The organism is Pristimantibacillus sp. Z349TD_6, assembly GCF_056173205.1.
Genome location: NZ_CM149662.1, coordinates 1,672,672 through 1,730,342 on the forward strand (window position 1 = coordinate 1,672,672; position 57,671 = coordinate 1,730,342).

53 protein-coding genes and 1 pseudogene (2 of these 54 only partly in view) are annotated in these 57,671 nt (G+C 45.9%); 42 read left to right on the plus strand and 12 right to left on the minus strand.

Translation table 11 applies throughout. The features are described 5' to 3' along the window. The 3 genes from AC0VYE_RS07185 to AC0VYE_RS07195 all read left to right on the plus strand — a co-directional run. Nucleotides 1-898 carry the 3' end of an AraC family transcriptional regulator gene (locus tag AC0VYE_RS07185; RefSeq protein WP_475446966.1) on the plus strand. The gene continues 1,052 nt to the left of window position 1, outside the view, so only the last 898 of its 1,950 coding nucleotides appear in the window; its start codon lies off the left edge, out of view; it ends in the stop codon at nucleotides 896-898. A 168-nt stretch (nucleotides 899-1,066) separates the two neighbouring features. Next, nucleotides 1,067-2,107: an NAD(P)/FAD-dependent oxidoreductase gene (locus tag AC0VYE_RS07190; protein ID WP_076271014.1), complete on the plus strand. Its 1,041-nt coding sequence runs from the start codon at nucleotides 1,067-1,069 to the stop codon at nucleotides 2,105-2,107. 251 nt (nucleotides 2,108-2,358) lie between these two features. Beyond that, nucleotides 2,359-9,036, plus strand: coding sequence for an S-layer homology domain-containing protein (locus AC0VYE_RS07195; RefSeq protein ID WP_475446968.1), 6,678 nt, complete (start codon nucleotides 2,359-2,361; stop codon nucleotides 9,034-9,036). Between the two features lie 69 nt (nucleotides 9,037-9,105). On the opposite strand, the gene AC0VYE_RS07200 is transcribed toward AC0VYE_RS07195, so the two are convergent. Continuing rightward, nucleotides 9,106-9,321, minus strand: coding sequence for a hypothetical protein (locus tag AC0VYE_RS07200; protein ID WP_339207486.1), 216 nt, complete (start codon nucleotides 9,319-9,321; stop codon nucleotides 9,106-9,108). 158 nt (nucleotides 9,322-9,479) lie between these two features. Here AC0VYE_RS07200 and AC0VYE_RS07205 point away from each other — a divergent pair, with 158 nt between their 5' ends. Further along, a complete protein-coding gene (locus tag AC0VYE_RS07205; protein ID WP_475446971.1) occupies nucleotides 9,480-10,955 on the plus strand; it encodes a sensor histidine kinase in 1,476 nt (491 codons plus the stop codon). After that, nucleotides 10,952-11,644 carry a response regulator transcription factor gene (locus AC0VYE_RS07210; protein ID WP_475446973.1) on the plus strand — a complete coding sequence of 231 codons (693 nt, stop codon included), beginning with the start codon at nucleotides 10,952-10,954 and terminating at the stop codon, nucleotides 11,642-11,644. The genes AC0VYE_RS07205 and AC0VYE_RS07210 overlap by 4 nt, the downstream gene beginning before the upstream one ends. Before the next feature lie 14 nt (nucleotides 11,645-11,658). Here the strand turns inward: AC0VYE_RS07210 and AC0VYE_RS07215 are convergent, their stop codons facing one another. Further along, the gene (locus AC0VYE_RS07215) at nucleotides 11,659-12,042 is read right to left on the minus strand and encodes an STAS/SEC14 domain-containing protein (RefSeq protein WP_475446975.1); all 384 of its coding nucleotides are present in this window, start codon (nucleotides 12,040-12,042) and stop codon (nucleotides 11,659-11,661) included. A 150-nt stretch (nucleotides 12,043-12,192) separates the two neighbouring features. Between AC0VYE_RS07215 and yunB the strand changes: the two genes are divergently transcribed. Next, nucleotides 12,193-13,323, plus strand: coding sequence for a sporulation protein YunB (gene yunB, locus AC0VYE_RS07220; RefSeq protein WP_475446978.1), 1,131 nt, complete (start codon nucleotides 12,193-12,195; stop codon nucleotides 13,321-13,323). A gap of 68 nt (nucleotides 13,324-13,391) precedes the next feature. Here yunB and AC0VYE_RS07225 read toward each other — a convergent pair whose 3' ends face one another. After that, on the minus strand, nucleotides 13,392-14,447 hold the full coding sequence (locus tag AC0VYE_RS07225) for a M23 family metallopeptidase (RefSeq protein WP_475446979.1): 1,056 nt from the start codon (nucleotides 14,445-14,447) through the stop codon (nucleotides 13,392-13,394). Nucleotides 14,448-14,579: 132 nt separating this feature from the next. Between AC0VYE_RS07225 and lipA the strand changes: the two genes are divergently transcribed. Further along, nucleotides 14,580-15,515 carry a lipoyl synthase gene (gene lipA, locus AC0VYE_RS07230; RefSeq protein WP_076271021.1) on the plus strand — a complete coding sequence of 312 codons (936 nt, stop codon included), beginning with the start codon at nucleotides 14,580-14,582 and terminating at the stop codon, nucleotides 15,513-15,515. 26 nt (nucleotides 15,516-15,541) lie between these two features. Continuing rightward, nucleotides 15,542-16,276, plus strand: coding sequence for a YutD family protein (locus tag AC0VYE_RS07235; RefSeq protein WP_475446982.1), 735 nt, complete (start codon nucleotides 15,542-15,544; stop codon nucleotides 16,274-16,276). 45 nt (nucleotides 16,277-16,321) lie between these two features. On the opposite strand, the gene AC0VYE_RS07240 is transcribed toward AC0VYE_RS07235, so the two are convergent. Both AC0VYE_RS07240 and ylbJ read right to left on the minus strand, forming a co-directional pair. After that, on the minus strand, nucleotides 16,322-17,119 hold the full coding sequence (locus tag AC0VYE_RS07240) for an NAD kinase (RefSeq protein ID WP_475446984.1): 798 nt from the start codon (nucleotides 17,117-17,119) through the stop codon (nucleotides 16,322-16,324). Nucleotides 17,120-17,196: 77 nt separating this feature from the next. Further along, complete coding sequence (ylbJ, locus tag AC0VYE_RS07245) at nucleotides 17,197-18,207, minus strand: sporulation integral membrane protein YlbJ (protein ID WP_372239032.1); 1,011 nt, start codon at nucleotides 18,205-18,207, stop codon at nucleotides 17,197-17,199. A gap of 498 nt (nucleotides 18,208-18,705) precedes the next feature. On the opposite strand from ylbJ, the gene AC0VYE_RS07250 reads away from it, so the two are divergent. Next, on the plus strand, nucleotides 18,706-19,095 hold the full coding sequence (locus AC0VYE_RS07250) for a globin domain-containing protein (RefSeq protein WP_076271024.1): 390 nt from the start codon (nucleotides 18,706-18,708) through the stop codon (nucleotides 19,093-19,095). Between the two features lie 4 nt (nucleotides 19,096-19,099). Further along, entirely contained in the window at nucleotides 19,100-19,840 is a 741-nt protein-coding gene (locus AC0VYE_RS07255; protein ID WP_475446986.1) for a DUF2225 domain-containing protein, read from the plus strand. On the opposite strand, the gene AC0VYE_RS07260 is transcribed toward AC0VYE_RS07255, so the two are convergent. Both AC0VYE_RS07260 and AC0VYE_RS07265 read right to left on the minus strand, forming a co-directional pair. Further along, nucleotides 19,837-20,079 (minus strand): hypothetical protein, encoded by a 243-nt coding sequence (locus AC0VYE_RS07260; RefSeq protein WP_076271026.1) that lies wholly within the window; start codon nucleotides 20,077-20,079, stop codon nucleotides 19,837-19,839. The two genes, AC0VYE_RS07255 and AC0VYE_RS07260, sit on opposite strands and share 4 nt — an antisense overlap. Next, a complete protein-coding gene (locus AC0VYE_RS07265; protein ID WP_076271027.1) occupies nucleotides 20,076-20,240 on the minus strand; it encodes a YycC family protein in 165 nt (54 codons plus the stop codon). The genes AC0VYE_RS07260 and AC0VYE_RS07265 overlap by 4 nt, the downstream gene beginning before the upstream one ends. Nucleotides 20,241-20,352: 112 nt before the next feature. On the opposite strand from AC0VYE_RS07265, the gene AC0VYE_RS07270 reads away from it, so the two are divergent. The 15 genes from AC0VYE_RS07270 (at nucleotide 20,353) to AC0VYE_RS07340 (ending at nucleotide 35,941) form a co-directional block, all read left to right on the plus strand. Then, the gene (locus AC0VYE_RS07270; RefSeq protein WP_076271028.1) at nucleotides 20,353-22,137 is read left to right on the plus strand and encodes a M3 family oligoendopeptidase; all 1,785 of its coding nucleotides are present in this window, start codon (nucleotides 20,353-20,355) and stop codon (nucleotides 22,135-22,137) included. A gap of 225 nt (nucleotides 22,138-22,362) precedes the next feature. Then, entirely contained in the window at nucleotides 22,363-23,247 is an 885-nt protein-coding gene (locus tag AC0VYE_RS07275) for an NAD(P)-dependent oxidoreductase (protein ID WP_475446989.1), read from the plus strand. A 125-nt stretch (nucleotides 23,248-23,372) separates the two neighbouring features. Continuing rightward, entirely contained in the window at nucleotides 23,373-24,008 is a 636-nt protein-coding gene (locus tag AC0VYE_RS07280) for a CBS domain-containing protein (protein ID WP_076271030.1), read from the plus strand. Then, nucleotides 24,005-24,805, plus strand: coding sequence for a pyruvate, water dikinase regulatory protein (locus tag AC0VYE_RS07285; RefSeq protein ID WP_076271031.1), 801 nt, complete (start codon nucleotides 24,005-24,007; stop codon nucleotides 24,803-24,805). The genes AC0VYE_RS07280 and AC0VYE_RS07285 overlap by 4 nt, the downstream gene beginning before the upstream one ends. 35 nt (nucleotides 24,806-24,840) lie before the next feature. Beyond that, nucleotides 24,841-25,239, plus strand: a complete 399-nt coding sequence (ndk, locus tag AC0VYE_RS07290) for a nucleoside-diphosphate kinase (protein ID WP_076271032.1) — start codon at nucleotides 24,841-24,843, stop codon at nucleotides 25,237-25,239. 181 nt (nucleotides 25,240-25,420) lie between these two features. Then, entirely contained in the window at nucleotides 25,421-26,596 is a 1,176-nt protein-coding gene (locus AC0VYE_RS07295; RefSeq protein ID WP_475446992.1) for a P-loop NTPase family protein, read from the plus strand. Further along, complete coding sequence (locus AC0VYE_RS07300) at nucleotides 26,586-27,821, plus strand: CpaF family protein (protein ID WP_475449471.1); 1,236 nt, start codon at nucleotides 26,586-26,588, stop codon at nucleotides 27,819-27,821. The genes AC0VYE_RS07295 and AC0VYE_RS07300 overlap by 11 nt, the downstream gene beginning before the upstream one ends. After that, nucleotides 27,818-28,690: a type II secretion system F family protein gene (locus tag AC0VYE_RS07305; protein WP_475446994.1), complete on the plus strand. Its 873-nt coding sequence runs from the start codon at nucleotides 27,818-27,820 to the stop codon at nucleotides 28,688-28,690. The genes AC0VYE_RS07300 and AC0VYE_RS07305 overlap by 4 nt, the downstream gene beginning before the upstream one ends. Before the next feature lie 18 nt (nucleotides 28,691-28,708). Then, a complete protein-coding gene (locus tag AC0VYE_RS07310) occupies nucleotides 28,709-29,593 on the plus strand; it encodes a type II secretion system F family protein (RefSeq protein WP_475446996.1) in 885 nt (294 codons plus the stop codon). Nucleotides 29,594-29,618: 25 nt separating this feature from the next. After that, a complete protein-coding gene (locus AC0VYE_RS07315; RefSeq protein WP_076271034.1) occupies nucleotides 29,619-29,804 on the plus strand; it encodes a Flp1 family type IVb pilin in 186 nt (61 codons plus the stop codon). A 12-nt stretch (nucleotides 29,805-29,816) separates the two neighbouring features. Next, entirely contained in the window at nucleotides 29,817-30,542 is a 726-nt protein-coding gene (locus AC0VYE_RS07320; RefSeq protein ID WP_475446999.1) for a pilus assembly protein, read from the plus strand. A gap of 52 nt (nucleotides 30,543-30,594) precedes the next feature. Next, nucleotides 30,595-32,859 carry a hypothetical protein gene (locus AC0VYE_RS07325; RefSeq protein WP_475447001.1) on the plus strand — a complete coding sequence of 755 codons (2,265 nt, stop codon included), beginning with the start codon at nucleotides 30,595-30,597 and terminating at the stop codon, nucleotides 32,857-32,859. Further along, entirely contained in the window at nucleotides 32,825-33,796 is a 972-nt protein-coding gene (locus AC0VYE_RS07330) for a TadE/TadG family type IV pilus assembly protein (protein WP_475447003.1), read from the plus strand. The genes AC0VYE_RS07325 and AC0VYE_RS07330 overlap by 35 nt, the downstream gene beginning before the upstream one ends. 33 nt (nucleotides 33,797-33,829) lie before the next feature. Next, nucleotides 33,830-34,342 carry an A24 family peptidase gene (locus tag AC0VYE_RS07335; RefSeq protein ID WP_475447005.1) on the plus strand — a complete coding sequence of 171 codons (513 nt, stop codon included), beginning with the start codon at nucleotides 33,830-33,832 and terminating at the stop codon, nucleotides 34,340-34,342. Nucleotides 34,343-34,372: 30 nt separating this feature from the next. Beyond that, the gene (locus AC0VYE_RS07340; protein ID WP_475447007.1) at nucleotides 34,373-35,941 is read left to right on the plus strand and encodes a DUF6382 domain-containing protein; all 1,569 of its coding nucleotides are present in this window, start codon (nucleotides 34,373-34,375) and stop codon (nucleotides 35,939-35,941) included. A gap of 9 nt (nucleotides 35,942-35,950) precedes the next feature. Here AC0VYE_RS07340 and AC0VYE_RS07345 read toward each other — a convergent pair whose 3' ends face one another. From AC0VYE_RS07345 to AC0VYE_RS07355, 3 genes are all read right to left on the minus strand, one after another. After that, nucleotides 35,951-36,853 carry a TIGR01777 family oxidoreductase gene (locus AC0VYE_RS07345; protein ID WP_475447009.1) on the minus strand — a complete coding sequence of 301 codons (903 nt, stop codon included), beginning with the start codon at nucleotides 36,851-36,853 and terminating at the stop codon, nucleotides 35,951-35,953. Nucleotides 36,854-36,896: 43 nt separating this feature from the next. After that, complete coding sequence (locus tag AC0VYE_RS07350; protein WP_076271041.1) at nucleotides 36,897-37,382, minus strand: hypothetical protein; 486 nt, start codon at nucleotides 37,380-37,382, stop codon at nucleotides 36,897-36,899. A gap of 156 nt (nucleotides 37,383-37,538) precedes the next feature. Continuing rightward, nucleotides 37,539-37,976, minus strand: a complete 438-nt coding sequence (locus AC0VYE_RS07355; RefSeq protein ID WP_076271042.1) for a DUF2621 domain-containing protein — start codon at nucleotides 37,974-37,976, stop codon at nucleotides 37,539-37,541. Between the two features lie 101 nt (nucleotides 37,977-38,077). On the opposite strand from AC0VYE_RS07355, the gene AC0VYE_RS07360 reads away from it, so the two are divergent. The 5 genes from AC0VYE_RS07360 to AC0VYE_RS07380 all read left to right on the plus strand — a co-directional run bounded on the left by AC0VYE_RS07360 (nucleotide 38,078) and on the right by AC0VYE_RS07380 (nucleotide 43,435). Beyond that, on the plus strand, nucleotides 38,078-39,208 hold the full coding sequence (locus AC0VYE_RS07360) for a deoxyribonuclease IV (protein WP_475447011.1): 1,131 nt from the start codon (nucleotides 38,078-38,080) through the stop codon (nucleotides 39,206-39,208). Between the two features lie 52 nt (nucleotides 39,209-39,260). Further along, entirely contained in the window at nucleotides 39,261-40,163 is a 903-nt protein-coding gene (gene purU / locus AC0VYE_RS07365; protein ID WP_339207517.1) for a formyltetrahydrofolate deformylase, read from the plus strand. Nucleotides 40,164-40,327: 164 nt separating this feature from the next. Beyond that, nucleotides 40,328-42,346 (plus strand): transketolase, encoded by a 2,019-nt coding sequence (tkt, locus tag AC0VYE_RS07370; protein ID WP_475447013.1) that lies wholly within the window; start codon nucleotides 40,328-40,330, stop codon nucleotides 42,344-42,346. A 62-nt stretch (nucleotides 42,347-42,408) separates the two neighbouring features. Then, nucleotides 42,409-42,726, plus strand: coding sequence for a pyrimidine/purine nucleoside phosphorylase (gene ppnP, locus AC0VYE_RS07375; protein ID WP_076271046.1), 318 nt, complete (start codon nucleotides 42,409-42,411; stop codon nucleotides 42,724-42,726). 187 nt (nucleotides 42,727-42,913) lie between these two features. Beyond that, complete coding sequence (locus AC0VYE_RS07380; RefSeq protein WP_076271047.1) at nucleotides 42,914-43,435, plus strand: DUF420 domain-containing protein; 522 nt, start codon at nucleotides 42,914-42,916, stop codon at nucleotides 43,433-43,435. A 77-nt stretch (nucleotides 43,436-43,512) separates the two neighbouring features. On the opposite strand, the gene AC0VYE_RS07385 is transcribed toward AC0VYE_RS07380, so the two are convergent. Continuing rightward, complete coding sequence (locus AC0VYE_RS07385; protein ID WP_475442581.1) at nucleotides 43,513-44,841, minus strand: IS3 family transposase; 1,329 nt, start codon at nucleotides 44,839-44,841, stop codon at nucleotides 43,513-43,515. A 127-nt stretch (nucleotides 44,842-44,968) separates the two neighbouring features. Beyond that, nucleotides 44,969-45,880, minus strand: a pseudogene (locus AC0VYE_RS07390) (NAD(P)-dependent oxidoreductase); the annotation flags it as partial. A gap of 160 nt (nucleotides 45,881-46,040) precedes the next feature. Here AC0VYE_RS07390 and AC0VYE_RS07395 point away from each other — a divergent pair. The 12 genes from AC0VYE_RS07395 to AC0VYE_RS07450 form a co-directional block, all read left to right on the plus strand. After that, the gene (locus AC0VYE_RS07395) at nucleotides 46,041-47,390 is read left to right on the plus strand and encodes a glucose-6-phosphate isomerase (RefSeq protein ID WP_076271049.1); all 1,350 of its coding nucleotides are present in this window, start codon (nucleotides 46,041-46,043) and stop codon (nucleotides 47,388-47,390) included. Nucleotides 47,391-47,426: 36 nt separating this feature from the next. After that, nucleotides 47,427-48,059, plus strand: coding sequence for a YigZ family protein (locus tag AC0VYE_RS07400; protein ID WP_475447017.1), 633 nt, complete (start codon nucleotides 47,427-47,429; stop codon nucleotides 48,057-48,059). Nucleotides 48,060-48,347: 288 nt separating this feature from the next. After that, complete coding sequence (cysT, locus tag AC0VYE_RS07405) at nucleotides 48,348-49,109, plus strand: sulfate ABC transporter permease subunit CysT (protein ID WP_475449473.1); 762 nt, start codon at nucleotides 48,348-48,350, stop codon at nucleotides 49,107-49,109. Beyond that, nucleotides 49,109-49,906: a sulfate ABC transporter permease gene (locus AC0VYE_RS07410; RefSeq protein ID WP_076271067.1), complete on the plus strand. Its 798-nt coding sequence runs from the start codon at nucleotides 49,109-49,111 to the stop codon at nucleotides 49,904-49,906. The genes cysT and AC0VYE_RS07410 overlap by 1 nt, the downstream gene beginning before the upstream one ends. A 3-nt stretch (nucleotides 49,907-49,909) precedes the next feature. Continuing rightward, nucleotides 49,910-50,974 (plus strand): sulfate/molybdate ABC transporter ATP-binding protein, encoded by a 1,065-nt coding sequence (locus AC0VYE_RS07415; protein ID WP_076271051.1) that lies wholly within the window; start codon nucleotides 49,910-49,912, stop codon nucleotides 50,972-50,974. A 34-nt stretch (nucleotides 50,975-51,008) separates the two neighbouring features. Next, on the plus strand, nucleotides 51,009-52,079 hold the full coding sequence (locus AC0VYE_RS07420) for a sulfate ABC transporter substrate-binding protein (protein ID WP_475447020.1): 1,071 nt from the start codon (nucleotides 51,009-51,011) through the stop codon (nucleotides 52,077-52,079). A gap of 295 nt (nucleotides 52,080-52,374) precedes the next feature. Then, a complete protein-coding gene (locus tag AC0VYE_RS07425) occupies nucleotides 52,375-54,492 on the plus strand; it encodes a transglycosylase domain-containing protein (protein WP_475447022.1) in 2,118 nt (705 codons plus the stop codon). 156 nt (nucleotides 54,493-54,648) lie between these two features. Then, complete coding sequence (locus AC0VYE_RS07430) at nucleotides 54,649-55,104, plus strand: DinB family protein (protein WP_475447024.1); 456 nt, start codon at nucleotides 54,649-54,651, stop codon at nucleotides 55,102-55,104. A 129-nt stretch (nucleotides 55,105-55,233) separates the two neighbouring features. Beyond that, a complete protein-coding gene (locus AC0VYE_RS07435) occupies nucleotides 55,234-55,545 on the plus strand; it encodes a DUF1806 family protein (protein ID WP_475447026.1) in 312 nt (103 codons plus the stop codon). Next, the gene (locus tag AC0VYE_RS07440; RefSeq protein WP_076268050.1) at nucleotides 55,542-56,243 is read left to right on the plus strand and encodes a PIG-L family deacetylase; all 702 of its coding nucleotides are present in this window, start codon (nucleotides 55,542-55,544) and stop codon (nucleotides 56,241-56,243) included. The genes AC0VYE_RS07435 and AC0VYE_RS07440 overlap by 4 nt, the downstream gene beginning before the upstream one ends. A 592-nt stretch (nucleotides 56,244-56,835) precedes the next feature. Then, a complete protein-coding gene (locus tag AC0VYE_RS07445; protein ID WP_076268049.1) occupies nucleotides 56,836-57,069 on the plus strand; it encodes a hypothetical protein in 234 nt (77 codons plus the stop codon). A 383-nt stretch (nucleotides 57,070-57,452) separates the two neighbouring features. Beyond that, nucleotides 57,453-57,671, plus strand: partial view of an ABC transporter substrate-binding protein gene (locus AC0VYE_RS07450; RefSeq protein ID WP_475447029.1) — the beginning only. The gene runs 777 nt beyond the window's last position; the window shows 219 of its 996 coding nt (coding positions 1-219); it begins with the start codon at nucleotides 57,453-57,455; the stop codon falls past the right edge of the window.

Genomic DNA, 57,671 nt, shown 5'->3' on the forward strand with positions numbered 1-57,671 from the left:
TAATACGACAACCGTGGAATCAAAATTAACGACGAAGGGGGAAGCAGCTCCCTCCAATAAGCCGCAAACGGAGGCTCAGACTAGAGTAATCACAACGATAAAAGGTGATATCGAAATTCCTTCGCATCCCGAACGGATCGTTGTAGATCTGTACTTGGGCAGCTTTATTGCACTTAATGTCAAACCAATCGGAACGCCAGAATTGAATTTGAAAAATCCGTATTTTTCAGAGGCGCTTGCAGGTGTGGAGAATATTGGAGAATACGAGAGTGTATCGCTAGAGAAAATAATAGACTTGCAGCCGGATATGATCGTTACAGGAAATGAAGCAGCTTATGAGCAGTATAGCAAAATTGCACCGACGATCGTTGTTCCTTATGGCGAACTAAAAAATACGCATGAAGAATTGGCCTATTTCGGCAAATTGTTAGGGAAAGAGGCAGAAGCGGAAGCATGGTTAGCTGATTACGACCAGCGTATTGCAGCAGCCAAAGCAAAGGTTGAAAATGCCATTCCTAGCGATGCTGTGTTTTCAGTCATGCAGGATTGGGGAGGGAATACGGGCGTATTCGGCGATAATTTCGGCAGGGGCGGACAAGCAGTCTATCAAGCACTTGGACTTAAGCCGCCAGCTAAAGTAGCGGAGCAGCTGATGAAGGAGCAAATTGTTGAGGTTTCTGGAGAGAAGCTGTCTGACTTTGCTGGCGATTATATTATATTAACGTCTGATACGCTAACGCTTGCAGATTTGAAAACCGAGCCGATTTGGAAGCTGATTGATGCAGTTAAAAATGATCGCGTCTATATTTGGAGTAAGGAGCGCTCATGGTATTTTGATCCGATTGCTACGCTATCACAGACAGAGGAACTAGCTAATTGGCTCGCAGGTGCGAAATAAACGAATCGTCGAAAGCATGGATAGAGATAACAAAAGTCAGTTTTGTACAAAAAAATGGTGACTTTTGTCCATTGTCACAATGAGGATGGTATCCTAAACTTTAATAAGTGATAGTGATAATCAATATCAAAAAATAAATGGATCATGACTGACGTTTGGAGGCAAACGATGAACGAACAATTGGAACTCTATGATGTAACGATAATTGGTGGTGGCCCAGGTGGGTTATATACCACTTTCTATAGCGGCATGCGCGATTTAAAAACGAAATTAATTGAAGCGCAGGATCAACTCGGCGGGCGAATGCTCACTTATCCTGAGAAAATTATTTGGGATGTAGGCGGGGTAACACCGATTCGCTGCGAACAATTAATTGCGCAATTGATCCAACAAGCCAAAACCTTTGACCCGACGATCGTGCTCGGACAGCAAATTACGGACTATGAACGATTGGCTGATGGAACTTTTATGCTGACTTCATTAACCGGCGAGAAGCATCATACAAGAACGGTCATTATGGCAATTGGTTATGGAATAAAAAAATTAGCGAAGCTGGAGATTGAAGGGGCTGACCGCTATGAAGTAACGAACTTGTACTATACCGTACAGGAGCTGGAAAAATTCCGCGATAAGCGAGTGCTCATTTCCGGCGGTGGCGATTCCGCAGTAGACTGGGCAAATGAGCTGGAATCCATTGCAGCCAGCGTAACGGTCGTGCATCGCCGTGACAGCTTCGGCGGGCATGAGAGAAATGTTTCCAGGATGAAACAATCCTCTGTAAATGTTCTTACGCCTTATCAAGTGCTTGCGCTTCATAGCAGTAATGGGGAAAGTATCGAGAAGGTAACGATTGCACATATGGAAACGGAGGAAAGCAAGCAGATTGAAGTCGATGCTGTCATCGTCAATCATGGAATGAAGAGTGATTTTGGACCCATCCGTGATTGGGGTCTAGATATGGGAGTATGGAATGCGAACGTTGGGGAGCGGATGGCTACTAATATTCCGGGCATCTTCGGCGCAGGCGATTTCGCGAGCTTTGGCAGCAAGGTTGGACTTATTGCAGGAACGTTCACGGACGGCGTCTTGGCACTCAACAGCGCGAAGCTGTATATGGATCCAGAAGCTCCAGAGATGGCTTATGTTTCTTCTCATAACGAGCGTTTTAAGGAGAAAAATCGGGAGCTTGGCGTAGTAGAAGAAGAATAGTATACCGTTTAATCAGAAAGCATGAGCTTCATAGCCATCAGTAGGTTACCCATATGAGTATAGAAACCCTCTGTCTAAGACAGGGGGTTTTTGCATGCCTATACACTTCGTAATATAACACCTATTATTTCTAGAAATGCACATCGATATGTAAGCGATTCCAAATTATGATGAAAGAGAATGAAGGATTTACATAAGCGAGTGCTTTCGAGATGCGTTTGCACTTGTATACCTTTGGGGAGGTTTGTGCAATGAAACGTGCAAGGTCTATATTGGCATTCATGCTGGCGCTGCTGCTTATGCTTATGGCGGTTCCGGTCTATGCGGATGAGACGGCAGTAGTATCGGAAGGCGGGGGCCAGCCCGAGGCGGCCGTGTCATCCGTAACGGAATCAACCTACGTTCGCATCCAGAACAAATGGCAAAGCAATTATTTGTATGAGGATGAAAATGGTATCGTACGGTACGGTTTTCCAAGCTATGAAGATGAGTCCTCGCAATGGCTCATCGAGGACCATGATGGCAATAAGCGAATTCAAAACCGTGCAACCGGACATTACATTACGGTCTCAGAGGTTGGGAAGCGGCGCGATGCACTGACCAGCCGCGAGATAACGGAGAGTACGCTTGCAGACCAATGGACCATTCATGCGTCCAGCCGCGAGGGTTATGTGGTCATAAAAAGTGCAACTGTGCCGGAGAATGCCAATCTCGTTATTCATCAAGAGGATTTGCTCGGCTTTGCAGAAGTAAGCAATGACATCAATATAACGTTCGAGAGTCCGCAGTGGGCGCTCGAGCCAGTGGAGTCTGCTGCTCCAATTCGTCTTGCCAACAAGTTCCGAGCAGGACAATATTTGTACGAGGGAGCTAATGGTTTCGTTGATTTTGGCGAGATGCCTGCTGCGGATCGCAAATCTCATTGGGTGCTTGTCCCGGGAGCAACGCCGGATTCCTATCGGATTAAAAACCGTGCAACCGGTCATTACATTACGCAAGGAATAGACGAAGAGCCTATTAAAGCTATCGGACTGGACAATACGAATAAAAGCGAGTGGCTGGTTGCTGATACAGCGGGTGGAGATTTTATCACCTTCCAGAACGTTGCAGCTTATCAGGCGGTTCCTTCGACCATTTACGTATTGAATACGCAGTTTTCTGATGACAAGCATGTACGCTCGAACAGTTGGTCCGTCCTGGATCGAGACAATGCACACTGGCGAATAGAGCTGGCGCCGGATACGCAGCCATACCGTATCGTGAATTTTACAAATGAGAAGGTAGGTACTGCTTATTTGTATGAAGAGGCTGGGCTGGCAAAGGTTGGCGCACTGACAACACAGGCAGGCCAGAAGTCATTTTACCAGTGGGTAAGGGAAGATTTTAACGGCAAAAAACGTCTGCGCAACCTAGCAACTGGTCATTATGTTACGCGTGCTGGAGTTAATGAGATCAGTGATCCGCTTAAGGTATCCTCATTAACGGAAAGCTCTGCAGAGGATCAATGGTCCTTTAGCAAATCAGCCATTTATGATGACTATCAAAGCATTCAGAGCTATGTTGGTCAAGGCGAATATTTGCATATTCAAGACAATACGGGCGCAGCCCAAGCAAGTACAATTCAGCCAAATGAGAATGCGGCGCAATGGTTGTTTGAAGACCCGGCATTTAGCGGGGATGGCTCGCCGCAATATATTCGAATTCAGAATGAATGGCAAAATTTCTTCTTATACGAGGATGCAGCAGGACAACTGAAATATGGCAATGTCTCCGAAGGCGATTATAAGGGACAATGGTTAGTTGAACGTTTTAACGGTCGCAAACGTATCCAGAATAGAGCAACAGGCCACTACATTAATTTGCAAAATATGAAGGATGGACGCATTGATGTGACTGAGGTGGCTGATGACTGGACGAGCGCGATTTGGGTCATCGAAGATGCCGGCGGCTCAAAGCTCATTCACAGCTTGCAGGATGCTAATGATGTTATTGGACAACAAAAGTATATTAGCTTGCAAAATCTGACGAAATACGCGGAATACGGCGTTATTAATCCAGGATGGGGAAGCCCCAAATGGAAGTTTATACCCGTGACAGACGCGGCGTTGACGAATGTAAGACTTAAGAACAAGCAAACCGGCAGTTATTTGTATGAAGTTACCGCTGAAGGTGATGATCAAGGCAAGGTTATGTATGGTGAGCTTCCAGAAACGGATCTTAGCTCAGTTTGGTTTTTGGAGCGCACGGGCGATGGACCAAGCTCGGTGCGGCTGAAAAACCTCAAGACTGGCCACTATGTGTCAATGGAGCACGTAGGCGGGGATGTTGAAAAGGATGCCCCGACTCAGCAAATTATTGCACAAGGCGGCATTCATGAGAGCTGGGGCAGCGTGAAGTGGAACATGGAGCCTGGAACTTCTGATAATTTTGTAGTGCTGCGGAGTGGTTGGGCTCGTCATTTTCTATATTCAGATGGTGAGGGATATACGAAAGTGAGCAAGCTTGTTGCTGATTCGGATAGCGCACAATATGCAGTTGAGCCGCTAGCACTTCCACCAAAGCCTTTGCCAGAGGCCCCGATTCGTATAAAAAATAAGGCAAACGGCCAATTCTTATATGAAAACAATGGTGGAATTGTCCTTTACGGCAACTTGGCAGAGAACAACGGCTACAGTCATTGGATTATAGAGTCAGAGGGCGGGAAACAAAGGTTGAAAAACCGTGCGACAGGACATTACATGACAATGACCGGGGATTATGCCTTTATTGAGAGCAAGCAAGCCATTCAAGGTGATGCGTTCTTAGAGTGGGCAGTTGAAAGCACTCCGAGCGGTGCGGAATATATGATTCGCAGCTTGAATGGGAAATACGATGATGAGCTCATCCATGTTCAAAATAATGCAGGCTACGCAGAGCGTGGATTGTACCCAGCATCATTTGGATCGGTGCAGTGGACGTTTGAGAATGCGCCGGAGCAATTCGAGACGCCGCCAATGGGCGAGGAGAAGACGAATGACGCGGCTACCCCAACATTTGACGACACGAACTATATTCGTATAAAAGAAAAGTCAGGCACAGGCTATTTATATGAAAACAGCGGCAAGGTGCTCAGCGGCTCAGTGAGGGCAGATAACGCGAGCTCCCAATGGCTGCTTCAGGATTTCAACGGCCGGAGGCTGTTGAAAAACAAAGCTACCGGACATCTATTGACGCTACAAGCAGATGGCCTGGCGGCAATCGCGGGTGAGGCTAGAGGCATTGATGCGGCACAATGGACGATTGAGGATCGTGCAGGCTATAAACGGATTATAAATGCTTCGCAGAAAGACGGATTGCTGCTGCTAACGGCTGGCAAGCTGCAATACGGTACGCCGAGTCAAGAGGATGAGGCACTTTGGCAGTTTGAGCCCGTTGCCTCCAATCAGCGATATGAAGCAGAGAACGCTTTTATGTCTGGCGGCATTAAAGTAAGTAAGGAGCTAACAGGCTTTAAAGGTGCTGGGTACGCTGGGAACTTCACTGAAACGGGAGATAAAATCAGCTTTACCGTTCATGCTGGGGCAGCAGGCAGCTATTTAACGGAGCTTCGTTACTTGAACGTCACCGATGCGCCAAACCAGCTTAGCCTGTATGTGAATGGCATACGGATCAAACAAGTGGCGTTTAATGCAGCTGGAGAAAAACAAAGCTGGTCCGAAGCGGTTATTGAAATGCAGCTGCGCAGCGGGATTAATACGATTACGCTGCAAAAGGATTCAGCGGATTCAGGGCAAGTATGGCTGGATAGCCTTCTAGTCAGACAAAGCATCGGCATTGCTTACCGCGGAGCGACAGTTCCGTACATTACCTATGAAGCAGAACATGGATTAACGAACGGTGAGCTGATTGGACCGTCGCGCAGCTATCGCGAAATCGCTTCTGAGGCATCGGGCAGGCAGGCGGTTAAGCTGGTAGATGAAGGTGATTATGTACAATTTACATTAGCGAAGGCGGCTAATTCACTTGTGCTGCGTTATGTCATCCCAGACAGCGCAGACGGGGTTGGACGAAACGAAACGTTGGGCCTTTACGTAAACGGAGAATTTAAGCAAAATTTAGAGCTTAGCTCGAAGCATGGCTGGGAGTACGGCAGCTATCCATGGTCTAATGATCCAAAGCAGGGCAATGCACATCGTTTCTTCGATGAAATACACGCTTTGATCGGTGATATTCCCGCAGGAGCTACGATCCGTCTGCAGAAGAATGCGGAGAATGCGGCAGATTATTATGTCATTGACCTTGTCGATATGGAGCAGGTGGAAGGTCCGTTTGCAAAGCCTGATGGATTCCTGTCAGTTGCCGAATTCGGAGCTGTACCTGGTGATGGCATTGATGATTCGGCAGCGTTCCATTCTGCAATGAATGCAGCGAAAGAACAAGGGAAAGGCGTATGGTTCCCTCAAGGGGTATTTGAGCTTAAGACTGATGTGATTGAATTGGATCAAATCACGATACGCGGTGCAGGGATGTGGTATACATCGCTGATCGGTGCGAGGTTTATTGGCAAAGGCGCTAATATTGGCGTATATGATCTACTCATCGACGGCGACCTGAATATTCGTGATGATGAAGCATTGACCCATGCTTTTTATGGCGGCTTCGGCAAAGGCTCGGTCATTCAGAATGTTTGGGTCGAGCATTCAAAAACAGGGCTATGGCTGTCCAAGGTAAGGGGCAGCGACGAAATAACGGATGGCCTGCATATGGTTGGCCTTCGTTTGCGCAATTTGATGGCCGACGGCATCAACTTCTCCGTAGGCACGAGCAATAGTGTGATGGAGCAATCGGATATCCGATATCCAGGCGATGATGGTTTGGCGATGTGGTCGGCGGAAGGACGCGCAAGCATCAACAATACGGCGCGTTTTAATACGGTGGCTTTGCCTTGGCTGGCCGATAACTTCGTTATTTTTGGCGGGCAAGACAATAAGCTTCAAGATAACATCGGTACGGATACAATTACGAACGGAGCGGGCATTGCCGTGTCGACACGCTTTAATCCTGTGGCATTCAGCGGCACAACGGTTGTGGAGCGCAATACACTGGTTCGTACGGGCAGCGCCGACTCTGCGTACAACATTAATTTAGGTGCGATCTGGATTTTTGCTGGCGAGAAGGATTTGAACGGCGAGGTCATTGTACGGGACAACGTCGCACTCGACAGTACGTATGCCGGTTTAATTGTTCACGGCGGCGGATTCAGCATTGATCATGTGAAGCTGCAAAATATCGTGCTCGACGGAATGGGAACAAACGGAATTGACGTGACAAGCGGTGTTTCGGGCAATATTCAGGTGGACAATGTCATTGTGCGTGGCGAGCGGATAGCGACACTAGCAAGCTCAAATGATCAATTATCGTTCACCGAGCAAAATGAAGGTTTTGCCAATCGTCCGAAGCCATTCCGCATAGCTCTTGAGAATGGCAATAGAGGACCGCTGTCGTTGACTGTGGGTGATACAAAAGCTATAAAGGTGTTTGATCAAGCAGGCGTCGATGTCACAGCGGATGCGATCATAACGATTGCGCAAGCAGACATTGCAGCTATTAATGATGATAGACAGCTTCGCGCACTAAAGATCGGCCATACCGCACTTACCGTGTCACATGGCTCGCAAAGTAGAGTGTATACGGTGGAAGTGAAGGCGGTCGTTGTGCCAGAGGAAGGAAATGAAGGCAGCAGTGGCGGTTCAGGTTCAGGCCAAATCGGCGGCGCGATGAATACAGCGCAAAATGACAGCAAGCTAAAGACAGATGCCGCAAGCAAGCTTGAGCGGATTATCTTCGCCAAAGGTACGTTAACATCAAATGGAGAAATCTCCTTCTCCGCACAAGCTCTTCTTGACGCGCTTAAGAGCAGTCCAAAAGCGATTGTCGTCATGGAGCAGGGTACAGCTTCGTATGAATTCCCGCTGGCGCTTGTAAACGGTGTTCTTGAGGAGGCAAAGCTTGCGAATAACGGCAAGCTAATTGTTACTTTCTCAATCAAGCTGGTTAGTCAACTAGTGCTTGATAACATTAGGGCGAAAGCCAAAGCCGCAGGTTTTGAGCTTGCAGGTGATCCTGTTGATTTTATTATTTCCGTCTCGGATGGAAGCACATCAGCAGAAGTACACAGCTTTGGCGGCAAATATGTGATGCGTACGATGACAGTAGACCGTGAACTGGATGCCAAAACAGCAACAGCGCTCGTATTTGATCCGGCAACGGGAGCTTTCCGTTACGTTCCGGCTTTGTTCCGATCAGCTGAAGGGAAAACCACTGTCACCATTTGGAGTACTAGCAACAGCAGCTACGTAGTCGCTTTAAATCCCAAAACTTTTGCAGACATTGGCAGCCACTGGGCAAAATCGGATATTGAGCTGCTCGCTTCCAAACAAATTGTGAGCGGTGCAACGGCGTCGAGCTTTGCTCCTAACCGTACAGTTACGCGCGCCGAATTTGCGGCAATGCTTGTAAGAGCGCTTGGTCTCCAAAATAGCGGAGGCAAGCAGGCGTCAGTGTTCAGCGATGTTGCGCCGGGCGCTTGGTATGCGGATGCGATTGCAACAGCTGCAAGTTTTGAACTGATTAAAGGCTTCGAGGACGGAACCTTCCGTCCGAATACGACCATTACGCGTGAGCAAATGGCAGTAATGGCAGCAAGCGCATTAAAATTTGCGGAAGCAGCAGGGGCTAACGTCAAGAAAGCAGTTAATGAGGCAGCCAGCTTTAAAGACGAAGCAGCTATACATGGCTGGGCGCTTGATGCGGTTACTCGGGTTGCAGCAGCAGGTATTTTGGAGGGCAAAGGAAATCAATCATTCCTGCCTCTAGATCTAGCAAGCCGCGCCGAAGCAGCAACGATGATTACTCGGTTGTTGCAATTCGTAGAGCTGCTGGATAAGTAATATGCAATGAAAAACGGTGTCGATCTGTCCCGCGAGGGCTAACAGGGCGACACCGTTTTTTTGTATAACTTAACGTTTTCTAAGTAGAAAAAACTCGCATTCTTTTCGGTTATGATAGGCAATATCGCTTACCCCCGATTGGGTCACAATCGTGCTATCATCAAACCGCACAACCAGCGAGCTGGCATCGATGAGCTGATTGTCTTGAAACACGCGAATGCGCTGCTGCAGTTCGATAACCTCTTCAAAGTCCTGATCGGTGCTGAGTCGTCGATTAATGGCCATATATATACTCCTTTAATACGGAAAATGATTTCTTATAGTCTATCCCATGTTAGATCGTGTTGCAAAGTTGTCTTTGTTTCTCTTTGTCCCCTCAGGGCAACCTATGTTACATTGTATTCACGAAAAACGAATTGTCAAAAGGAGAAGGAGATACGAGTATGTCCATCCGCGTTCGGCTGCTATTGTCCTACAGCTGTATTCTTATCGTTACGATCGTATTGTTTCTTGCCGCTGCTCTGCTCTTTGTAGTAGCGATAACAGGCGATGTGCGAAGCGTAAAGGACTTTTACAATATTCATTATTCCGTTAATCCATTGTCTGAGCAGGAGGAAACGATTTTCCTTGATCTAAAGTATTTGGCGAAAAATGAACCCGACTCGCTTCTTGATCATACATTGCTCGATCAATATAATTACAAGCTTCGTTCGGTACAAGCGGAGCTGGTTATAAGAAAAGGCGACGAGGCGATTTATTCATCCTTGTCCGTAAAACAGCCCCAATTCATCACGTTTTTGCCTGACTATGAGATGGAAAACAATGCAATCCGCAACACCCTGCAAATAGGGGACCATTTTTATGCTTATGCGAAATTTGATTTTCGTTTTCCAGATCAATCCAAGGGAAGCGTACTCGTTGTAAGGGAGCGCAGTCCATTTGCAGAGGTTGTTCGTACACTCTTGCCTATTATATTAGGCGTGCTGTTTTTCGTGCTTTTGCTCATGAATATGCTGCTTTATTATTTTTTGACGCGCAGTATTATTAAGCCGCTTGATCTGCTTCGGAAGTCGACAGAGCGCATTAAGGAAGGCGATTTGGAGTTTGAGCTGCAAGCGGTAGGCAGCGATGAGATTGCAAGGTTAAGCGAAGCCTTTGAAGATATGAGAATGAAGCTGAAGCAATCGGTAGAGAAGCAGCTGCAATATGAGCAAAATCGCAAGGAGCTTGTCGCGAACATTACACATGATCTGAAAACGCCGATTACTTCGATTAAAGCAAGCATTGAAGGCATTCGGGACGGTGTACCGGATACAAAGCAAAAGATGGAGCGTTATGTGAATACGATTTTGACCAAGGCCGAGCATATGGATCAACTGATTGACGAGCTTTTTCTATACTCGAAGCTTGATTTGAAGCAGCTGCCGTTTACATTCGAGGAAATCAGCTTGGGGCAATTCATAGAAGACTATGCCGAGGATTTGCAATTTGATTTGCAAGATAAAGGCGTTGCGCTGACGTGGGACATTGTTCATTCGGAATCTACTAATGTGCTTGCCGACCGAGATAAGCTGAAGCGGGTTCTAACCAACATTATGGACAACGCCATGAAATTTATGTTGGACGAGCCAAAGCAAATAGGGATATCGCTAAGTGTGGAGACTGATTTCGTTAGATTAATGATTAGCGACAGCGGCTCAGGAATATCAGAGGAAGCTCTCCCGTTTATTTTTGAACGTTTTTTCCGCGAGGATCTCTCACGCAGCCAGCAGACCGGTGGAAGCGGCCTAGGACTTGCGATTACGAAACAAATTATCGAAGGGCATAACGGCAGCATTTATGCTGAGAGCAAGCTTGGAGCGGGAACTAGTATGATCATCAAGCTGCCGCTCGCGAGAAGCATAGGAGGACGAACATGACGAGAATTCTCATTATTGAAGATGAAGTGTCTATAGCTGAGGTGGAAAAGGATTATTTTGAGCTGCATGGTTTTTTTGCGGACATATGTTTAACAGGAACAGAGGGGCTCCGCGCTGCTGTAGAAGGTGAATATGATCTGATCGTACTAGATTTGCAGCTGCCAGGCATGGATGGATATGAGATTTGTCGTCAAATCCGTGCGGTAAAGGAGGTTCCTATCCTTATCGTATCTGCCAAAAAGGAAGAGATCGATAAAATTCGCGGGTTAAGCTTAGGGGCGGATGATTATATAACGAAGCCGTTTAGTCCAAGTGAGCTGGTCGCCCGCGCGAAAGCACATTTGCAGCGCTACAAGCGATTGATGGGAAACCGCGATACCAAAGCCTCAAATAAGATCCAAATACGCGGCTTGCAGATTGATGCCTCTTCCCGGCGCGTGTACGTCAACGACCAAGAGGTGCAGTTCACGACAAAGGAATTTGATCTGCTCTCTTTTCTAGCATTGAACCCTAATCATGTATTCAGCAAGCAAGAGCTGTTTGAACAGCTGTGGGGGATGGATTCCCTTGGCGAGATTGCGACGGTAACCGTTCATATTCGCAGGTTAAGAGAAAAAATAGAAGCGGATCCTTCGAATCCGCAATATATAGAAACCATATGGGGCGCAGGGTATCGGCTCACGATTTAGGCGGAGTAAATAGACTATTCCGGTACGCTATAGTTATTTAACCAGTGGAAGGCTCGTTCAGCATCGCTAAAAAATTGTACAGATGGTTTGGTATTGGTTTGCTGTAAGTGATTCAGAATTTCACCATCTTCCAATAGGAATGCGATGGCTTTGCTATGACTCAAAATGCTTTCATTTAAAAATTTATCTTTCCATGCTTTTTGAACCGAAAAATGGTCGGGTGTATAGCCTTTTCGATCTACTAACAAACGGTATTTTCGCCCCTTTGCCATGAATGGCTGACACGCCTGCTCGAAACCATTAAACCAGTCATTAACGTCATCTGTGCTTATTTTTCCAATCAGACGAGTAACAATTAAATCTCCTGAAACGGTTGTGCTAATATTGCGTTCACTCAACTAAATTCAACTCCCTTAGTTACAATTATGTATAACGTTTCCATAATGTCAATAAGGCTGCAACTTGCTGAGGTCGTCTTCTTTTTTGACCAAGTTCTGCATAAGTATGGGTAACAAAGAGTGTGCAGCTTGGTGCGGGAGGGGATCGGATTGGCGAAATGGGGAAGGCGAGGCTGGCATTTTCGAGGATTTGGCGGCAGCCGTATGCAGCTTTGGTCTGGCCGTCCATTCTCTAAAGTAAAATCAGTCACTTGGGGCAGTCGTGGGAGTTCAGCTTCATCAAGGCCAGCACCAAAGAAATGGGGTTCGGGAGCTCGTTCAAGCGCAAGCAGCGGAAAATGGGGCATAAGGCGTCCAGCTGTAAAATACAGCAGCAGTCGAAGCAGCGGCAATGGCGGTTCAGTCGGCATTTGGGGCTCTCGCCCAGCTAAGCCGCGTATAAGACGACGCACTATCTTTATTATAGCCCTGCTTGTTTTTATGGTTTTTTCGATTCAATCCTTCGTCTATATTGAGAAAAATTTGCGGCCGCCGCTGATGAATATAGCGAAAATCAGAGTAAAGCAAATCGCTACGCAGGCTATCAATAAAGCGATAACCGAGCAAGTAGCGAGCCGATCGGACAGCAGCAATCTTATTGACTGGAAGATGAACAGCAATGGGAAAATATCTGGTTTCATACTTAATTACGCGGAGCATATGAAAATTACCTCGCAAACGATAAACACCGTACAAAATACATTAAATGAAATGAAGGATATACCGGAGCATATTCCGATTGGGCATGCGCTGGGAAGTGCGATCATTTCCTCATACGGACCTAGAGTACCCGTCAAATTCGAGCCGGTTGGGGCTGTTAAGGTAGATCTTAGCACGCGTCAGAAGGATGCCGGCATCAATATGATTTTGGTTGAGGTTTACATTCGCATAATAGCGGAGGTTACGATCATTATTCCGTTTGACACCGAGCCGGAGCTGGTGGAAACGGATATCCCGATTTCATATTTGCTAGTAGTCGGCGACGTGCCGATGTACTATTACGACAATACGGGCAAACCTGTAGGCGAGTCGGCTGCGCAGGCGCCAAACATTTCGGTTCCGCTCGGCGAAGGTGCGGGAGGCGGAGTTACATCCAGTCCGCAAAACAACAATAATGGAGAGTCTTCAGGCACTGGAGCAACTAATACAGGACCGTCAACAGAAGCAACGAACGAAGGCTCTAATCATTCTAAAGGTTCTAACCAAGGATCAAATAGTTCGGGAAATTCATCTTCTGAATAGCATACATATAAAAACGACTTTATTGTCTTCTGCAAAGAGGACGATAAAGTCGTTTTATATTTTTTGCTTTAATTTCCGGAACGCAATCGTTTACGCTCGGCTTGCTCCCAGCGGCGCAGCATCGGATATGGATCAAACGACCATTCAATTAAACCGCGGTCGCTGTATACGCCATAATGCAGGTGAGGAGGAAACTTTCCCTGCGTCCCGGGTTTGCCGTAACCAGAGCTTCCTACCCATCCAACGACCTGTCCAGGCTTTACGACATCGCCTATATTAACGGTTTTGTCAAAGCCGGACAAATGTGCGTAATAGTGGTAAAAATTGTTTAGATCACGAATGCCAATTCTCCAGCCGCCGTATGGATTCCAGCCCTGCACCTCAACAATGCCATAACAGGTGCTCCGAACAGGGACGCCATGCCTTACGAAAATGTCGGTACCTTCATGGGTACGCCTGCCGCCCCAGCTTCGCCCGGTTCCCCAGGTGCTGTTATAGGCATAATGAGTGCTGATAGGCAGCGGGAATGCATGCTCGAACAAATCAAGCTGGCCAAATGCTTCATAGATTCGGGCGAACTGCTGGATGCGCTGCACTGAACGATTATTTTGATAATACTCCCAAAGTCCGATTGCGAAATCATCATTGGAGATACCGTATGCGGCAACGCGGCTAACAAGTGAATAGAGAAGATCGATGTCGCTTGTTCGTTCCGCTTGTCCATTCCCGTCACCATCGCGGCCAATCCCGTTAAAAAAGTTGATCGATACCGGCGAGCTGTCATCCGTATTCGGATTGAGCGGGCCAACCCAGCGTTCCTGGTCGATAAACACGCCAACGGTGTTCCCAAGCATTGGACGTGCCTTTGGACGCACTTTAGACATGGATCGCTCATACTGATCGATGGCTGCGATCCAGAACCAAGGCACTTCGGTAAATAAGCTTAATTTGTCATACAAGCCTCTTCTAACGGAAAAGGGATCGGTCTCAGCATCGAATGTTTGCTCATGGGCCTTATCAGTTTTTTGTTTGACAGCAGGAGCTGCTCTTACAGAACTGACGGGCGTGACAATGAGCAGAGATGCTGCGGTTATTGCTGCAACAATAGGAATAGTCAGTTTCAAACGTCTCACCCTTCCAAAAGCATGACGGTTATAACGTTATGTTTTGCAAATCATTGGTTTTTATGCGAAACATGTTATAATAAACGCATGAGTTTAGGAATTATAAATGAACTTGAAAGCAGGTAATCCCTAATGAAACAACAAGAAACACTCAAAAAGCCTGATTGGCTTCGAATAAAATTAGCGACAGACGGTAACTTTGCCGAAATTAAAAATATGATGCGCTCAAAAACGCTACATACGGTTTGTGAGGAAGCACGTTGCCCAAACATTTATGAATGCTGGTCGAATCGAACAGCCACATTTATGATATTGGGTGATATTTGCACGCGCGCTTGCCGTTTTTGTGCTGTTAAGACAGGTATGCCGACTGAACTGGATTTGGACGAACCAGAACGGGTAGCAGAGGCAGCAGAGCAAATGAATCTTCAGCACTGTGTTGTTACATCGGTTGCTCGCGATGATCTTAAGGATGGCGGCGCATCCATATTTGCAGCTACTGTACATGCTATTCGCAAACGTATGCCGTTTTGCCGAGTTGAAGTGCTTATTCCCGACTTCTTGGGAAATAAAGATGCGCTTCAAATTGTAATGGATGCAAATCCGGATATTCTAAATCATAACGTCGAAACGGTGGAGCGGCTTTCGGACCGTGTTCGTGCCAAAGCCAAATACAGCCGTACGATGGAGCTGTTGAAGCGCGCCAAAGAAATGAAGCCTAAAATTCCAACCAAATCGAGCATTATGCTTGGCGTAGGTGAGGAATGGGATGAAATTTTGCAGACAATGGATGATCTTCGCGCAAACGATGTAAATATTTTGACATTAGGTCAATACTTGCAGCCAACGCCGAAACATTTAAAGGTCGTACGTTATGTCCACCCAGACGAATTTGCAAAACTAAAAGAAGAAGGGCTGAAGCGCGGTTTTAGGCATGTAGAATCCGCACCATTAGTACGCAGCTCTTATCATGCACATGAGCAGACCGATTCGGCGCACGCAGCAATGGCAGCGGAAGCCGAAGCGAGCCGTGAGATTTCTTCCGGTGCTTGCTCGAGCAGCTTGTAACTGACGCTCAAGATGAGGTGGAAAATATGGCTTTGATTCATATCGGCGGAAAATCTTATGAAATTGTGCTTGAAAATAGGAATGGCTGGAATCCTGAAGCGTTTCGTGATCGATACAGCGAAGTACTTGAGCGCTACGATTATATTGTTGGTGACTGGGGCTATAGTCAGCTGCGGCTGAAAGGTTTTTTTCGTGACAGCCACCAGAAAGCTACGAAGGAAAGCAATCTATCTGGCATGCCGGATTACATCAATGAGTATTGCAACTTTGGCTGCGCTTATTTTATTTTAGAAAAAACAAACAGTACCGTTCGTGAGCCAGACGACTATGACTTGGATGCAGACGATGAGCGTCCGCGTATAGAAGCAGCTGATCTTCTTGCAGCAGCTGCCGGTTTTGTGGATATTTCTGAAGGTCTTGAACATGATGAGGTTGCGAGTGCAAAGGAAGAAAGCGTCGCTCCAACACATGAAAGGCATACTCGCAATCACACAAGAGAAAATCGCCATAGAAGCTCTAATCGCAATAAAAACGACGCAGATAAAGGCAACGACAGCGCGAATAATGCTGGCGAAGGCAAAAATAGCAGCGAGCAGCAGCAGGGCAGCGGGAAACGTGAGCAGCAACAGCAGCGTAAAGGCGGCTATAAAGGCAATAACGATAACCGCTCCAAGAAACCGTTCCGCCTTGCAGCCAATGAAACCGCGGCTTCATCTGCAGAAACGAATCGACCAAACAAAAAAGACACAGAGCGCGTATAATACGCTCTGTGTCTTTTTTTTGGTTTTAGATAATGGTAACAGATCTTATCGGACGTCGTAACCAAGGAATGCTTCACGTACTCGGTTCCAGAAAGGAAACGGTCGATATCGTGCAAAGCTAACTTTACGGCTGGATACACTGCAGCGGATGGAACGAATATCGCTGCTCATGATGCTGATGTGATCAATTGCGAGCTGCAGCCGCTGCTCTTTCTTAGAGATAATATCGCAGTGATGATGCTGCGGCAGCAGCACAGATGATCCAAGTGTACGATATACACGATTATTGATCGAAGCGATTTCCGCAATTTGCAGCGATTCTATCGATGGATGGACAATCGCTCCGCCTAAGCTTTTGTTATACGCGGTGCTTCCCGAAGGGGTCGAAATGACAATGCCGTCACCGCGGAACATTTCAAACATCTCATCATTTATATTGATTTGGGCGACGAGCGTTCCGTCAACGCCTTTTAATGTGAATTCATTTAATGATAAGTAATGACGGGTCTCGCTTGGTGTCTCAACTTCAATCTCGGCAAGCGGATACCTAACGATTCGTGGTGTTTCCACTGCCATCATTGCGACGAGATCTTCAAGCTCGTCTGCCTTCCAGTCGGCATAAAATCCAAGATGGCCGGTGTGAATGCCGACAAATGCAACATTCGTAATTTGATCTACATATTTATGAAAAGCAAGGAGTAGTGTACCGTCACCTCCGATGGAAATAACGATTTCCGGTGATTCATCATTCCGAGTGAAGCCTCGCTCCCCGGCTAGTTTATGAAATTTTTCTGCTAACGATTTAGATAGATCATCGCCTCGATCAATTACCGCATACTTCAAAAGTAAATCTCCTTCCGATCTCCATAGTACTTAAGATGATAAAGGAAATTGTGTTTAAATTCAATGAGCGGCTCTAATCATGGCCCAAGCCACCCCCATAACAAGTAAACGAGAGTCATTGCAATTAAACCATGAACCATTCTAGCTATAAAAAAAGGACGATAGCGCAAATCTGTTTTGCTGAGCAGGCTTGCTACTTGGGCATGGACTGATAAGCCGCCCCAAGAGAGCACCCAAGCAGCGATTGCAGCTTGATGCATGAGTCCAGTACCAGCTGTACCTGCCGAACGAGAGCCTAACGTAACCTCGAACAATCCGAAAATCCCAGCGTCTGCAAGCGGCTTAGGCAGGCCGATTAAACCAAACAAAAATCGCAGAGCTTCAGCCATCGCTTCAATGATGCCTGCATGCGTCAGCATCTCCATTACGACGGAGAAAAAAACGACAAGTCCGCCAACGACGATCATTAGTCGCAGCGCCGATTGAATAGAGTCCTGCAGCAGTCGTCCTAGTCCGCGCCCATCCAGCAATCGTGCCTCATGCATCGCCTTAAGTGCTTCGGAGATGCGAGAGGGCCGTCGTTTTCTGAACCCATCCCTTGCAATCGCCGTTTTTTTGATTCCAGATGAAGGGGCATGTCTATCGTGAAAGCGCATGAGAAGACCGATAAGAAGACCGCCTCCGTAATGGGCAGCAGCGAGAATAGGAGCAATCGCTACATTTTGGAAGAAACCAACGGAAACGGCACCAATTAGGAAAATAGGATCAGAAGTGGTCGTAAAGGCAACAAGCCGCTCACCCTCTGCTCGGTTGACGAGCCGCTGCTCAAAGAGCTGTGCTGTTAGCTTTGCGCCTACCGGATAACCGGAAATGTAACCCATCGTCACGACAAAACCTCCGATGCCGGGAAGCCGGAATATAGGTCTCATGAGCGGATCAAGCAGCTTGCCAAAAAAATGTACAATACCGAAGCCGAGCAGCAATTCCGATATGACGAAGAAAGGGAACAACGCTGGAAAAAGCACCTCCCACCAAATAGAAAGCCCACGGAGCGAGGAGTGAAGGGTTTCTGTAGGAAAGACAGTCATTAAAAGCACGATTATAATTGCGCCAAGCGCGGTTATAGATAAGGGATGAATGATCGTTCGCAGCAGATAGACCGCCTCCTCAAATAATTAGAAAGGGGAGCCGAGCAGATGCCATAAGATGCTGTACAACCCCTCCTAAACGTATATGTAGGAATAAGGATAACCATCACTGGATATGCTTTAAAAATAAATAAGTTTGACAAAGAAAACGCTTGCAAAACGCTGGATTCCTGTTTTTTTTATGGTACAATGGAATTACCTTTGAAACGGTTGGAGTGATGGGTATGAGTATAATCGCTGGCATCTTGGTCTGTGCTTTCGTCTATGTCATTCGAGAATCTCTTACAGCACCAGGGGAAGAGGACTATGAAGGTTGATGGGTAATACGCACTATATGATGAGCCCCGGATAAGCATCCCGCGGGCTTTTTTTTGTTAAGTCCGAACTTTTATTTGTGATATAATACTAAATACCTACACAATGGAGATGAATTTGACGATGAATAGGAATATAAGCCTTTATGAGGCTTTAGGCGGATCTGAGACTTTAAGGCTGATAGTTAATTCTTTTTATCCTAAGGTACAAGCCCATCCGTTAATTGGGCCTTTGTTCCCGCAAGATATTGATCCTGTTATAGAAAAACAATATTTATTTTTGACGCAATTTTTTGGCGGGCCTTCTTTATATTCTGATGAATATGGACATCCAATGATGAGAGCAAGACATATGCATTTTCCAATAACCCCTGAACATGCTGGCGCATGGCTTGACTGCATGCAAAGAGCATTGCAAGAGGTAGGTATAAATGACGAGCTGCAAGAGATCGTTATCAACAGACTATCCGGACCTGCACACCACTTTGTAAACACATCTGAAGAGGAGACGTGATTGTATGGAACCGCTCTACCTATCCAAAATCATATGCATTTGCTGTGAAAAGACTTTTATGACTTCGCGCGTTAGACCGAGCTTCAAAAGAGCAGCTAGAATGGACTCTGACTTTTGCGGATATTATAAAACGGACGTAAACCCTGATTTTTATGTTGTACGGGTTTGTCCTAATTGCGGCTTTGCCTCAACTGAGAACGGGATGGAGCGGTTGAATGATCGGCAAAAAAAGAAATATCACGATGAAATCGGAACGCATTGGAATAATCAAGATTATGGCGGGGAGCGCGATCTGAAGAAGGCGATGGCCAGCTACAAGCTAGCGCTTTTATCTGCCCAAGCCATTGACGAGAAGGATCGCGTGCTTGCTGGTATTTTGCATCACATTGCTTGGCTGTATCGTTATGAAGACAATCAGAAAGACGAGAAACGGTTTCTTACGTTTGCACTTCAAGCCTATATTCGTGTATATGAGGCAGAAGGTGTTGCGCTTAACAATGCGAAGCTAATGTTTTTAATAGGGGAGCTGAATCGTCGTATCGGACAATTAAACGATGCTGTACGTTGGTTTTCCCGCGTGGTGAATGATAAAAAAATTGTGGATGCAGCAATGATTCGTGCGAGCCGCGAACAGTGGCAGCTTATACGCGAGGAGATGGAAGCCAGATCGAAACATGCATCCGGCAACCCTTCTCCTGACGACGGAACAGATTTATTGAAGCAGTCGGTCTCTTCTTCCGCTTAGCGGAGCGCCTTTTTTAGAACACGGTTAGTCAGCAAATAATCGCGGTCTGCATCAACAATAGTCACTTTATTATGGCAGCAAGGGAAAACGAGCAATCGTTTCGTACCATCCTGTATGTCTTGGAGCTCTTCTGGTTTTACTGGAAGCAGCACGTTTTCTGCATGGCAGAAGGGACAGCTCGATACATAAAGGTCGCCCATAATAATGTCATAAGGCCAGGCTTTTTCGAACGGAATCATGATTTGTTTTCGCTCTCAGGTGCAGCGTTAGGCTTAGCAAGCTCGGCGAGCTTTTGCAATAATATATGGCGCGGCATATGCATTAAGTGCTCTATTGGGACGCCAAGCTGCTCGGAAAGCTTAACAGCTGTATCAGCAGAAATCTGCAACGGTTTAGACATGGTGTAATTCCTCCAATCTGGATATAATTAAGTTATACACTGCCGAGAAGGTTTGCGCAAATAAAAACGCGGCCGCATCTTGGCTTTTTTTATGGAAGAGAGGATGAGAGCAATGAATAAGGGATATCCGCAAAGCTGGGATTTGGAAGTTTTTTATGAAGGTGGCTCAAGCTCAGCAGCGTTCTTGCAGGAGCTGAAGGGCATGGGTGAGGACATTGAGAAGCTCGATGCCGCACTTTTAACGGAAGCAAGCATTGGAGCTTCTGAAATTGCGACGATGACGGAGCTTCTGCAAAGCATCATTATTAGACTGCGTGAAACAGAGTCGTTTGTTTCTTGCTTGCTCGCTCAGAATATGCGGGACACAGCCGCGAACTCACAAAGCGATCGCGTAAAGACGCTTGCTGCGAAGTTTCTAGGGGTGCTTACCCGCTTTGACAACGTACTGCGAGGTCTTGATGATAGTGAGTGGGAAAAGCTGCTTACGCACCCACAGCTCGCTGAGGTAGCATTTAGCTTGACTGAACGCCGCGAGCTTGCGAAGCAAAAAATGGCTCCTGAGCTGGAAGCGCTGGCTGGAGATTTAGCGGTAGACGGTTACCATGGCTGGGGCGATTATTACAACGTCATTGTATCCAGAGCGAAATTTAACGATGTAGGAAAAGACGGGGAGAAAAAAGTTTTATCCGCTGGTCAAATGCATAACCGTTTATCCGATGGAGACCGAGATGTTCGGAAGGCTGCATTCACAGAGTGGGAGCGGGAATGGGCAGAGCAGGCGGATTTATGTGCAGAGACGTTAAACCGGATTTCAGGCTTTCGTTTAAAGCTGTACGACAAGCGCGGCTGGGATTCGGTGCTGCAGGAGCCGCTGCAAATGAACCGGATGAGCGAAGCTACACTGCAAGCAATGTGGTCTGCAATCCAAGAAAGCAAACATGTACTCGTTCGTTATTTAGATCGTAAAGCGAAGCTGCTCGGTGTGGAGAAGCTAGACTGGCATGATGTAGAAGCGCCAATCGGAGCTGCGACAAAAACAATTCCTTATGACGAAGCAGCAGCTTTTATTATCGAGCAGTTCAAGACGTTTAGTCCCGATCTGGCGGAATTCTCGGAGCTTGCCTTCAAAGATGGCTGGATTGAGGCTGAGGATCGTCCAGGGAAGCGTCCAGGCGGCTTCTGCACCGCTTTTCCAAAGAGCGGTCAAACTCGTGTATTTATGACATATTCAGGTACGGCTTCGAATATCTCGACGCTTGCGCATGAGCTGGGTCATGCTTACCACCAGCATGTCATGAACGATCTGCCAGCGTTGTCGCAAGAATACGCGATGAATGTAGCTGAGACAGCATCGACGTTTGCGGAGCTGATCGTTTCGGATCAAGCACTTAAAACAGCAACGGAGGACGAGGAGAAGCTCGGATTGCTTGAAGATAAAATTCAGCGGTCTGTAGCATTTTTTATGAACATTCATGCACGCTTTTTATTCGAAACTCGTTTCTATGCGCGTCGCAGCGAAGGTTTAGTATCCGTTGAAGAGCTTAATTCCTTAATGGAAGATGCACAGCGGGAAGCTTATTGCGATACGCTAGGTGAGGTGCATCCTCATTTCTGGGCATCGAAGCTGCATTTTTACTTAACGGATGTTCCTTTCTACAATTTCCCTTATACATTCGGCTATCTATTCAGCGCGGGTATTTATGCAAGGGCACTGAAGGAAGGTTCAGATTTCAAAGACAAGTATGTTGCATTGCTTCGTGACACTGGCCGCATGACCGTAGAGCAGCTTGCTAAAGAGCATCTTGGCGTAAATGTGGAAGAGATGGACTTCTGGCGCGAGGCGGTTGCATTGACAGCTGTTGATGTAGATCAGTTTATCGAAATGACAAACAAGTAAAGCGCTTCTTCAGAGGGGCATTTGTAGCAGTAGCATTAGCCGTAGGCATGGGAAACCATTGGTCTACGGCTTTTTTATATGGAATTGGGATGGATAGTATTCTAGCTACTGCAAAAAACTCTGCAAAAACAGGAGTGCATTTCTTTGATTTGCGGGAAGCAAGGCAGATTATATTATAATAAGATTATGTTCGACTATTGAGAAACACAGAGAGGCGGAATGGAATTGATAGAGCATGCAAACAAAAAAGTTGTCGGATTTATTGGAACGGGCATTATGGGCGCAAGCATGGCGGGCCATTTGCTTGATCACGGATATGAAGTGAATGTGTTTAACCGAACGAAATCAAGAGCAGACCTCTTGGTATCAAAGGGCGCTGTTTGGCAGGATTCGCCGAAGTTGGTTGCGGAGCAATCGGATATTATTATTACGATGTTAGGTTATCCGGCCGACGTGGAAGAGGTTTATTTTGGAGCTGATGGTTTATTGCAGAATGCTAGGTCCAATGCGGTGCTTATTGATATGACTACCTCAAGTCCTGCTCTTGCTAAACGAATTGAGGCAGAGGCTGGCAACAGAGGACTTATGGCGCTGGATGCCCCAGTCTCCGGCGGCGATGTAGGTGCGAGGGAGGCTAGACTGTCAATCATGGTCGGAGGCTCGGAGCAAGCCTATAATGCGATATTGCCAATGTTTATGCTCATAGGTAAAAACATCGTTCATCAAGGTGAGGCAGGGGCGGGCCAATTCACTAAGATGTGTAATCAAATCGCGATTGCATCCAATATGATTGGCGTGAGCGAAGCTCTTGCCTATGCCAAAAAAGCGGGGCTCGAGCCTAGCAAAGTATTGAAAAGCATTGAAGCCGGCGCTGCGGGAAGCTGGTCCTTATCCAATTTAGGACCTCGCATTATCAACGGAGATTTTGCTCCTGGCTTTTACGTAAAACATTTCGTAAAAGATATTAAAATCGCCATCGAGTCAGCTGATGAGATGGGTCTTCCTTTGCCTGGACTAGCATTAGCACGATCTTTATATGAGCAACTTATTTCACATGGTGAAGAAAATAGCGGCACACAGGCGTTATATAAAGTTATTTTTAAAGAGTAGGACGACCATATATTGTACATTATTTGTTAATATGATATATTATTTTTAAATAATAGTACTATATAATACAAGTATGACTCATATAGAGGACGGGGGAGAGTACGATTCAATTATCTTCGCGGCAATTGGAGCTTCTTGAGCTTGTGAAGAGGCATGCGCCGATTACCGGTGAGCAGTTGGCAGAATCTCTAGGTGTCAGCAGGCCCACACTGCGCTCGGACTTATCGCTTCTCGTCATGCTTGGATTGCTTGATGCGAAGCCTAAAGTAGGTTATTTCTTAGGCAACACCTATCGCTCAAGCAGCGAACCTTTGCAGCAATTGAACAATATGAAGGTGAGAGAAGTACAAGGTGTTCCCGTTAATGTTCCGGACTCGTTGTCCGTGCATGACGCTGTTATTACGTTATTTACTGAAAATGCAGATACTCTTCTGATCGTTAATGAGCAGAAACGGTTTGTTGGAATCGTAACACCGAAGGATTTGCTGAAAATAACGCTTGGCAACGCTGGTGCTGCATCTATTCCTATCAGTATGGTGATGACCCGTTATCCTAATATTGTGACGCTAATGCCCGACGAATCTGTGATGGAAGCGATTCGCAAAATGTCGCTTCATCAAGTAGATTGTTTACCAGTTATCATTCCGCGCGAGGATCAGGTGACTGATCCAGAGGTTACTGGCTGGGTATCGAAGTCGAACATTATACGTCTTATGGCGGACATCGCGATGGATGGGAAATTGGGGGAGCCAGAGTTATGAAACAGCAGATCATTTATGTATGCTCCGATGCTGTTGGAGAAACGGCGGAAGCTGTTGCAAAGGCGACTTTACGCCAATTCTCCTCAGAACAAGTGAAAATAAAGCGTTACGGCCATATTAAATCCGAGGATGAAATTATTCGTATCGTGGCTGAGGCCGCTAGTACTGGCGGTTTTATAAGCTACACGCTCGTCCAGCCGGAGCTTCGGGAGCAAATGAAAGAAGAGGCTTTTAGAGCTGGAGTTAGAGCCGTTGATGTCATGGGACCGATGATGCAAGCCTACGTTGATACGTTTGGGAGTTTCCCGAAGCGTGAGCCGGGGCTGCTGCACTCCATTGACGATGCTTACCATCGCCGAATGGATGCTATTGAGTTCGCTGTGAAATATGATGACGGCAAGGATGCTCGAGGTTTTGTACAAGCACAGGTCGTCCTGATTGGCGTATCTCGAACGTCGAAGACGCCGCTGAGCATCTTTTTGTCCCATAAAGGAATTAAGACGGCTAACCTGCCGCTAATGCCCGAGGTTAATCCTCCCGAAGAATTGAAGCCTGCACCTGGCAGGCTCATTATAGGTTTAACGATGCAAGCTGAGCATCTTCTGGAGATCCGCTCTGAACGGCTTAAGACGCTGGGACTTCCGGCATCTGCGCAGTATGCGACAACCGAGCGCATTCAAGAAGAGCTTGATTATGCAGAGTCCGTCATGAAATCATTGAATTGTCCTGTTATAGATGTTACAAATCGTGCTATTGAAGAGACTGCAGGTATTATTACTGAATGGCTTAACAAATAAATGGCTATACCGATAGAGACAAAGGGGGATTCAACATGGATAAAACGTTTGTAATGGTAAAGCCAGATGGTTACGCGCGTGGTTTAGTAGGTCGTATTGTTGCTCGATTTGAAGAGAAGGGCTTTAAACTAGTAGATGCAAGGGTAATGCGCCTTTCAAGAGAGCAAGCCGAGACACATTATGAGCATTTGCGCTCAAAGGTGTTTTTTGACGAGTTGGTCGATTTTATCGTTTCGGGGCCTGTATTTGCTATGATATGGGAAGGCAAAGACGCTATTAAAAACGCAAGGAGTCTTATTGGCGCAACGAATCCATCTGAAGCCCTTGCAGGTACAATCCGTGGAGACTTTGCAATCGATGTAGCTAGCAATATTATTCATGGATCTGACTCTATCGAAAGCGCAGAGCGCGAGATCAAAAACTTTTTCCAATAGTCAATGGAATTGTAAGTTAAAGAAATAAGATAAACAGCAGAAAATTCCTTAGTTGACGAATGGAATATGGGTATGGTAAATTTTAAACAAAGTTAATGATCAAACACGGAAGCACCGTATAAGGACGCAGATATCTGCGCCTTCTACGGTGCTTTTTTTGTGTTTTCTAAGCGGAAGGAAGGTGAAAAGGCTGAATAAATATCAACTTGCTGTGGCGGTAAGGGAGCCGGAATACTTGAAGCGGCTGGCTGATTATATGCAAGGCAGCAAGCTTGGCGAGCAATGGCAGATTATCGCGTTCACGCACGCCGATTCTTGGAAGCTCTATGTGAAGCAAGGCTACAAGATTGACTTATTGGCTGCTCAGCCTGAGCTGCTTGCAGAAATGGATGCAGAGCAAGCGGGTATTCCTGTAATTGCTCTAGTGCTACAGCTGGGAGAGAGCAAGGAGAAGCATGAGCTTTTGCAATATCAACCCATTCCCCAGCTGCTGAAGCGTTTTTCGGAGATTCATTCCCAAGCGATAGGACATGCTGCCGCTTCGTCAGGCGCTTATGAGAGGCCGTCTGGCATGAATATTATATCTGTTTATTCGGCATCGGGGGGAGTGGGAAAGACGGTATTGGCGCTGCATTTGGTACATGCTGCAAGTGTGCATCAATGTCGTACCTTTTATCTGAACCTTGAGCGGTGGAACTCTTCTGAAGCTTGGCTGCGCAACCAGCAATATACAGATGACCTCAGTGAAGGAGAAGTGAGAGAGGAGGGTTTGTCAGAACTGCTTTATGGACTCAAGGCACAGCCGGAGCAGTCGGTCAATTGGCTTATGGAGCATCGAAAACGGGATTCGCAGCTTAAGGGTGATTATTTAGCCCCGTGCACCAATTTGGAAGATCGATTGACGCTTAATGAGGAAGATGCGGCTGGAATAGTGAGTACGATTGCTCGAAGCGGGCAGTATGATCTCATTGTCGTTGATTTGGAGGGCGGTCTGGATGAGCTGCACCTTGCTATTTTTGAACGATCAAATCATGTGCTTTGGGTTGCAAGCGATAATCCGTCTGTGAGGGATAAACAAAAAATGGCCCTGCGTTATGGAGCGCAAAAGTGGAGTGATCGCTTTAGCAGCTTGTCCATTAAATTCAAATGCGTGAGAAATTATGTGGTTAATCCGAAGCATACCGTTGATAACGAAATTGATGGCATGGCATGCGCCAAGGTGGGGCTGCCGGAAATTCCTGAATGGCGAGGAGCAAGCCATGTCGCTCTGCTGTCTTCGCCGTTATACCGAGCAGCAGCAGATCAATTATTCAAGCAGCTTTATGTGGAAGGAGGCGGATTGATTGCTGAGCGATGAAACGGTGCTTGAGCTGCGCAACAAGGTACGAGCCAAAATTGATTTTAGCGGCTCACTGTCAGATGAAAGCCTGATGAGAATAGCAGAAGAGATCGTTTTCGAATGGTGCGATCTTCATCCTCTTACCGCAACCGAGAAAGTGAAGCTTGTACGGAGGCTGTTCCATTCTTTTAGAGGTCTTGATATTTTGCAGCCGCTGATGGAGGATGCCTCCATTAGTGAAATTATGATCAATCATCATGCAGAAATATTTGTGGAGCGAAGAGGGAGAATGACACTTTTGCCAGTGTCTTTCGAAAGTAGAGAACGGCTCGAGGATCTAATCCAGACCGTTGTTGCGAGTGTGAATCGTGTCGTTAACGAGTCTACGCCGATTGTTGACGCCCGTCTTAAGGATGGATCTAGGGTGCATGTCGTATTGCCGCCGGTTGCGCTCAAAGGACCATGTATGACCATTCGGAAGTTTCCTGATCAGCCTCTAACAATGGAGGAGCTAGTAGCATTCCACTCGCTCTCGCAGGAAGCGGCATCGTTCTTGAAAGAGCTTGTCGGGGCTCAATACAATATGTTTATAAGCGGCGGAACAGGAACAGGCAAAACAACTTTTTTAAATGCATTGTCGCAGTTTATTCAGCCGGATGAGCGGATTGTGACGATCGAGGATTCTGCTGAGCTACAAATTCGCTCCATTCCTAACTTAGTGGCGATGGAAACGCGCAATGCGAATACGGAAGGGAAAGGGGAGATTACGATTCGCGACCTCATACGTGCCTCGCTTCGGATGCGTCCTAATCGCATTATCGTCGGTGAGGTGCGGGGAGGAGAGGCTCTTGATATGCTGCAGGCATTAAATACCGGCCATGCCGGAAGCATGTCAACGGGCCATAGTAATGGCGCGAAGGATATGATGGCTCGGCTGGAGTCGATGGTGCTAAGTGCAGCAGAATTGCCAGTGATCGTTATTCGCCAGCAAATCGCCTCAGCCATCGATATTGTTATCCATCTATCAAGATTCCGTGATCGCACCCGCAAAGTGACGGAGATATGCGAGGTCATTGGCGTTGAGGATGGAGAAATATTGCTTAATCCACTGTTTATTTTTGAGGAGGAGGGAGAGCGGAATGGCAGAGTGCTTGGCGGGCTAAAACGTACAGCGAATCCGGTAATGAGAATGGACAAATTGACGCTTGCTGGAAAAAGAATGGTCAAAGGAGTAGCGATATGAACAATTCAAGCGGCATGAATAAAAGCAGCAGCCTTCATCGTCAGCATGGGGGACGGATAGAGAGAATGCTCTTATGGTGCGGCTGGGAAAGCGATGCGACGCTAGCGAATCTTCGAGCTGGCCGAACCCTTACCAATTATGAACAATACCCACTTAATCGAAACCAGTTTATTACTACGTCCTTAATCGCAGCTGTGATTTTCTATGGTGCTGTCTTCTTATTTTATCATTCTGTGTTCCTTTCATTTGCAGCGGCAAGCTTGGGTATACTCGCTCCTAGAATTAGACGAAAATTTCTTCTGGAACAGCGCAAGGAGAGACTGAAGCTGCAATTTAAAGAAGCTTTATTTTCACTGACATCCTCGCTTGCAGCAGGGCGCTCTCTTGAAAATGCATTTTTATCTACTCACGATGATTTGAAGCTAATTTACCCTGATGCTCGAACGGAGCTGCTGCTGGAGTTTCAAATCATTCGCTTTCGTCTAGATAACGGCGAGCCCTTAGAATATGCGCTGCGCAACTTTGCTAATCGTGCAGGAATTGATGAGATTACTCAGTTCGTCGATGCACTAGCTGCTTGCAAGCGCTCTGGAGGAGATTTGCTTGAAGTGATGAAACAAACCTCGATCATCATTGGAGAGAAACTTGAAATTGAGCAGGAAATTGCAGTTATGGTTGCTCAAAAAAAATTCGAAGGTCGAATTATGATGGCGGTGCCTTTTGTTTTTTTAGCGTTTTTAAGCCTAGCTGCACCTGACTATATGGCTCCTTTATATGGAGGAATCGGATATTTGCTATTGACGGGAGCGCTGCTGCTTTTGCTTCTTTGCTTTTGGTTGATGGCAAAGATGATGAGTATCCGAATGTAGGACGAAAGGAGACAAAGCATGCTCGCGGCAATTGCGCCGGTTGCTTTAACGGCGATTTGGGTGTACTTGGCAGGAAAAGGAGCATTGTATGCCATATGGCGTCAGCTAATGGGTAGAAAACAAACGAATGACCAAACGCGGCAGCAGCTTATGCAGCTAAGTTTGATTAATCCATTTATGCATGTGCTAGAACGGTTCAAGCTTTTTGATACGCTGCATCTGCCTATGGGCAGCTACCATATGAAGCTCCTCTTATTGAAGGATAGCAGCTGGTCAATTGAGCGGACAAAAGGTGAAGCAACTGCTGCTCTCGGTACGGGATATGCTGCTTTAACAGGCTGTGCTTGGATGAGTTTACTTGGACAGGAGCCTACACTGTTAGTCATGGGGATAGTATTCAGCATCGTGCTAACGATACGCCCTTTCGTAGATGCAAAGCGGCAGGTTGAGGAACGAAAGCAGCAAATTATTATAGAGCTCCCCGTTATGCTCAGCAAGTTAATGCTGCTGGTCGGCGCCGGTGAGACAGTACAGCAAGCGCTAGCAAGATGCTTGGAGGGAAAGGAGGCTGTGCAGCATCCTCTTTACAAGGAATGGGGAGAGACGGTATCTATGCTTCGCAACGGTCAATCGTTCAGTACGGTAATGGAGCGGTTTAATAGAAGATGCGCGGTGCAGGAGGTTTCGATCTTTACAACGGTGCTCTTATTAAATTATCGCCGCGGAGGAGAGCATTTTATTCTTGCATTGCGAGAGCTCTCTTACACTTTATGGGAGAAGCGCAAGGCAATCGCTAGATCGCGTGGGGAGCAAGCCTCCTCAAAGCTTGTATTTCCGCTTGTAGGTATTTTGCTAGTACTCATGATTTTGGTAGCAGCACCCGCAGTACTGCTCATGTCTTAACTTAAATTAGAGAGGAAGATGAAGGATGAGAAAAATAGGCCAATCGCTACGTTCATTTTGGAAAGAGGAAGATGGTTTAGGGACGCTCGAAATTATTTTGATTATTGCGGTTGTCATCATTATTGCACTGTTGTTTAAAGACTGGATTATTGAGCTGATTGAGCGTTTGATGGGCAAAGCAGATGACGAGGCGGACAAAATTTTTAGTTAGCGGGTGAGGCTTTTGAACAGATTGCGAATAAATGCACGGCTGCTTCGCTTGCTTAAGAAGGAGCAAGGCAGCTTTACGCTGGAGTCTACGATTGTATTTCCAATGCTGTTCGGGCTTATATTGTTGTTTATTTTGTTTGGAATGTACATGTACGAGAAGGTCATTGTCTATTATGCAGCGTCTTCAACAGCAGAGCGTGCGGCCTACAGCTGGGATAACAGTAATCGAGATGCAAGGAGCGGCATGCTCAATGAGCCAAGCTATGATGGTTTATATTGGCGTATTGGCGAGGATGGCGTGCTCAGCAGCTTGTTTGGACTGAGAGGAGAAAATGATGCAGCGAAAGTCGTGCTCCCACTTGCTGAGACGGGTGATGGAGACAAGAATGCTTTAGCTATTCGGAAAATAGAGCAGTCTGCTAGATGGTTGGGACAAGCAGGCCTAACATACGAAGGAGAAATTAGCTATTCAAGCAGCATTCTGAGAAGAGTGATCAAAGTCAAACTGAAGGAGCCTTTATCGGCTGAATCCATTGAGAAAAGCTGGTTGAAGCGTGAACCCAAAAGTGCAGCCTCTTCCACGGTTGTTGATCCAACTGAGTTTATTCGGAGTGTTGATCTCGTACGCTATTATTCATCAAGGTTTGCAAACCGGGCTGGAGGAGCGGGGCAAGCAAAGTCTCAGGCCGGTCAAGTGCTGGATACTTATAAAGGTAAGGGGAAGGCGACAAAGCCATAATGTAGCGAAACAGAAAAGGCTTGAAAGGTAACGATGGAGGTGCAAGGCAGCAGTGAGCATAAAAATAGATTCGAAGCATCGTTATCGGCAGTTTATTTGCAAGCTTTTCTTTCGAGAAAATGGGGCAGTGACCGTGTTTTCGGTTATTGTTTTATCCTCGCTGCTTTTGTTTTTCTCTTTGCTTATTGATTATGCCCGAATTGCGGCTCTGCATAAGTTAACAGAGGATGCTGTAAGGTCAAGCGTAAGATCTGTACTCTCTGCTTATGATGATGCTCTTTATAAGCGATATGGTCTATTTGGCCGTGGTGGTACAGACGGTCAAATCATATTCGAGGAAATGATGAAGGCAAATACAGAAACAGCAGATGACTCGGGTCGATCAGGGATGAAGCTGGTTCGCGCTAAGTCAGATGCTGCCGCACTGCATGCAGCGACGTTTCTAGGCAGCCATAACGTATTTTCAAGACAGGTGCTCGAAGAGATGAAGTATAAGGCGCCAGTAGATTTCACATTGGATATCGCAGCAAGGTTTATACCAATGGCAGATGCAATGAAGGAGGCATCGATTGCAATAAGTTTGCTGGAGAGCATGCGGAAGCTGTATGAGAAACGGGAAATTCATCTAGCGAATGTACTTCAAATGCAAAAGCAGATGGCTTCGACGATAAGTGGAAGCAGTCTTTCTATGTTAATTCCTGTCCAGCCAGGTGTAGTAGCAATAGAGGGTAATTCTGCTCTGAGCATCGCAGGGGAATACAGCTCATATGCGGCCAAAGTTATATATAATCAATCGCTAACTGCCGGGGAGAAAAAGTTGAATACAGCGGAAATAGAAGCATACGAGGAGAAAGTGACAGCTTTTGCTATGGAGCTGCGCAAAGTGAGTGATGACATACATAGACAGCATGTGAAGCTTCAGGGAGAAGCAATACAAGCGCTGGAAGCTGCAAGGGCATTAAATGACGATATGCTGAGAATTGTTCAACAAGCCAATCAACAGCCTCAGCATAGTGGATATGATACGGTGTCCAAGCATAAGTCAGCAAATACTGAACAGCATCAGGTTCCCGCTGATGCTGCTTCCGACATTGAGCAGGTAAGGAAAGCTGCGGATGAGCTTGTAAAGACGGATGGATGGTTCACAGAGTACCGTCAGGAGGTGGAGGCGCAGGGCTCGTCTGCTGCTTCACTCGATATGGAAGCAGGGGCTTATCAGTCCAGCAGCCTTGCCGCTATAGTTAAGCCGGTTAAGAGCATAACTGCTGATACATTGCTTGAAAGCGTCACAAGCCTGCGTCTTGCTTATGGGGCATATGAACAGAAATATATTCGACCTGCTAGTGTCATCGTTGATCGACAGAAAGCACTCGATCAGGGTCAGATATCGAAACAGCTTAAACAGCAAAAGGAGCAAGCTGGTTCTCTCTGGAATCAGGCACGCAGCTTGCTGCATGGACTGACAAGTATCCCGCAAATGGAAGAACATCAAAAGGTGTTCGAACAGGTACAGCTGCGTTATAACGATAACCTATTATTCAATGAGCAGCCTGATGAAGCAACAGAGATTGTCGACATGGAGAAGGCAAGTGATGCGCATATGGCAGCTGAGCAGTCTAATACGCTTATGGGTGGATTGTTCTCAGGTATGGCCGGGATGCTGGAGAAAACGAGAGATTCATTATACTTTGGTGAATACGTTATTCAACGCTTCACTTCTTTTGCTCCTCAGCATTTACGTTCGATGATGACTGGAGGAGATATATCAGAGTTGTCACATGCCATTTCATTTCATAATCAGGAAGCGGAATATATTATTTATGGCTTCAACAATCCAGTAGGGAATATAGCCGCTGCATATGGTGAATTGTTTGCGGCTCGACTGGCTGTGAGAACGATGGAGGGGCTGCTTGAAAGCAAATCATTAGGCCATCCATTGCTTATCTTATCAGCCGCGCTTATTTATGGATTAGAGAAATCGATCGAGGATATGCTTGCTTTCTCTGAACGAGGAACTGCTCCACTTTCCAAATACATAAAAGTAGAGCTTTCATATACGGATTATTTACGACTTTTTATTCTGATGCATGGTGCCGATGATGGGGCAAGTCTGGCCCGGATGATTGCAGCCATCGAACTAAACAGTGGGACGATTCTCTCTGCAGTCCCGAGCGGAGTGACAGGTGAAGCAGCCGTTTCGATGGAGCTTTGGTTCATTCCCGGATTAATTCGGACGCTGGGAGCAGTCGGACTTCTGGAAGGAAAGGTTGTAGGCAACCGTTATGAGACGACACAAACGATGGGCTGGTCTTATTAAATGTCGACGCTTTAAGCAGGAACAAGGTTCAATAGTCGTAGAAGCTGCATTAGTTATGCCTATGGTTATAGTTGTGCTGCTAGTCTTCGTCATGCTCATTCGTTTATGTGCGGTACAGTTGGCACTGCATTCTGCTGCTTCTCAGACTGTAAGGCAAATGGCGGCACATATCTATCCAGTAGAACTTGCCTGGCAGCAGGCATCAGCCGTCGTTCCGCTGCCTTCCAAAGGGAAAATTCCTTTGTCTTCATGGAGTGAGATTGCCGCAGAAGCGGCTGAATGGCTGCCTTCACCCGCAGGAGCTTTGGTTTCATCTACATTGCGGGGAGATTTTCGTCCGATTCAAAATATGGCCGCTACTGAAATAGGCAGATCTGTTATTCAGCCGTTAATAAGTGAACTTTCTGATGCAGCCATTATTGATCCCGAGAAGATTAGGCTGAGCTGGCTAGCTCTTCCGGATCTAAATAAGGAGCATGAGCCGTATTTAGCTATCGAGGTGGAATATGACTTTCCGTTAAAGCTGCCTTTTTACGGTAAACCGATTGTCCTCAAAGAGCAAGCCTCCGAACGTGTTTGGATAAGTGACGCCGCACCAGCAAGATATGGTGAAAACAAAAATGATCAAGAAAACATTCCGATTCAAATCGTTTCCATTGAGCCAAATCCGCTCCGGCCTGGCAAGAAAGCTGCCGTTACAGTGAAAACGCTGCCGGGTGCTGCGATTTCTTTGGGTGTTACTTATAAAAGCGGATCAAGTAAAGCGAAACATCTTGGTGAAGCAGTTGCCGATGCAGATGGATATATCAAATGGACCTGGCATGTATCCGGAAATACAACTCCTGGCACATGGGAGCTTAAAGCTTCAGAGGTGAATAAGGAAAACAATCAAGTGTCGATGCATTTTGTCGTTGAAAAGAGCAGCGATAAAAAGTAAGAAAAGACTTAGCCGCTTTGGAGGGGAGTCGCCATGGAGTTTGTTGTGACAGCTGTTGTTGCAGTGTTTTTAGTGATTGCTCTCTATACGGATTTAAAGGCTCAAATTATACCAAATTGGCTGACCGTGACTTTTTTCTCCGCTGCATTTATATATCATACTACTATCAGCGGGTTGGAAGGAGCTGCAATTGCAGCAGTTGGCGCCTTAACCGGATTTATTCCTTTGCTGCTGCTTCATCTTGCCCGAGGAATAGGTGCTGGCGACGTAAAGCTGTTTGGCGCATTGGGAGCTTGGGTGGGAGTATGGTTGGTGCTGCAGATGATGTTTTATGCCATCTTATATGCTGGTGCAATTGGCGTGTGTCTTGTCATTGTAAATCGTGCATTCGGGAAAAAAATGGCTGCTGACGTAACCGCATTTGTCGTGCCAGTGGCAGGGGATAGGAAGCTTCAGTGGCTGCAATGGGCGGAATCAGGCAAAAAGTTTCCGTTTATGCTGGCGGTTGCACCCGCTGCTGTTACGGTATGGTCCATTTTCAGCTAAGTTTTCATGTTACAAGGGGGGATTTGAGAAATGAAAAGCTTTCGGATTGATTTTGCTATGAATCAGTCGCATGAGATGATTATTGATCGAGAGAGCGGTTTGTATAGAAGCGAGCTTGATGAAATTGAGCTTCATATGCTTCATAGCGAGCGAATTCCCTATCTGCTGCCTATTGATTGGTTCGAGCTGGATAGCAAGGTTACATTCCGGTACAAGCTTTCAGGAATGAGAATGCTTTTGCACAGGCTGCAGCAGCAACAGCTCTCGATGGAGCAATACTATACGCTAATATTAGGCGTGGCGGATGCGTTATTCGAATGCAGGCATTATATGCTGCGGCCAGAGGGCTGTCTGCTTGATGAACAATATATTTTTATTGGAGAGAAGCTTCATGATATACGGCTTGCTTATATTCCAATAATGGAGGGGACTGCTGAACAAACAAAAGGAGCGGGCGATCTCTTGGCGTTAATTGTGCGTTTCACCTCTTATGTAGACCGCATTGATGGGGAAGGATTAAAGCGTATGCTTCAGCATTTCGGCAAGAGATGGCCTCTTGAAGAGCTGCGGGCGACGCTGTTGGAATTAATAGGGGAAGCTTCATCTTCATCGAATCAGCGATACGAGGCAATAGAGAAGCCGGAGATGCAGCAAGCAGCAAAACCTGCTCCAACGCAAAAAAATCCACTATTAGATTGGCAGCAGCGATCTGAGTTAGCGAATAGCGATGAAAAAGGGCGGATTCAAATACCAAACCCTTCATTGCGTTCGTACTCTTCCCCGATAATGGAAGAGTTTAAGGATCATGAATTATTTTCAAAACAGTATGTTGACCCTTTGGGTAGGGAAGCGGATGAGCCGGAAACAAAGAAAAAATGGATTGGAACAGCTATTATTGTCATCGCACTTGCATGTGTTTGGAGATTTGTTTATTTTGAAGCTGCTGGTAGGCAGAGCTTATTGATCAGCTCGGGTATTTCTTTGCTGTTACTAGCAGCAGTTATGCTTGTTTGGAAAAAGAAAACAGATGACGAAGCAGACTACGACGAATCGGAAAAAATGATAGAAGAGTCATCGTTCCACTCTGGACTATTTCCAGGGCTTAATCGTGCTCATGCAAATGATGATTCTGTCGAGACGCCAGCTATTAATCCGCCAGAGGATCAGAGCGAATTATTCGAGTCTCAGTCGGCTGCCTCGCTGCATGTTGTAGCAGCAAATCCCATTTCTCATATAGCAGAACCAACAGTATTGCTAGGAAATAATCAATCAATGGAGGGTTTAGGTGAATCGTCAGTATGGCTCCAAAGGAGATGGAAGAGTCAGGAGAACAGGATAGAATTAACAGAAGGAAGCTTTAAAATTGGGCGTTCGGGAGAGCAGGTGAGTTATGCAGAGGGGGCAAGCGGTATATCGCGGCTTCATTTGGAAATTGAAATTTTAGCGGGCGAATATAAAGCGAAAGACTTAGGTTCCCGTAATGGGAGCCTGCTAAATGGACAAATGATGATCCCTTATAAAAGCTATAAGCTAACGATAGGAGATGTCATCCACCTTGCAGGCGAGCAAGGACCAGCGTATGTGCTGAAATCGGAATAAGAAACGAAGCTAACCTTGCCCTACAAGTTCTTCCATTGCACTATTAATCGTTGGATAAAGGAACACGAACCCGTTTTCAAGCGCTCTGCTTGGCAAAGCTCGCTGTCCGTCTAATAGAAGTGTGGACATTTCACCAAATAAAGTTCGCATCACAAAAGCTGGAACCGGGAACCAATGAGGCCGGCTCATTGCTTTGCCAATGGCTCGACCAAATGAATCATTTGTTACAGGTTCAGGTGAAGAAGCATTTATGGGTCCTTCAATAAAGTTGTTGTCCAATATAAATAGGATTAGCCGAATCATATCCTCGAGATGAATCCAAGACAGCCATTGTTTGCCGCTGCCGATCTTACCTCCGCCGAACAAGCGATAAGGCATAGCCATTAAAGGAAAAGCGCCTTCCTTTTTGTCTAGCACAACGCCCACACGAAGCTTAACAAGCCGCTCAGCTGGTATGCTGTCTGCGGCCTGTTCCCATTTCTGAACGACTTCGGATAAAAAATCGGTAACTTTAGTTGGGCTTGATTCATCAAAAATACCGTCTGCTGATATGCCATACGCAGAAATGCCAGAAGCATTAATGACAAGCGGCGGCTTGCGCTCGAGCGATTGTACAAGCTTTGAGATGCGGGCGGCGGCTGTTAGTCTTGATTCCATGACACGCTTCTTGGCAGCTTGATTCCATCTTTGATTAATGGATTCGCCTGTGAGATTGACTATGGCATCTATGCCTTCCAGCAAAGCTGGAGCAGTTTCGAGTTCATCCCAAGTTAATTGGGTAAACCCGTTGCGATTGGATTGATTTTTAGAACTAGTTCTGGAAATAATCCATACTTCATCATTTCTCTCAAGCAAAGCCTTGGTAAGCGCCCTTCCGATAAACCCAGTTCCTCCAGCTATCGCAACCCGCATCCTCGTTCGCTCCTTCAATTCACCCATTACTTCATTTCATTCATTACTTTATTTCTTCAATTTTAACTAACCAATTTTGTTTGAGGGTTGCATCACCTTCAATGGCTTTTTCCGAATACTCAAATTTCACTTTTGCATCGTCCGGCAATGCTTCTAATGTGCTTTTTTGATCATCTGTTACTTGAAGTGCAATTGCGCCGGCAGCTGTTTCTATTTCTATAGAGTGCGAGTCGCTTAGACCGCTATAAATACCTTCATTCACTTTGTTTGGCGCTGCTGGATCCTCGATCGTACCGTTGTTGTTTGTTGCAGTATCTGTCGGTTCCGGTGAAGAAAGACCAGGATCAATGACACCATTATCTTCTGGCAACTGAGTAATAACTGGTCCGTCGGTTGCAGTGCCTTGCTGTTCGTTTCCTGCATTAGTATTGCCACCGCCACATGCGGATGTTGCGAGCATAACAGCGAGAAGAACGGCTCCTGCTGTAGCTGCTTTTTTGTTTCTTCTTCGCTTCGATGAGTTCATCATGAGAACCACCTCCTGTAATTAATAACGAAATAGATGAGTATTAGGTTACATTTTTATATATAACCATAAAATACGAGTATGAAGCATGTGTATAAGAGGGTCATTAATTGATGATTAAATATAAATAAGTTTAAGCCGCACTGATGCGGCTTAAACTTATTTATTAAGTAGATGCTTATAGGGAGTATAGTCGATTCCTTGACGGTCAAGAAAAGTAACAAGACTACGGTAATCACGTTTAGGTGTTGCTCGTATGTAACCTTCGATACAATGCTCGCGCGTAACGGATGATGCGCCATGTTCAATCGCCACTTGACCAATCTTGGCTGCGATAGAATGTTTAGCTATATCACGAAAAGCGCTTGGCACTGGGGAAACAAGCTCGTCCAGCAAACTTTTGGAATCATCATTCCACATGCTGCGACTGCGATCTACCCAGTAGTTTTGCCAATCGAGCTTAGACTTGCCGTCTCGCATCGGAAGCACCTTGAGAAATTTTCGAAACATGAAAAATCCGCCAATCGACATAGCCGCAACCATGACGACCGCCCAAAAAACGATAAAATACATAAACCAGTCGGGGGCAACTTTCATACGTGTCTTTCACCTCAATAATGAATTATACCGTATTCCTAGATTTATTTCGACATTCCTTGTAAAATAAGGTTTGATCAACCGAAAGGGGCGTAATATTTATGTTGAAAATAGGTTCCCATGTATCATTTTCGGACAAGGGGCTGCTCACTGCAGCACAAGAAGCAGTATCGTATGGCTCAAGTACATTTATGATCTACACCGGCGCACCTCAGAATACAAGAAGGAAGCCGATCGATTCGTTATATATTGAAGAAGGAAAAGCGCTTATGGAGCAATCCGGTATTAATGAGATCGTAGTTCACGCGCCTTATATTGTGAATCTTGGCTCGTATAAGGATTCTACGTACGAGCTTGCGGTTTCTTTTTTACAAGAAGAAATTCGCCGTACCGATTACATCGGTGTACGTAATATTGTTCTTCATCCAGGTGCCTATACGGATAAGGATGCAGAATATGGCATCGCTCGTATAGCTGAAGGCTTGAATGAAGTGCTTGCAGGCACAAAAGAAACGAATGTTAACATCGCCCTTGAGACGATGGCAGGCAAAGGCACAGAAATTGGCCGCAGCTTCGAAGAGCTTGCTGCGATTATTGACAAAGTTCAGGATAACGAACGGTTAACTGTATGTATGGATACTTGCCACATGCATGATGCTGGTTACGACCTTGTTCATGATCTGGACGGCGTTCTTGAGCAGTTCGATCGTATTGTTGGATTAAACCGCGTTGCCGTTGTTCACGTGAACGATAGCAAGAACTCATGCGGTGCTGGTAAGGACAGACATGCTCCAGTTGGCGCAGGCTGGCTTGGTCACGATGCCATTCAAAGAATCGTTGAACATGAAGGCCTTAAGGGGCGTCCATTTATACTGGAAACGCCTTGGATTGGCAAGGAAGACAAGACTGAACGTCCGATGTATGAAGCGGAGATCGCTTTGCTCAGCGGCAATGGCAGAGCTCGCTTAGGTGAAAGCTTCTTTGAAGATGTGGAGCGCTTGCATCATTTCTTCGGGAAGCAAGAAATTGATTCCAGAGGTTTTGTACTCTCTACTTGGGATTTGTTAAAAAATGACGCAAAAGCAAAAAAAGCAGACCCGCGCGAGCCGATGGAGCGTCTGTACGATCTTGTAATGGCAGGCGAGGCATTGCCGGCAGGACTAACAGAGGAACAAATCAATCAGCGTATTACGGCTTGGTTTGGCGGCAAAGAGCTGCTTGCTAGACTTTAATTAAAGTTAACATTAATTCATATAGATCATTGCGAAAGGAAGTTTGAAGTCCATGTCATCACCATCCACCCCATCTGAAATAACCGTTGAAGCAGGTGGAAAGAGCGGGCGTGCGCGCATGCTTATTTCTTGTCCGGACCGCCCGGGCATCGTAGCTGCTGTTTCTCATTTCTTATATGAGCACGGGGCTAACATCGTTCAATCGGATCAATATACGATGGACCCGGAAGGCGGAATGTTTTTCATCCGTTTTGAATTTGATCTAGTTGATCTGGACAAGGAGCTTCCACTTCTTATGGAGGACTTCACCAGAGTAGCCGATCGATTTGATATGAAATGGCATACATTCCGTGCCAGCCGCAAGAAACGTCTTGCTGTGTTCGTTTCGAAAGAGGATCACTGCTTGCTAGAGCTGCTTTGGCAGTGGAAGGCAGGGGATCTTGATGCCGATATTTCAATGGTTATAAGCAACCACCCTGATATGCGCGAACTGGTCGAATCCTTTGGCATTCCGTATTACCATATCCCAGTTACAGCGACTACAAAAGAAGAAGCCGAGCGCAAGCAAATGGAAGTTGTTGCAGATAAAGCGGATATCATTGTATTGGCGCGTTACATGCAAATCATTTCGCCTAAGTTCATTGAACAATTTCCAAATCGGATCATTAATATTCACCACTCATTCCTACCCGCTTTCGTTGGGGGCAAGCCTTATGCGCAGGCATATACACGCGGCGTAAAAATTATCGGCGCGACAGCGCATTATGTAACAGAAGAATTAGACGGCGGGCCGATTATCGAGCAGGATGTTCAACGCGTCAGCCACCGTGACAACGTCGATGATTTGAAAAGAATCGGTCGGACAATTGAACGGGTCGTTCTCGCAAGAGCTGTGAAATGGCATATTGAAGATCGTGTAATCGTGCATAATAATAAAACTGTTGTATTCAACTAACTGTATTTTTATGCGAATTATCTATTTTTTTTGATGGAAAACGAGCATGCAGAGTGATACAATATTCAAAGTTATTGCGTACTGGTATGACGCTGTATCGTTGTTTTTAGAAACCATATAACGAGATGAAATTAGACAAGCTTAGACCATAGGAGGAAATTGTAATGTCAGTCACACAAAAGTCGGTTGAACAGCTTTCTATCGATACGATCCGTACACTTGCGATCGATTCCATCGAGAAAGCGAAATCAGGTCACCCTGGTATGCCAATGGGCGCTGCTCCAATGGGCTATCAATTATTTGCAAAAAATATGAAGCATAATCCATCGAACCCTACTTGGGTAAACCGTGATCGTTTTGTTTTGTCTGCGGGTCATGGCTCTATGCTGCTTTACAGCTTGCTTCACCTCTCCGGCTATGATTTGCCTATGGAAGAATTGAAAAACTTCCGTCAATGGGGCTCCCTAACACCAGGACACCCTGAGTTTGGCCACACGGCTGGCGTTGATGCAACAACGGGTCCACTTGGACAAGGTATCGCTATGGCGGTTGGCATGGCAATTGCGGAAGCACAGCTGGGCGCTACTTACAATAAAGAAGGCCACGAGCTTATTAACCACTTCACCTACTCCATTTGCGGCGACGGCGACTTGATGGAAGGTGTCTCTCATGAAGCTGCATCCTTCGCAGGCCACCTGCAGCTCGGCAAATTGGTCGTTCTATATGATTCCAACGATATTTCGCTTGATGGCGAATTGAGCCTTTCTTATTCCGAGAGCGTTCAAAAACGTTTTGAAGGCTACGGCTGGCAAGTGCTTCGCGTAGAAGATGGAAACGATCTAGATGCTTTGTCCAAAGCCGTTGCTGAGGCGCAAGCAGATCTATCCAAACCAACTTTAATCGAAGTAAAAACAGTAATCGGCTACGGCAGCCCGAACAAAGGCGGCAAAGGCGGACATGCTGGTCCTCACGGATCACCGCTTGGTGCTGATGAGACAAAATTGACGAAACAAGCTTACGGTTGGTCTGAAGAGCTTCAGTTCCACGTGCCTGACGAAGTTCGCGCTCACTTTGCAGATGTGAAAAGCAGCGGCGAGCAAGCAAATGCACAGTGGGATGCAAGCTTCGCAGCTTATAAAGAAGCTTTCCCGGAGCTTGCAGCTCAGTTCGAGCTTGCTATCTCTGGCGCAATGCCTGAGGGCTGGGACGCTGACCTTCCAGCATACACAACTGCGGACAACGCGGTTTCAACTCGTGTAGCTTCAGGAAATGCACTTAACGGTCTTGCGAAAAACGTTCCGACTATTTTCGGTGGTTCTGCTGACCTTGAGAGCTCGACAATGACTCATCTGAAAGGTTTGACACAATTCAAACCAGGCAGCTACGATGGCCGCAATCTTTATTATGGCGTACGTGAATTCGGTATGGCTGCTGCCATGAACGGTATTGCTCTTCACAGTGGTTTGAAAGTATTCGGCGGTACGTTCTTCGTATTCACAGATTACCTTCGTCCTGCTGTTCGTCTTGCTGCATTGATGAAGCTGCCTGTTGTTTATGTATTGACGCATGACAGTATCGCAGTTGGCGAAGACGGTCCTACACATGAGCCGATTGAACAGCTTGCTTCGATCCGCATTATTCCTGATCTAACGGTTATCCGTCCAGCTGATGGCAACGAGGCTTCCGCAGCATGGGCTTATGCTGTAGAGAACACTGGCAACCCGGTAGCGCTTGTTCTTACTCGCCAAAACTTGCCGATTCTTGAAGGCACAGTGAACGGTGTTCATGAAAACCTGCGCCGCGGCGCATACGTTGTATCTGATGCAGCAGATGGCAAGCCGCAAGCACAAATTCTTGCAACGGGCTCCGAGGTTCAACTTGCTGTAGCAGCTCAAAAAGCTCTTGCAGAAGAGGGCATTCAAGTACGTGTTGTCAGCATGCCAAGCTGGGATTTGTTCGAGAAGCAATCGAAGGAATACAAAAATTCCGTCATTCTTCCTGAAGTTAAAGCCCGCCTTGCGATTGAAATGGCTCATCCATTTGGCTGGGAGCGTTACACAGGAGATCAAGGCGATATTCTTGCTATCGACCGTTTCGGCGCATCAGCACCTGGCGATCGCGTAATCAAAGAGTATGGCTTTACGGTCGAAAACGTTGTTAGCAAAGTGAAAGCATTGCTGTAATAGCTTGTACAACAGATCATCAAAGCTTTAGCATCCGATATATAAGGGAGATTACGTCTACGATGTCTCAATTCGAAAATGTATCGATCGTCAAGAAGGCAAATGTTTACTTCGACGGTAAAGTAACAAGCCGTGCTGTATTGTTCGCTGACGGCACCAAAAAAACACTCGGCATCATGCTGCCGGGTGATTATGAGTTTGGAACAGACTGCGTTGAAATCATGGAAATTTTGGCTGGCGATTTGAAGGTGCTTCTGCCTGGTGAAACCGAGTGGCTGCACATTCAAGGCGAAGGCGAATTCACTGTGCCTGCGAACACAAAATTCAAGCTTCAGGTTGCTGAAGTTTCGGATTATTGCTGCTCGTACATCTACGAGTAAGCACTAAATATTGAAAAAAGGCTTCTTCGCTTCGGCGAAGAAGCCCTTTTTTTTGTTCGTTCGCAGCATTGACTTATAATATTCGTTATTTCGTTACAAAACTTGTTCAAAGCGAATTGTTTTGAGGTGTAGAATCGGATAAAGTTAATTTATATGCACCGTATTCCATGACTGGAGGATTTTTTGGATGAAAGAAAGAAACTATACACCGCTCATATCGATCTTAACCATCGTCCTTGTCGGGCTGATAGCTGTTTTGTTTTTTCTGCCGGCGTACGAGGGAGAAATTCACTTTGACGTAACGATTTTGCCATTGCTGAATGCGATTTTTAACTGCTTTACTTTTATTGCACTCTGCATAGCGCTAACGGCGATTATGAAAAAAAATGTTCGGATGCACCGTGCGTTCATCGGCGCTGCATTTGTCTCCACAACGTTGTTCCTAGTTTCCTATGTAGCGTATCATTATTTAACGGAATCAACGAAATACGGAGGAGAAGGCATTCTTCGCTCGATTTATTTCTTCATCCTCATTACACACATCTTGCTAGCGATTGTTGTCGTTCCGCTGGCCTTAATATCGGTTGTACGCGGGCTGCAGATGAAAGTAGAGAAGCATCGTAAAATTGCAAGATGGACGATGCCGATTTGGCTGTATGTAAGTCTTACTGGCGTAATTGTTTACTTAATGATCTCGCCATATTATTAAGCAGTATTTCAAAGAAAAAGGGGTTGTCCGCAGTGTAAACTGACCCCTTAGTCAAGGACACTTTGAAAAAAAGAGCACTAAGCCACACTTAAGAGATGATTCCTGTACTGAACAGGAGTCATCCTTTTTTGTTTCCACTGATATCTATGATGATTGTAATAACGAATATAGCGATTAATTTCTCGTTCTAATTCAGCCAAGGTTGTACAGTCTTGACTCTTCACATGATCTTTCATATGACCGAAGAAGGACTCCTGAGGTGCATTATCCCAACAGTTTCCACGACGTGACATCGATTGTCCAAGGCCCTTACTCTTCAATAATTTCTGGTAGGTAGGGCTCGTGTAATGGCTCCCTTGATCGGAATGGATAAAGACCTTCTTATGAAGTTTTACGCGCTTCTGCTTCATTAACGATTCAATGGTATTTGTGACTAAAGGCAGTTGGAGGGATACGGAGAGATTTCGGGCTAGAAGCTCCCCTGTAGAGGCGTCCAAAATGGTCGACAAATAAGCCGTCTGTGATTTTCCATACGGAAGATAGGTGATATCCGTGAGTAAAACAAGGCCTGGGATTCCCTTCTTAAAGTCCCTCTGCAGCTTATTTGGGAGCGTGCGGTGTTCGAGTGTAGCTTTGGTCATAAGTCGATACGGGTTAGGTTTTCGATGAGGACAAACGAGGTCAAATTTTTTCATTAGCCTTTGAATTCGCTTTAGATTGTAACAGGTGTCATATTCGCTCTGGAGCGTCATCTTAATGGATCGGGAGCCTTTTTTATAACCTCTTCGATGAAAGGCTTTCTTGATAAGTGCACCTGCTTGCTCATCCGCTAACGTACGCTTCTGACGCTTGTCAGCAGAGTGAAGGTAGTTATAAAAGCCAGAGCGTGACACGTCAAGCAGTTGACAAAGGTAACGTGTCATTCGCCCCAAACCTTGTTGAACAGCTTCCTGAATAAGGTTAAAACAATCACTCGGATTTAGGATCTTTCCGTTTGCTGTTAGCCTCCTTTCGTTCCTGTCTAACTTTTTTACGTATGCCAGTTGAGCCTCCAAAAGTCTAATCTTTGCATCCTGCCTGGCAATAATCTCTTCAGGAGATAAATCTCGTTTTGATGGACGTAGAACCGCTTCTTTTCTCGAGTCCGCAAGTCCCGTAATCCCATCTTTTTCGTAGGCTTTCTTCCAACGATCTGCACATTGTTCGATCCGCTTCAACCCGAGGATCTCCACTTGAAATCCACTGGTTTCAAAAATCTCCCTCGGAGTTCGTCCCGATACATATTGGTCAATGAACACACGTTTGAATTCATCAGCATACGTAATTGATTTTTCGCTGACTCGTAAGACATACGGGTTGTTAGCTAACTGTTCTTGTTCATATTGATTAAAGTGTTTTTTACTCATATGACCGCCCCCACTATTCACTCTAGTATACAAAAAAAGGTACCCATACACTAAACCCTTTTTTCAAAGTGTCCAGTGTATGGGTACCAGTTTAGTGATTGATACACGCGGACAACCCCTATTTAAATTAATCCCGTCCGCTAAGCTTGCGGCCGATCCATTGCTCGTAAGCTTGGCCTACGCTCGACATATCAAGCTGGCTAAGTCCCATTGCATCACCAATTTGGAATAGGCTCTTCGTTGCTTCCAGCAGAGGAGTCGGCACATGCAGACTGTCCGAGAGGGCAGAGGATAACCTTAAATCCTTTAACATCAGCTCGAGCGAAAATTGAACGTCGTAATTGCCTTCAAGCAGCTTTGGTCCCTTCATTTCAGCTGCCCTGCTTGCTGCACCGCCAGATTGAACGAGCTCGACGAACGAGCTGCCGTCAATGCCGCCGCTCGCTGCTATCGCCATGCCTTCTGCAAGTGCCACAACGTTGATGCCAACAATCGTATTGTGGGCGAGCTTGGCAATGGAGCCGCTGCCGCTTGGGCCCATTGGAATGACTTTACGTCCCATAGCGAGCAAAACGTCTTGGACTTCCTCGATCTTGCCTGCATCGCCGCCAGCCATAAATACGAGTGTACCGCCTTCAGCGGCTGGCTTGCTGCCTGTAACCGGCGCATCTAGGAATACTGCTCCAATAGTATCCGCCGCTGCGGCAAGCTCCTTAGCAAGCGTTGGAGATATCGTGCTGCTGTCAATTAGCGTAATGCCTGCGCGAGCACTTGCAAAAATACCGTTTTCGCCAAAGTATACTTCACGGATTGCAGCATCATTACTAATCATTGTAATGACGATTTGTGCAGCACGCGCAACGTCAGCCGGTGATTCAAGCTCGGAGGCACCTAAGGCGAGCAAGGACTCTGCTTTGCCAGGAGTTCGATTATAAACGACAACTTCAAATCCTTTTCGCAATAAATTAGCAGCCATTCCCATTCCCATTACGCCTAGCCCGATAAATCCGATCTTCTTCATCATCATATCCTCCACTTTGAATCGATTTTTGTTTAATTATACAGACACTTCATTAATTTTTCATCGTTTGTTGCTTGTTTTTATAAGGCAAATCCGATATTGTAGATGCTAAGTTGAAAAGCATTTTCAGGTGTAGAAGCCACATTGGTTTACAACATTCTAGGAGGTTTCCATTTACATGAGCAAAACAGTTCAGTTTGACTACAGCAAGGCTTTAGCATTCGTTGGCCAGCATGAAATCGATTATTTGACAGAATCCGTTCGTCTCGCACACGAGCAATTACATAACGGAACAGGTACAGGATCAGATTACCTTGGTTGGATCGATCTTCCGACTAACTACGATAAAGAAGAGTTCGCTCGCATTCAAAAGGCTGCTGAGAAGATCAAATCGGATTCCGAAGTTCTAATCGTTATCGGTATCGGTGGATCTTACCTTGGTGCACGTGCAGCTATTGAGGCGCTGTCGCACTCGTTCTATAATATTTTGCCAAAAGAACAACGTAAAACACCGCAAGTTTTGTTTGCCGGCAACAACATCAGCTCGACCTATGTGACTCACCTTTTGCAATTGGTTGAAGGCCGCGACTGGTCGATTAATGTAATCTCGAAGTCAGGCACGACAACTGAGCCTGCGATTGCATTCCGCGTATTCCGTGCTGCACTTGAGAAACAATACGGCAAAGAAGAAGCGCGTAAACGCATTTACGCAACGACAGACAGCGAGAAGGGCGCACTGAAGAAGCTTTCCTCTGAGGAAGGTTATGAATCGTTTATTATTCCTGACGATGTTGGCGGTCGCTACTCCGTGCTTACAGCAGTAGGCTTGCTGCCAATTGCAGCTGCAGGCATCAATATCGAATCCATTATGCAAGGTGCAGCAGACGCATCCAAAGAATACAGCAACCCTAATCTTGCAGAAAACGAAGCTTACCAGTATGCAGCAGCACGCAACGCGCTGTACCGCAAAGGTAAAGTGACTGAAATTCTCGTTAACTACGAGCCATCGCTTCACTTCGTTTCCGAGTGGTGGAAACAGCTGTTTGGCGAAAGCGAAGGCAAAGACTTCAAAGGAATCTTCCCGGCAGCTGTAGATTTCTCAACAGATCTGCACTCGATGGGTCAGTTTATCCAAGAGGGTAACCGCAATATTTTTGAAACGGTTATTCAAGTTCAAGAAGTGTCTGAGCATATCGCTATCGAACACGATGCAGCGGATCTTGATGGCCTCAACTTCTTGACAGGCAAAACGATGGATTTCGTTAACAAGAAGGCTTTTGAAGGAACGCTTCTTGCTCATACGGATGGACAAGTTCCGAACTTTATCGTCAACATCAAAGACATGACGCCATACACATTCGGCTATCTTGTGTATTTCTTCGAAAAAGCATGCGGAATCAGCGGTTACTTGATGGGTGTTAATCCATTTGACCAACCGGGTGTTGAAGCATACAAAAAGAACATGTTTGCTTTGCTTGGCAAACCTGGCTTCGAGAAAGAAAAAGCCGAGCTGGAAGCAAGGCTGTAATCAACCGGCTTGAACGGTATACGGGAGTCATAGCCTATGCTTGAGAAGTATAGAACAGTCAGGTCGCAGGCTAGCGCAGAAATCGTCATCAAAAAATCGCGGTTCATCGGGTATGCGAAGCCAGTGGAATCCGAAGAGGAAGCTGTAGCATTCATCAATGAGATTAAGCAGTTGCATAAGCAGGCGACCCATAACTGCTCGGCTTATATGGTGGGTGAGCGAGACCAGTTCCAGAAGGCATCGGATGATGGTGAGCCAAGCGGTACAGCGGGCAAGCCGATTCTCGAGGTTATCAAGCATAAGGGGCTAAAAAATGTCGCTGTCGTTGTGACGCGATATTTTGGAGGCATTATGCTCGGAGCAGGCGGTCTCGTTAGAGCTTATACGGATGGTGCTGTGGCTGGCATTGAAGCAGCAGACGAAATCGTCAATGTGCTTCACCGCGAAGTATTTGTTGATGTGGACTACACTTGGTATGGCAAGCTGGAAAATGAGCTGCATACGAAAGGTACACGCGTTGGCGGGACGGATTTTACCGATCGTGTCATCGTGCGCTGCCTGCCGGAAGAGCCTGAAGCAGATGCTTTTATCGCTTGGGTAACCGATCTAACACAAGGACAAGCGATCCTCTCCGAAGGAGAAAAGGTCTATTATATTGAAGGCGAATAAGAAGAAGAGGAGTATCGGCTTAGGCTGATACTCCTCTTCTTTGTACTCAGAGGCTTGCGTAACGAACAGTCATAAGAAAAAGCTATAAAAGCGATAAGAATTTCCAAATTTATTGTTGACTTAATCCCAGTTTGGATGCTACATTATCAATACCTAGTATCTTAATAGGAATTATGTTTTTAATTGTTTTGTTACACCTACGGCACGAGCCGATGGTCTGGAGGTAAAGTCACAGTGAATGCTTTGTTTCGTGGTAAAGGGTGGAGTTTTGGTTTTCGAAGCACCATAATGCTTTATTTTGTCATCTTAATTATTTTACCAATCGTTGGCATTTACACGCAATCATTTTCGCTTGGATGGACCCCTTTCTGGGAAAGCGTATCCGATCCACTGGCTTGGAAAGCGGTGCTGCTTACAGTAAAGTTGGCAGTTATCGCAACGGTACTCAATATGTTTTTGGGGACGATGATCGGATGGGTGCTTATTCGTTACCGTTTTCCCGGACGTCGCTTGCTCAACAGTCTAGTTGACTTGCCGTTTGCATTACCTACAGCAGTAGGCGGACTTATGATCTTGCTCCTGCTAGGGCCTAATAGTCTAGTAGGCGGCCTAGCCCAAAAGATTGGCATCGAAATCGTATTCCATGAGCCGGCAATTGTTGTCGCTATGCTGTTCGTTACCTTTCCATTTGTTATTCGTGCCATTCAGCCTTTGCTTGAGGAAATGGATAAATCAGAGGAAGAAGCAGCCTATACGCTAGGCGCAACGCGCGCGAAAACGTTTTTTAGCGTTATTTTTCCTACGATGCTGCCAGGAATTTTGAGCGGCGCGATGCTGGCTTTCTCTCGCGGAATTGCGGAGTTTGGCGCAGTCGTACTCGTTGCAGGCAATATTCCAGGCAAGACGTTAATTGCGTCCGTTTTTATTTTTGGAGAAATTGAAAGCAGTAATCCGCAGGGAGCCGCCGCTGTATCGGTGCTGCTGCTCACGCTGTCCTTCCTCATCTTATGGACGGTCAACCTCATTCAAGGCAGGAGGGGCGACCTATGATGAGAAGATTGTGGATTACATTAACTTATATTATTTTTGGATTGCTGCTCATCGCGCCATTGATCAAAATCTTTACAGGCTCTTGGGCAGATGGCTGGAGCGGCTTTGTAGAAGGCATTACTAGGCCGCAGTCGCTTCATGCTCTTATGATGACGGGAATTATCGTTGTTGTCGTTACAGCCTTAAATACGTTGTTTGGCATTATGCTTGCGATGTATCTCGTCCGGGCCGAATGGATTGGGAAGAGGATGAAGCGGCTGCTTAACAGCTTAGTCGATTTGCCCTTTGCGGTATCACCAGTTATCGGCGGTTTGATGATCGTTCTTATTTTGGGACCTAATACAATAATCGGTGCATTATTTGAGGATGCGGGCTTCAAAATCGTCTATGCGCTGCCTGGGATGATCTTAGCGACTTTGTTCGTCACATTCCCGCTAATGGTACGCGAGGTCATGCCCGTGCTGCAGGAGATTGGAGCACAGCAGGAGGAAGCGGCATCAACGCTCGGCGCTTATTCCTGGTACACGTTTTGGAAAGTAACTTGGCCATCAATTCGGTGGGGTGTTATCTACGGCGTAGTATTGACTGTTGCACGATCACTGGGAGAATTCGGAGCTGTGCTCGTCGTCTCAGGCAATATTATGAATAAAACACAAACAGCCACTACACTCGTTTATCAAGATGTTGAAAATTTTAACGTTGTTGCCGCCAATGGCGTGGCTCTAGTTCTTGCGGCATTTTCAGTTGGACTTCTGCTGCTAATGGAATGGGCGAAAAAACGAAAGGAAGTGCATTAAGCCATGCATATTGAAGTACGGAACTTAAATAAAAACTTTGGCGATTTTCATGCAGTGAAGGATGTAAGCTTTGAAATCGAAAAAGGTCATCTGATCGGCTTGCTCGGACCGAGCGGCGGTGGTAAAACGTCCATACTTCGAATGCTGGCGGGGCTCGAGTCTCCTTCCTCAGGCGATATTCTGTTCCACGGGAAACGTGTGAATGATCTTCCGCCGCAGGAGCGCGGCATCGGTTTCGTATTTCAAAACTATGCGCTCTTCAAGCATATGACCGTATATGACAATATCGCATTTGGCTTAAAGGTGAAGAAGCAATCGAAGGAGCAAATTCGCGAGCGCGTTATGTACTTGGTAGAGCTTACGGGTCTAAAAGGCTTCGAGCATCGTTACGCCCATCAGCTGTCAGGCGGACAACGCCAACGTGTTGCTTTCGCTAGAGCGCTCGCGCCTGAGCCGCAGCTGCTGCTCCTTGATGAGCCTTTTGCTGCTATCGATGCGAAGATCCGGACCGAGCTTCGCACATGGCTTAAAGAAATGATTGAGCGTGTCGGCATCACATCGATTTTCGTTACGCATGATCAAGAGGAAGCGATTGAAGTTGCCGATGAGATCATGATTATAAGCAAAGGCAAACTAGAGCAAAAGGGCAGCCCGTGGGACATTTACAAAAATCCAGAGACACCGTTTGTTGCAAGCTTTATTGGCGAATCTACTATCGTAGACAATATCGCGGAGCTTAAAGGTTTTGAGGATGCAGCGAGCCGTCCGGGCACCAAGGCGCTTATCCGGCCTGAATATATCGAGATTGGCAAACCGGGCGAGATCAAGCTGGCTTCAGCTACGCTTGCCGGTAAAGTAAAACAGCTGCATTTCCGCGGCAGCGAGTGGATGGTTGAGCTGCTTGTTGGCGATACGAAGCTGATTACTTACCGTTCGCTGGAGCAAGAAGTGCTTCATCCCGGAGATGAGGTAAGGGTACTCGTCCATCGTGCTTATTTATTCAATGACAACGAAAGCTGGATTGCGGAAAATAAGTTGAAGGTTGACCCCATGCCTATTCATATTTAACCAATATGCTACGTAGAAAGAGTTGTATGCGAATATGAAAATCAATCTGGTAACAAGTCAGCGCATACTTGTACTGCTGCTTGCTGCGGTTATGCTGATCGTATCGGCAGGCTGCAGTAAAGAGGAGCAGACGAGCAACAATGCGGCTGGGTCTACCGTACAGGACGGCGATGTTACACTTGTAATCGGTGCGTATTCGGTAGTGAAGGATGCTTTCGCGGATTTGCTGCCTGCATTCCAAAAGTATTGGCTGCAGGAGACCGGGCAAAAGGTAGTATTTCAGGAATCGTATGAGGCTTCAGGCACGCAGGCCAGGGCGATCGCTGGAGGTTTTGAAGCCGACGTTGCCGTGTTAGCTATGGAAGGTGATCTCGACAAAATAGCGAAGGCGGGTTTCATTACGCATGACTGGAAGGCGCAGAGCAATAATGGCATGATCACGAACTCCATCGTTGTATTGGGGACTCGTACCGGCAATCCGCTCGGAATTAAGGATTGGAATGATTTAACACGCGAAGGTGTGAAGGTGCTGTATCCGAATCCGAAAACTTCCGGCGGCGCACAGTGGGACATTAACGCCATATATGGCGCTGGCCTAAAGCAGTCAGAGGAGCAGACGGGTACAAAGGATGCCGAATATGCGAAGCGTTTTCTAAAAGCAGTCCATGCCAATGTGGAATCGCTTGATAAGAGCGGTCGCGCATCGATGGCAGCCTTCGAATATGGTGTAGGCGATGTCATCGTCACTTACGAGAACGAGCTGCTCGCTCGAATTAAGAAAGGCGTCAATTATGACATCGTTGTTCCAAAAGACACGATATTGATCGAGAATCCAGCAGCGATCGTGGATAAAAATGCGGATAAGCATGGCGTTCGCAAGGTTGCCGAGGCTTTTATTGACTTTTTGCAAACGGAGCAGGCACAGCGGCTTTTTGTGGATCATGGATTCCGCTCCGTAGACAAGAAGGTAGCTGCGGATACGAAAGACCGCTATGTGGTGCCGGAAGAATTGTTTGACATTTCATACCTAGGCGGCTGGTCTGAGGTTAGAGAAAACCTTTATTCCAAAAAAGGTGTCTGGTATCAAGTGCTCGCTGATCTTTAATACGATGTGTGAGGGAAGCTTTTAATAAACCTCTGCTCTCTATGCCTCTCGTTTAAACGAGAGGCATAGAGAGCAGAGGTTTTTTTGATGAAAGCATAATGCTGTCATCGTCTAAACAAAATATGAGCGATTTGTTTACGATTGTTAGAATAAGTCTAAAAGATGCTGGGGAGCAGGCAAAGTTTCCGGGCTTTTTTTTGTGTGTTAAGACAGTTCATGGGCCGAACGTACTAAAAATGATACTCCGCTGCGAATGATGTAGAACCGAGAGAAGCAAGGGCAAGGGGGAGAAACGATGAATACGAATAAAAAGTCGAATAAGAAAAAGAAAAGGATAAAATACATTTTGATCATAGGTACAGCTTTGCTTATTATCGCTGTTTTAGGCGGATGGGGGGCATTTCGTTTCCTGATCGGCAAGCAGGATATTGGACAGCTTGAGGTGCCGCTGCCGGCAGCTACGATTTTGTATGATCAGCATGGTACAGAAGCCACCCGTATTTCTTTCAATAAAATTGATGAGATTGCCTATGAAGACATACCAAAACATATGGTTGATGCCGTTGTTGCGGTAGAGGACAGACGTTACTTCGAGCACGAAGGAATGGATATGCGGGCAATTAGCCGAGCGATTTGGACAAATATAACATCAGGCGGGACCGTACAGGGCGGAAGCACGATAACACAGCAGCTGGCGAAAAATGTCTTTTTGTCGCAGGAGAGAACCTGGTCGCGGAAGTGGGATGAGCTGCTTTTGGCGAAAAAGATTGAGGAAAGCTACAGCAAAGAGGATATTATGGAGAAGTACCTCAATCAGATCTACTATGGTGATGGAGCATGGGGAATCGATAGAGCGGCGCATACGTATTTTGGCAAGCAGCCAAATCAGCTTAGCGTAGCGGAGGCAGCGCTGCTTGCTGGACTAATAAAGGCTCCATCCGCCCTAACTCCATATAAACATCTAGAAAAAGCAGTTGATCGAAGAAATGTGGTTCTTCAGCTTATGAAGGATCAAGCGCTAATTAGCGAGGATATATACAATAAGGCTATTCATGAGCCTGTGAAATTACTGAGCGCAAAGCCTAATCGAGTAGATGATATCAACTATCCTTATTATGTGGACCAGATCATTCGTGAGGCGATGACGCAATATGGGTTATCGGAAAATGAAGTGCTGCAGGGCGGGCTTCGAATCTATACCGCTTTGGATACGAAAATGCAGCAGTCGGCGGAACAGGTGTATGCGAAGGAATCTCTATTCCCTAATAGTGCTGCAGACCAGCTCATTCAAAGCGGTGCTGTTCTGATTGATCCGCGTGACGGCGGAATTCGGGCGATTGTTGGCGGCAGAGGGGAGCAGCCATTTCGCGGCTTTAACCGAGCGACGCAGCTAAGCCGTCAGCCAGGCTCAACGATCAAGCCTATCGCGGTATACACGCCTGCGCTGGAGCTTGGCTATAAGCCAAGCGATGATCTAGTTGATGAACCGATCAATATTAACGGCTATGAGCCAAAAAACGCAGACGGCTCCTTTCATGGCAGAGTGTCACTTTATGAAGCGCTTATTAACTCTTACAACATACCTGCTGTTAAGCTGCTTAATGAAATGGGTATTGAAAAAGGAATGGATGCGGCGGCGCGTTTCGGCATTCCTCTGACAGATGAGGATCGCTCGCTAGGGCTTGCGCTCGGCGGTCTTCATGAGGGTGTATCGCCGCTTCAGATGGCTGAAGCTTTTGGCGTATTCGCAAGTGACGGCGTTCGTAATCATGCGCATACCATTACTCGCATCGAATCGGCAGACGGCAGCGTACTGGCTGAATTCAAGCAGAGTGAAGGCAGTGTGAAAGTAACGGAGCCAGAAATAGCCCGAACGATGACAGCTATGTTAGAGGGAGTCATAAAGGATGGGACGGGTACTGCTGCAATGCTTGAAGGCCGCCCAGTTGCAGGGAAATCTGGAACGACACAAATGTTAGGCACGACGGGCTACGGCGCAAAGGACAATTGGTTCGTTGGCTACACTCCGCAGCTTGTAGGCGCGGTGTGGCTTGGGTACGATCAAAGCGACAGCAGCCATTATTTGTCGACGAGCTCAAAGGCTGCGGCTGCCGTCTTTCAAGCCATATTCGCAGATGCATTAAAGGATGAGCCGGTTATACCGTTTCCTAAGGCACCAGAACTTTTGCCGAAGAAGAAGGATAAGGAAAAAGAAAAAAATAAAATATCGAACAAAGATGATGATTCTGATAAGAAACGGGATTGGAAAAAGGACAGGGAAGAAAGGAAAAAACAGAAGGAAAAAGAAAGAGAACAAGAAAAAGAGAGAAAGAAAGAGAGGCATAAGGATAAAGATAAAGATAAAGATAAAGACAGAGGAATAGGGCGTGATAACGACAAAGGAAATTGGTGAAATGATAACAATAACTAAGATGGATCAAATTTTTAATCATAAAAGTTTGTTTAGGAAAAAATGCAATTGTCGGACAACCATTGTATAATGAATAGGCTATTAACTATTTTTTCTATGGTTAATTAATTTTCGAATGAAAAAGGGGAGTATTATCCTATGTCAACAATGAATGTATTTGTTACAAACTGGTTGAATCATCGTAAAGTATTGCTTGCTATGCTTGATACTGTACAAAATGAAAACCTCCAATATAAGCCTTGGGAAAAAGCAATGTCGTTGTCAACTCTTGTTCTCCATATCAATGGATCAATGGATATGTTCGCACAAACAGTAAAAAACGGCGTGTTCACGCCACCTTCAACAGCTAAACAAGCTGAAACGATTGAAGAGCTGAAAACGATCGTAGCAGCGGATACCGCTTCAACGAAAGCATTGTTAGAATCTTTAACGGATGAGCAATTGGAAAAAGAGATCGACTTCCATGGCATGAAAATGGCTGGAATCGTTTTGCTCGAGAATGGCAAGGATCATGAAATTCATCACAAAGGTCAATTGTTCATTTATCTGCGCTTGCTTGGCATCGAAACATTGCCGTTTTTCGTAAGCAGATAATAGGCCGTGTAGTATAAGGGGAGGAGTTCATACATCAGGCCTTTGGTCTCATGAAGCAACTCCTCTTTTTTATTAACTCCTCCTACTTGGCAACTCCTATCAAACTTATAGAATAGGAATGAAGAGACGATGATCAAAATAAACAGTTCAGAATTGAACGCTGCTTTTCAAGCATTTATTGGCAAGGAAGTTTATATTCACAGTGAAGCGACCTCTTTCGTCTTTGTCCGAAATTTCAAGGTTAGCCTCACTGAAGCTCATATTGCTGGTGAGGGTTCATACCGGATAGCACTTCGCTTTGATGAGCTTGGCTGGCTGCGTACAGAAGCACTCACCCATTATGAATTAACGGTGGATGGGAAGCTATTACTGGCGGGTTACGATGATAAAGGCAGAATGAACGTTGCTCTGCAGCTTGGAAAGGAGCCGTTTCCGGAATGAGTGAAAAAACAGTTAAAAAGCTATTAGCTGTGTTTGCGCATCCTGATGATGAGTCTTTTATTTGCGGAGGAACATTGGCAAAGTATGCAAGCATGGGAGTTGAAATTACTCTCGTAAGTGCGACAAAAGGCGAAATGGGACGTCGAATGGGCAACCCGCCTTATGTGAATCGAGAGACTATGCCTGATATTCGGGAAAAAGAGCTGCGGAATGCTTGCGAGGCACTTGGCATTCAAAATCTTATTTTTTTTGATATCCGTGACAAGATGGTTGAATTTTACGATTCGGAGAGCCTTATCTCAAAAATAGGTCAACTCATGGATGAGATCAATCCGGATGTAGTCCTTACATTCCATGAAGTTTTGGGCGGACATCCTGATCACTGTGCAATTGGAAAAGCAACAACTACCGCTTTCCACCGCAGCAAGCAGCCGGGTGCGCTCTATTTCATCAGTTTCGGCGATATGATGAATGCTCCGGAACGATTTGGTTACACGAAGCAGGACATTGTCAAAATTGATGTACGTCATCAGTTAGAAGCTAAGCTTGCCTCGTTTCGTGCGCATCGCTGTCAAACCGAAATGGACGAATGGGTATGGGAAGCAGACAGCGCGGCATTGGCGCATTTTGGCAAATTTGAGTATTTTATAAAAGGAAATCAAACAATGATCCCAAAAACTGCGGATGATCTTTTTTGAAAAACGTACATACGAAACAGGCAGTCTTCAAGCAGCTTAATCTGCTGAAAGACTGCCTGTTTTTATTTTGTTTAAAACATTGGAAATACATATCGAACAAGAAAGTAGAGAGCCCCGAAGAAAATGATAATGTAGGCAGCATATTTGATGAATGTAGACGCCACTAAACTTGAATCTGATTTTTTTTCAACATGTCTTTCTTCAATTTCTAAATTTTGTTGCCTTGTCGTCATTTGAATCACTCCCTCAGTGAGTTTGATAATATTGAATACCCTGCTGGGGGAATGATGAATCAATGGTGTGCAGAAAATCGTTTATATATCGATGTTTTTCGATCATTTCTTGGGAAATAGTCGAGATAGGTAAATGGTAACCTAATCATTTTGTACCATTGAATCTGTCATGAGGAAGATGGATAATAACGGAAATAGCTTTTCTTTTTTTACAGCGAGTAAAAATGGTTTACCCTTTTTTTTGAGAATTGAGGTTCTTTTTTCCGAAGTTCTGAATATCTTAGTTAACGAAGCCCTATTGTTGCAGGTACACCTTTATTTTGCAAAACAATAGAATAGGGCAACAGGAGGCATATAAGTTGAACGAAGCAAGGAAGCCTTTACAGCTAAGTACACAGATGAGCCATAGCCACAGGGACATCCTACTTGAAATTGAGGAAACGATTGCGGAATTGGAAATCTACTTGGAGACAAACCCGGATGATGAGATCGCTTTGGTGCAATATGAGCAGTTTTTGAATAAACGCGAGGATTTCACTTATTTTTTGGCGGAGCCGTATGGGAAAGCTTCTCAATCTGTCATGCAGGCGTAATCAAATAGAGCAAGGATGTCCATAACATGGACATGCATGGTTCGGAAGAGCTGCTTGATTGCAGCTAGGCTAAGGGGAATTAAAAATTAGATCTGACATTAGGAGTCAAAAGGACGCCAAGGAGCGAGCAGCTGCCCTTGGCATTTTTTTATTTTGATTAGCGTATGGTGTGACGAATATACGTGCGATTTTTTCGATATTTTTATCTTTAGCATGAGAATCAAAAGAGGATGTCTGATGGGGGGATGAGGAAATAACCACATAATTAAATAAATAAAAGTTTAGCAAAAATACTAATTGAAAATGATTTTCATTCGCTGTATAATGAGAAACGGTATCAATATGATGATACTAATTATCATTATCATACAGGAGGAAATAAAGTGAAACTAGCAGGATGGAAGATTGGTATTATGATTTTATTATTAGCGACTACGGTAGCATGCGGAAACAATGTAAATAAGCCAGAACAGGTGACTGGAAACACAGCAACAGAGCAGCCAAGCCCGGCTGCAACGGAAGCTCCTGTGTCTGATTCTAAAATAGAAGTAGATGAAACAAAAGCAGCGGAATTGATTGCACAGTTCAATAACCAAGTTCCA

Coding starts and splice junctions, on each gene's coding strand:
- ndk (WP_076271032.1), top strand. CDS start 24,841: ATGGATAAAACGTTTGTAATGGTAAAGCCAGATGGTTACGCGCGTGGT.
- AC0VYE_RS07250 (WP_076271024.1), top strand. CDS start 18,706: ATGAATAGGAATATAAGCCTTTATGAGGCTTTAGGCGGATCTGAGACT.
- AC0VYE_RS07315 (WP_076271034.1), top strand. CDS start 29,619: ATGAGAAAAATAGGCCAATCGCTACGTTCATTTTGGAAAGAGGAAGAT.
- AC0VYE_RS07420 (WP_475447020.1), top strand. CDS start 51,009: ATGAAAATCAATCTGGTAACAAGTCAGCGCATACTTGTACTGCTGCTT.
- AC0VYE_RS07345 (WP_475447009.1), bottom strand. CDS start 36,853: ATGCGGGTTGCGATAGCTGGAGGAACTGGGTTTATCGGAAGGGCGCTT.
- purU (WP_339207517.1), top strand. CDS start 39,261: ATGTCATCACCATCCACCCCATCTGAAATAACCGTTGAAGCAGGTGGA.
- AC0VYE_RS07415 (WP_076271051.1), top strand. CDS start 49,910: ATGCATATTGAAGTACGGAACTTAAATAAAAACTTTGGCGATTTTCAT.
- AC0VYE_RS07330 (WP_475447003.1), top strand. CDS start 32,825: ATGAGACGACACAAACGATGGGCTGGTCTTATTAAATGTCGACGCTTT.
- AC0VYE_RS07410 (WP_076271067.1), top strand. CDS start 49,109: ATGAGAAGATTGTGGATTACATTAACTTATATTATTTTTGGATTGCTG.
- AC0VYE_RS07435 (WP_475447026.1), top strand. CDS start 55,234: ATGATCAAAATAAACAGTTCAGAATTGAACGCTGCTTTTCAAGCATTT.
- lipA (WP_076271021.1), top strand. CDS start 14,580: ATGAAACAACAAGAAACACTCAAAAAGCCTGATTGGCTTCGAATAAAA.
- AC0VYE_RS07400 (WP_475447017.1), top strand. CDS start 47,427: ATGCTTGAGAAGTATAGAACAGTCAGGTCGCAGGCTAGCGCAGAAATC.
- AC0VYE_RS07265 (WP_076271027.1), bottom strand. CDS start 20,240: ATGTCTAAACCGTTGCAGATTTCTGCTGATACAGCTGTTAAGCTTTCC.
- ylbJ (WP_372239032.1), bottom strand. CDS start 18,207: ATGACTGTCTTTCCTACAGAAACCCTTCACTCCTCGCTCCGTGGGCTT.
- AC0VYE_RS07340 (WP_475447007.1), top strand. CDS start 34,373: ATGAAAAGCTTTCGGATTGATTTTGCTATGAATCAGTCGCATGAGATG.
- AC0VYE_RS07425 (WP_475447022.1), top strand. CDS start 52,375: ATGAATACGAATAAAAAGTCGAATAAGAAAAAGAAAAGGATAAAATAC.
- AC0VYE_RS07350 (WP_076271041.1), bottom strand. CDS start 37,382: ATGATGAACTCATCGAAGCGAAGAAGAAACAAAAAAGCAGCTACAGCA.
- cysT (WP_475449473.1), top strand. CDS start 48,348: ATGCTTTATTTTGTCATCTTAATTATTTTACCAATCGTTGGCATTTAC.
- AC0VYE_RS07285 (WP_076271031.1), top strand. CDS start 24,005: ATGAAACAGCAGATCATTTATGTATGCTCCGATGCTGTTGGAGAAACG.
- AC0VYE_RS07430 (WP_475447024.1), top strand. CDS start 54,649: ATGTCAACAATGAATGTATTTGTTACAAACTGGTTGAATCATCGTAAA.
- AC0VYE_RS07210 (WP_475446973.1), top strand. CDS start 10,952: ATGACGAGAATTCTCATTATTGAAGATGAAGTGTCTATAGCTGAGGTG.
- AC0VYE_RS07195 (WP_475446968.1), top strand. CDS start 2,359: ATGAAACGTGCAAGGTCTATATTGGCATTCATGCTGGCGCTGCTGCTT.
- AC0VYE_RS07255 (WP_475446986.1), top strand. CDS start 19,100: ATGGAACCGCTCTACCTATCCAAAATCATATGCATTTGCTGTGAAAAG.
- tkt (WP_475447013.1), top strand. CDS start 40,328: ATGTCAGTCACACAAAAGTCGGTTGAACAGCTTTCTATCGATACGATC.
- AC0VYE_RS07200 (WP_339207486.1), bottom strand. CDS start 9,321: ATGGCCATTAATCGACGACTCAGCACCGATCAGGACTTTGAAGAGGTT.
- AC0VYE_RS07235 (WP_475446982.1), top strand. CDS start 15,542: ATGGCTTTGATTCATATCGGCGGAAAATCTTATGAAATTGTGCTTGAA.
- AC0VYE_RS07190 (WP_076271014.1), top strand. CDS start 1,067: ATGAACGAACAATTGGAACTCTATGATGTAACGATAATTGGTGGTGGC.
- AC0VYE_RS07335 (WP_475447005.1), top strand. CDS start 33,830: ATGGAGTTTGTTGTGACAGCTGTTGTTGCAGTGTTTTTAGTGATTGCT.
- AC0VYE_RS07205 (WP_475446971.1), top strand. CDS start 9,480: ATGTCCATCCGCGTTCGGCTGCTATTGTCCTACAGCTGTATTCTTATC.
- AC0VYE_RS07305 (WP_475446994.1), top strand. CDS start 27,818: ATGAACAATTCAAGCGGCATGAATAAAAGCAGCAGCCTTCATCGTCAG.
- AC0VYE_RS07395 (WP_076271049.1), top strand. CDS start 46,041: ATGAGCAAAACAGTTCAGTTTGACTACAGCAAGGCTTTAGCATTCGTT.
- AC0VYE_RS07355 (WP_076271042.1), bottom strand. CDS start 37,976: ATGAAAGTTGCCCCCGACTGGTTTATGTATTTTATCGTTTTTTGGGCG.
- AC0VYE_RS07385 (WP_475442581.1), bottom strand. CDS start 44,841: ATGAGTAAAAAACACTTTAATCAATATGAACAAGAACAGTTAGCTAAC.
- AC0VYE_RS07360 (WP_475447011.1), top strand. CDS start 38,078: ATGTTGAAAATAGGTTCCCATGTATCATTTTCGGACAAGGGGCTGCTC.
- AC0VYE_RS07380 (WP_076271047.1), top strand. CDS start 42,914: ATGAAAGAAAGAAACTATACACCGCTCATATCGATCTTAACCATCGTC.
- AC0VYE_RS07270 (WP_076271028.1), top strand. CDS start 20,353: ATGAATAAGGGATATCCGCAAAGCTGGGATTTGGAAGTTTTTTATGAA.
- AC0VYE_RS07260 (WP_076271026.1), bottom strand. CDS start 20,079: ATGATTCCGTTCGAAAAAGCCTGGCCTTATGACATTATTATGGGCGAC.
- AC0VYE_RS07310 (WP_475446996.1), top strand. CDS start 28,709: ATGCTCGCGGCAATTGCGCCGGTTGCTTTAACGGCGATTTGGGTGTAC.
- AC0VYE_RS07440 (WP_076268050.1), top strand. CDS start 55,542: ATGAGTGAAAAAACAGTTAAAAAGCTATTAGCTGTGTTTGCGCATCCT.
- ppnP (WP_076271046.1), top strand. CDS start 42,409: ATGTCTCAATTCGAAAATGTATCGATCGTCAAGAAGGCAAATGTTTAC.